Annotated in this window: 54 protein-coding genes (2 of these 54 cut by a window edge); 10 read left to right on the plus strand and 44 right to left on the minus strand. The window is 71.9% G+C overall.

The window, feature by feature from the left end:
- The 4 genes from NE234_RS10825 to NE234_RS10835 form a co-directional block, all read right to left on the minus strand.
- Positions 1–113, minus strand: partial view of a hypothetical protein gene (locus NE234_RS10825; RefSeq protein ID WP_252778766.1) — the 5' portion only. The gene continues 67 nt to the left of window position 1, outside the view; 113 of the gene's 180 nt are visible here — the first part of the coding sequence; the start codon lies at positions 111–113; its stop codon lies beyond the left edge, outside the window.
- Positions 114–181: 68 nt separating this feature from the next.
- Positions 182–316 carry a hypothetical protein gene (locus NE234_RS44260; protein WP_256528523.1) on the minus strand — a complete coding sequence of 45 codons (135 nt, stop codon included), beginning with the start codon at positions 314–316 and terminating at the stop codon, positions 182–184.
- 144 nt (positions 317–460) lie between these two features.
- Complete coding sequence (locus NE234_RS10830; RefSeq protein WP_252778767.1) at positions 461–1,684, minus strand: serine hydrolase domain-containing protein; 1,224 nt, start codon at positions 1,682–1,684, stop codon at positions 461–463.
- Between the two features lie 407 nt (positions 1,685–2,091).
- The gene (locus NE234_RS10835; protein ID WP_252778768.1) at positions 2,092–2,556 is read right to left on the minus strand and encodes an ATP-binding protein; all 465 of its coding nucleotides are present in this window, start codon (positions 2,554–2,556) and stop codon (positions 2,092–2,094) included.
- A gap of 169 nt (positions 2,557–2,725) precedes the next feature.
- On the opposite strand from NE234_RS10835, the gene NE234_RS10840 reads away from it, so the two are divergent.
- Together NE234_RS10840 and NE234_RS45875 are read left to right on the plus strand one after the other, a co-directional pair.
- Complete coding sequence (locus tag NE234_RS10840; protein WP_252778769.1) at positions 2,726–3,538, plus strand: helix-turn-helix domain-containing protein; 813 nt, start codon at positions 2,726–2,728, stop codon at positions 3,536–3,538.
- Entirely contained in the window at positions 3,538–3,636 is a 99-nt protein-coding gene (locus NE234_RS45875) for a DUF397 domain-containing protein (RefSeq protein WP_406566973.1), read from the plus strand. Before NE234_RS10840 ends, NE234_RS45875 begins: the two co-directional genes overlap by 1 nt.
- Before the next feature lie 50 nt (positions 3,637–3,686).
- Here the strand turns inward: NE234_RS45875 and NE234_RS10845 are convergent, their stop codons facing one another.
- Positions 3,687–4,955 carry an MFS transporter gene (locus NE234_RS10845; protein WP_252778770.1) on the minus strand — a complete coding sequence of 423 codons (1,269 nt, stop codon included), beginning with the start codon at positions 4,953–4,955 and terminating at the stop codon, positions 3,687–3,689.
- Positions 4,956–5,063: 108 nt separating this feature from the next.
- On the opposite strand from NE234_RS10845, the gene NE234_RS10850 reads away from it, so the two are divergent.
- A complete protein-coding gene (locus NE234_RS10850) occupies positions 5,064–5,948 on the plus strand; it encodes a LysR family transcriptional regulator (RefSeq protein ID WP_252778771.1) in 885 nt (294 codons plus the stop codon).
- 90 nt (positions 5,949–6,038) lie between these two features.
- On the opposite strand, the gene NE234_RS10855 is transcribed toward NE234_RS10850, so the two are convergent.
- Complete coding sequence (locus NE234_RS10855) at positions 6,039–6,632, minus strand: TetR/AcrR family transcriptional regulator (RefSeq protein WP_252778772.1); 594 nt, start codon at positions 6,630–6,632, stop codon at positions 6,039–6,041.
- A 103-nt stretch (positions 6,633–6,735) separates the two neighbouring features.
- Here NE234_RS10855 and NE234_RS10860 point away from each other — a divergent pair, with 103 nt between their 5' ends.
- Positions 6,736–7,689: an NAD(P)-dependent alcohol dehydrogenase gene (locus tag NE234_RS10860; RefSeq protein WP_252778773.1), complete on the plus strand. Its 954-nt coding sequence runs from the start codon at positions 6,736–6,738 to the stop codon at positions 7,687–7,689.
- Positions 7,690–7,744: 55 nt separating this feature from the next.
- On the opposite strand, the gene NE234_RS10865 is transcribed toward NE234_RS10860, so the two are convergent.
- Positions 7,745–8,317: a TetR/AcrR family transcriptional regulator gene (locus NE234_RS10865; RefSeq protein ID WP_252778774.1), complete on the minus strand. Its 573-nt coding sequence runs from the start codon at positions 8,315–8,317 to the stop codon at positions 7,745–7,747.
- A gap of 107 nt (positions 8,318–8,424) precedes the next feature.
- Here NE234_RS10865 and NE234_RS10870 point away from each other — a divergent pair, with 107 nt between their 5' ends.
- On the plus strand, positions 8,425–9,387 hold the full coding sequence (locus NE234_RS10870; RefSeq protein ID WP_252778775.1) for a zinc-dependent alcohol dehydrogenase family protein: 963 nt from the start codon (positions 8,425–8,427) through the stop codon (positions 9,385–9,387).
- Positions 9,388–9,420: 33 nt separating this feature from the next.
- Here NE234_RS10870 and NE234_RS10875 read toward each other — a convergent pair whose 3' ends face one another.
- The 9 genes from NE234_RS10875 to NE234_RS10915 all read right to left on the minus strand — a co-directional run bounded on the left by NE234_RS10875 (position 9,421) and on the right by NE234_RS10915 (position 19,759).
- Positions 9,421–10,695: a glutamate-5-semialdehyde dehydrogenase gene (locus NE234_RS10875; protein ID WP_252778776.1), complete on the minus strand. Its 1,275-nt coding sequence runs from the start codon at positions 10,693–10,695 to the stop codon at positions 9,421–9,423.
- A gap of 26 nt (positions 10,696–10,721) precedes the next feature.
- Positions 10,722–11,909, minus strand: coding sequence for a glutamate 5-kinase (gene proB, locus NE234_RS10880; protein WP_406566975.1), 1,188 nt, complete (start codon positions 11,907–11,909; stop codon positions 10,722–10,724).
- Between the two features lie 18 nt (positions 11,910–11,927).
- Positions 11,928–13,358 carry a GTPase ObgE gene (gene obgE / locus NE234_RS10885; protein WP_252778777.1) on the minus strand — a complete coding sequence of 477 codons (1,431 nt, stop codon included), beginning with the start codon at positions 13,356–13,358 and terminating at the stop codon, positions 11,928–11,930.
- A gap of 83 nt (positions 13,359–13,441) precedes the next feature.
- Complete coding sequence (rpmA, locus tag NE234_RS10890; RefSeq protein ID WP_252778778.1) at positions 13,442–13,699, minus strand: 50S ribosomal protein L27; 258 nt, start codon at positions 13,697–13,699, stop codon at positions 13,442–13,444.
- A 9-nt stretch (positions 13,700–13,708) separates the two neighbouring features.
- A complete protein-coding gene (gene rplU, locus NE234_RS10895) occupies positions 13,709–14,023 on the minus strand; it encodes a 50S ribosomal protein L21 (protein WP_252778779.1) in 315 nt (104 codons plus the stop codon).
- Positions 14,024–14,234: 211 nt separating this feature from the next.
- A complete protein-coding gene (locus NE234_RS10900; RefSeq protein WP_252778780.1) occupies positions 14,235–16,979 on the minus strand; it encodes an Rne/Rng family ribonuclease in 2,745 nt (914 codons plus the stop codon).
- Between the two features lie 166 nt (positions 16,980–17,145).
- On the minus strand, positions 17,146–17,964 hold the full coding sequence (locus NE234_RS10905) for a TIGR03936 family radical SAM-associated protein (RefSeq protein ID WP_252778781.1): 819 nt from the start codon (positions 17,962–17,964) through the stop codon (positions 17,146–17,148).
- Positions 17,965–18,032: 68 nt separating this feature from the next.
- On the minus strand, positions 18,033–18,656 hold the full coding sequence (locus tag NE234_RS10910) for a hypothetical protein (protein WP_252778782.1): 624 nt from the start codon (positions 18,654–18,656) through the stop codon (positions 18,033–18,035).
- A 44-nt stretch (positions 18,657–18,700) separates the two neighbouring features.
- The gene (locus NE234_RS10915; RefSeq protein ID WP_252778783.1) at positions 18,701–19,759 is read right to left on the minus strand and encodes a LacI family DNA-binding transcriptional regulator; all 1,059 of its coding nucleotides are present in this window, start codon (positions 19,757–19,759) and stop codon (positions 18,701–18,703) included.
- Positions 19,760–19,855: 96 nt separating this feature from the next.
- Here NE234_RS10915 and NE234_RS10920 point away from each other — a divergent pair, with 96 nt between their 5' ends.
- Both NE234_RS10920 and NE234_RS10925 read left to right on the plus strand, forming a co-directional pair.
- Complete coding sequence (locus NE234_RS10920) at positions 19,856–20,056, plus strand: hypothetical protein (RefSeq protein ID WP_252778784.1); 201 nt, start codon at positions 19,856–19,858, stop codon at positions 20,054–20,056.
- Positions 20,057–20,255: 199 nt separating this feature from the next.
- Positions 20,256–20,654: a nuclear transport factor 2 family protein gene (locus NE234_RS10925; protein ID WP_252778785.1), complete on the plus strand. Its 399-nt coding sequence runs from the start codon at positions 20,256–20,258 to the stop codon at positions 20,652–20,654.
- 24 nt (positions 20,655–20,678) lie between these two features.
- Here NE234_RS10925 and NE234_RS10930 read toward each other — a convergent pair whose 3' ends face one another.
- From NE234_RS10930 to NE234_RS11000, 15 genes are all read right to left on the minus strand, one after another.
- Complete coding sequence (locus NE234_RS10930; protein WP_252778786.1) at positions 20,679–22,601, minus strand: TIGR03960 family B12-binding radical SAM protein; 1,923 nt, start codon at positions 22,599–22,601, stop codon at positions 20,679–20,681.
- An 82-nt stretch (positions 22,602–22,683) separates the two neighbouring features.
- Complete coding sequence (locus tag NE234_RS10935) at positions 22,684–23,082, minus strand: type II toxin-antitoxin system VapC family toxin (protein ID WP_252778787.1); 399 nt, start codon at positions 23,080–23,082, stop codon at positions 22,684–22,686.
- Position 23,083: 1 nt separating this feature from the next.
- A complete protein-coding gene (locus NE234_RS10940) occupies positions 23,084–23,347 on the minus strand; it encodes a DUF6364 family protein (RefSeq protein WP_252778788.1) in 264 nt (87 codons plus the stop codon).
- A 162-nt stretch (positions 23,348–23,509) separates the two neighbouring features.
- The gene (locus NE234_RS10945) at positions 23,510–24,694 is read right to left on the minus strand and encodes a hypothetical protein (RefSeq protein WP_252778789.1); all 1,185 of its coding nucleotides are present in this window, start codon (positions 24,692–24,694) and stop codon (positions 23,510–23,512) included.
- Between the two features lie 27 nt (positions 24,695–24,721).
- A complete protein-coding gene (locus NE234_RS10950; protein WP_252778790.1) occupies positions 24,722–26,500 on the minus strand; it encodes an ATP-binding cassette domain-containing protein in 1,779 nt (592 codons plus the stop codon).
- Positions 26,497–28,290: an ABC transporter ATP-binding protein gene (locus NE234_RS45270; RefSeq protein ID WP_252778791.1), complete on the minus strand. Its 1,794-nt coding sequence runs from the start codon at positions 28,288–28,290 to the stop codon at positions 26,497–26,499. The genes NE234_RS10950 and NE234_RS45270 overlap by 4 nt, the downstream gene beginning before the upstream one ends.
- An 85-nt stretch (positions 28,291–28,375) precedes the next feature.
- The gene (locus tag NE234_RS10960) at positions 28,376–29,218 is read right to left on the minus strand and encodes an HAD family hydrolase (RefSeq protein ID WP_252778792.1); all 843 of its coding nucleotides are present in this window, start codon (positions 29,216–29,218) and stop codon (positions 28,376–28,378) included.
- Complete coding sequence (locus NE234_RS10965; RefSeq protein ID WP_252778793.1) at positions 29,215–29,823, minus strand: sugar transferase; 609 nt, start codon at positions 29,821–29,823, stop codon at positions 29,215–29,217. Before NE234_RS10965 ends, NE234_RS10960 begins: the two co-directional genes overlap by 4 nt.
- Positions 29,820–31,880, minus strand: a complete 2,061-nt coding sequence (locus NE234_RS10970; RefSeq protein ID WP_252778794.1) for an aminotransferase class I/II-fold pyridoxal phosphate-dependent enzyme — start codon at positions 31,878–31,880, stop codon at positions 29,820–29,822. The genes NE234_RS10965 and NE234_RS10970 overlap by 4 nt, the downstream gene beginning before the upstream one ends.
- Entirely contained in the window at positions 31,881–32,666 is a 786-nt protein-coding gene (locus NE234_RS10975; RefSeq protein WP_252778795.1) for a class I SAM-dependent methyltransferase, read from the minus strand. It lies immediately after the preceding gene.
- A complete protein-coding gene (locus NE234_RS10980) occupies positions 32,667–33,749 on the minus strand; it encodes a radical SAM protein (RefSeq protein ID WP_252778796.1) in 1,083 nt (360 codons plus the stop codon).
- Complete coding sequence (locus NE234_RS10985; protein ID WP_252778797.1) at positions 33,746–34,510, minus strand: class I SAM-dependent methyltransferase; 765 nt, start codon at positions 34,508–34,510, stop codon at positions 33,746–33,748. Before NE234_RS10985 ends, NE234_RS10980 begins: the two co-directional genes overlap by 4 nt.
- On the minus strand, positions 34,500–35,009 hold the full coding sequence (locus tag NE234_RS10990; protein ID WP_252778798.1) for a hypothetical protein: 510 nt from the start codon (positions 35,007–35,009) through the stop codon (positions 34,500–34,502). The genes NE234_RS10985 and NE234_RS10990 overlap by 11 nt, the downstream gene beginning before the upstream one ends.
- The gene (locus NE234_RS10995; RefSeq protein ID WP_252778799.1) at positions 35,009–35,362 is read right to left on the minus strand and encodes a hypothetical protein; all 354 of its coding nucleotides are present in this window, start codon (positions 35,360–35,362) and stop codon (positions 35,009–35,011) included. The genes NE234_RS10990 and NE234_RS10995 overlap by 1 nt, the downstream gene beginning before the upstream one ends.
- 286 nt (positions 35,363–35,648) lie before the next feature.
- Positions 35,649–36,656: an NAD-dependent epimerase/dehydratase family protein gene (locus NE234_RS11000; protein WP_252778800.1), complete on the minus strand. Its 1,008-nt coding sequence runs from the start codon at positions 36,654–36,656 to the stop codon at positions 35,649–35,651.
- Positions 36,657–36,879: 223 nt separating this feature from the next.
- On the opposite strand from NE234_RS11000, the gene NE234_RS11005 reads away from it, so the two are divergent.
- Complete coding sequence (locus NE234_RS11005; protein WP_252778801.1) at positions 36,880–37,767, plus strand: metallophosphoesterase; 888 nt, start codon at positions 36,880–36,882, stop codon at positions 37,765–37,767.
- On the opposite strand, the gene mftF is transcribed toward NE234_RS11005, so the two are convergent.
- From mftF to NE234_RS11065, 12 genes are all read right to left on the minus strand, one after another.
- Complete coding sequence (gene mftF, locus NE234_RS11010) at positions 37,764–39,131, minus strand: mycofactocin biosynthesis glycosyltransferase MftF (protein WP_252778802.1); 1,368 nt, start codon at positions 39,129–39,131, stop codon at positions 37,764–37,766. The two genes, NE234_RS11005 and mftF, sit on opposite strands and share 4 nt — an antisense overlap.
- 93 nt (positions 39,132–39,224) lie before the next feature.
- Positions 39,225–40,382: a rod shape-determining protein RodA gene (gene rodA, locus NE234_RS11015; protein WP_406566980.1), complete on the minus strand. Its 1,158-nt coding sequence runs from the start codon at positions 40,380–40,382 to the stop codon at positions 39,225–39,227.
- 15 nt (positions 40,383–40,397) lie between these two features.
- Positions 40,398–42,659: a penicillin-binding protein 2 gene (mrdA, locus tag NE234_RS11020; protein WP_252778804.1), complete on the minus strand. Its 2,262-nt coding sequence runs from the start codon at positions 42,657–42,659 to the stop codon at positions 40,398–40,400.
- Between the two features lie 17 nt (positions 42,660–42,676).
- The gene (gene mreD, locus NE234_RS11025; RefSeq protein WP_252778805.1) at positions 42,677–43,222 is read right to left on the minus strand and encodes a rod shape-determining protein MreD; all 546 of its coding nucleotides are present in this window, start codon (positions 43,220–43,222) and stop codon (positions 42,677–42,679) included.
- A 3-nt stretch (positions 43,223–43,225) separates the two neighbouring features.
- A complete protein-coding gene (gene mreC / locus NE234_RS11030; protein ID WP_252778806.1) occupies positions 43,226–44,362 on the minus strand; it encodes a rod shape-determining protein MreC in 1,137 nt (378 codons plus the stop codon).
- Between the two features lie 11 nt (positions 44,363–44,373).
- Positions 44,374–45,405 carry a rod shape-determining protein gene (locus tag NE234_RS11035; RefSeq protein ID WP_252778807.1) on the minus strand — a complete coding sequence of 344 codons (1,032 nt, stop codon included), beginning with the start codon at positions 45,403–45,405 and terminating at the stop codon, positions 44,374–44,376.
- A 189-nt stretch (positions 45,406–45,594) separates the two neighbouring features.
- On the minus strand, positions 45,595–46,005 hold the full coding sequence (gene ndk / locus NE234_RS11040; protein WP_252778808.1) for a nucleoside-diphosphate kinase: 411 nt from the start codon (positions 46,003–46,005) through the stop codon (positions 45,595–45,597).
- 145 nt (positions 46,006–46,150) lie between these two features.
- A complete protein-coding gene (locus tag NE234_RS11045; RefSeq protein ID WP_252778809.1) occupies positions 46,151–47,584 on the minus strand; it encodes a hypothetical protein in 1,434 nt (477 codons plus the stop codon).
- Positions 47,585–47,700: 116 nt separating this feature from the next.
- Positions 47,701–48,018: a DUF4233 domain-containing protein gene (locus tag NE234_RS11050; RefSeq protein ID WP_308206875.1), complete on the minus strand. Its 318-nt coding sequence runs from the start codon at positions 48,016–48,018 to the stop codon at positions 47,701–47,703.
- Between the two features lie 84 nt (positions 48,019–48,102).
- The gene (locus tag NE234_RS11055) at positions 48,103–49,374 is read right to left on the minus strand and encodes a bifunctional folylpolyglutamate synthase/dihydrofolate synthase (RefSeq protein ID WP_252778848.1); all 1,272 of its coding nucleotides are present in this window, start codon (positions 49,372–49,374) and stop codon (positions 48,103–48,105) included.
- A gap of 96 nt (positions 49,375–49,470) precedes the next feature.
- A complete protein-coding gene (locus NE234_RS11060; RefSeq protein WP_252778811.1) occupies positions 49,471–50,772 on the minus strand; it encodes an MFS transporter in 1,302 nt (433 codons plus the stop codon).
- A gap of 55 nt (positions 50,773–50,827) precedes the next feature.
- Positions 50,828–52,060: a folylpolyglutamate synthase/dihydrofolate synthase family protein gene (locus NE234_RS11065; protein ID WP_252778812.1), complete on the minus strand. Its 1,233-nt coding sequence runs from the start codon at positions 52,058–52,060 to the stop codon at positions 50,828–50,830.
- 111 nt (positions 52,061–52,171) lie between these two features.
- On the opposite strand from NE234_RS11065, the gene NE234_RS11070 reads away from it, so the two are divergent.
- Positions 52,172–52,939, plus strand: a complete 768-nt coding sequence (locus NE234_RS11070) for a phytanoyl-CoA dioxygenase family protein (RefSeq protein ID WP_252778813.1) — start codon at positions 52,172–52,174, stop codon at positions 52,937–52,939.
- Positions 52,940–52,963: 24 nt separating this feature from the next.
- On the opposite strand, the gene NE234_RS11075 is transcribed toward NE234_RS11070, so the two are convergent.
- On the minus strand, positions 52,964–55,057 hold the full coding sequence (locus tag NE234_RS11075; RefSeq protein WP_252778814.1) for a SpoIIE family protein phosphatase: 2,094 nt from the start codon (positions 55,055–55,057) through the stop codon (positions 52,964–52,966).
- 109 nt (positions 55,058–55,166) lie between these two features.
- On the opposite strand from NE234_RS11075, the gene NE234_RS11080 reads away from it, so the two are divergent.
- A protein-coding gene (locus tag NE234_RS11080; RefSeq protein ID WP_252778815.1) for a HAMP domain-containing protein crosses the window boundary here: on the plus strand, positions 55,167–56,849 show its beginning. Its footprint extends 2,160 nt past the window's final position; the window shows 1,683 of its 3,843 coding nt (coding positions 1–1,683); it begins with the start codon at positions 55,167–55,169; the stop codon falls past the right edge of the window.

The raw sequence follows: 56,849 nt of genomic DNA on the forward strand, positions 1-56,849 counted from the left end.
TCGGCGACCAGCGCCGACAACGACATGCCCGACTCGATGGCGCGGTACTTGACCTGCTTGATCAGCCCGACCGGCAGGTACACGTTGAACTGCTTGACGTCCTCATCACCCACGAGCAGATGCTAGCACTCTAGAATGCTAGCAAGCTAGATCGAGGATGCTCTCTGGGCCGTGAGGGAGTTCACGCCGCGACCGCCTCGGGGCGTTCGACGTGCCGGACGATCTCATCCAGCAGCGAGCCGCCGCTCGGCGTGGTGCCGTCCTCGTTGACCACCGTGGCCACCGGCGATTCGCACGAGGCGTCGGGCTCGACCAAGGCCGCATGTTCCCGCAAGGCCTTTGCTCTGCTTACGCGGAGTAGGCACTGGACCAGTCCAGGTGCATACCCCGCGTAAGCAGAGCAAAGAGCGGTGGAGAAGGGGACGGCTTGCGTGGGCTGGGCGCGCCCTGAAGACACGCCTCAGCGGGATTCGGAGGAGCCGCTCTCACACAGGGCCGTGGTGACGGCGGTGCGCATGTCGGCGTCCTGGGCGTCGCTGCCGCCCGGGTCGAGATTCGCCATCACGGTCACCGCCCGGCCGCTGGGCGTGACACCGCCCATCGTCTCGAACCCGAAGATGTCACCGTCGTGTCCCCAGTACAGACCGCCGCAGGGCAGCGGCCTGCTCTGCAGGCCCAGGCCGTAGGCGCGCCCGGACGAGTCGCCGGTCGGCCGGGTGGTCATCATGGCCCGTAGCTCGGCAGGGCGCAGCAGACGCCCGTTCACCAGGGCGCCGAGGAACCGGTCGAGGTCGGCTCCGCTGGAGATCATCGCGCCGGAGGCGCCCGCGACCGAGGGGTTGAACGCGGTCACGTCGACGAGGCCGGAGGATCCCGGCTTGGCGTATCCCCGTGGGTGCGTGCCGGAGATGCCCGGCTCGTCGCCGGGAACCGAGGTATCGCGCAGGCCGAGCCTGCGGCTGACGCGCCGGTCGATCTCCTGGCCGTAGGGATGGCCGGTGACGTTCTCGATGAGCATCCCGGCCAGCAGGTAGTTGGTGTTGGAGTACTTCCAGCCGGTCCCGGGCGCGAACAGCGACGGGTGGGCGAGGGCGATGCCCACGAGGTCCCGCGGGTCATGGTGGGCGAGGGGATCGTTCAGGATCTGCTGCGGGGTCAGGTAGCTCAGATAGTCGGGCAGGCCGCTGGTGTGCTGCAGGAGCTGCCGCACCGTGATGTCACGGCCGTCGTTGCCGTTCCCCCTGATCACGCCGGGCAGGTACCGCTCGACCGGCGCGTCGAGCGCGACCCTGTGCTCGCCCACGAGTTGCAGCACCACGGTGGCGACGAACATCTTCGTCATGCTGCCGATGCGGAACCGGCTACCGCCCGCCATCGGCGCGCGGGTTCCGGTGTCCGCGGCGCCGCTCGTCATCACCGTACGGCCGTGCGCGTCGCTCACCTCGGCCAGCGCTCCCGGCGCCCCGTCCACGGCGGTCAACCGCTGCAGGATCTCACGCACGTCGGCGTACGGCGCGGCGGCCGGCGCGGCGGCGCGGGCCCGCGCGGCCGCAGTGGTGGAGCCGGTGGTCTGCACCGCGATCGCCGAACCGCACGCGCTCATCGTCATCACCGCCGCGGCGGCGACCGTGGCGCCGACCATACGGGTGTACCTGGGCATCTCGTCCTCCTTGATCTTGGTCATCACGCTAAGACGCCTTCACCAGGCACGCGTCCTCCCGAGAGCGGGCTCTCGCGTCGTCCTCTGGTGCCACACCGACCCCGGTGCCCCCTGTGGTCTCAGCCGTGGTGTCGTCAGGGTGCGGGCGTCCGCCGGGTAGGCCGGCCGGCGCCGGTCCGGGTCTTCTCGCACGACGCGGACCTGTGACTTCCCGACAGGCCCAGGACGTCTGACCTACCCTGGCCGGCCGGCGTGAAGGATCAGGGTGAAGGCTCAGACGCGCACCCGCCGTCTCAGTCTGATTCAACGGCACAAGGCTCAAGCCCACGAGACGCCGATCACGGCTTCTCCTCTCCCCCACGTACGGGTCGCCGCCACCGCCGCGTGATCCCTGACCGTTGCTGTTGCTACGGCGCAGCGAATGCCAGGGATCAAGGGCGGTGAGCCCCTCCCGGAGGGAGACGAGCCCATACGATCTTTCCACCGCCTTTCATTCTCGGTATTCGCCGGGAGCCCCAGCTCTCGGCGAGCCGGGAGATGATGAAGAGCCCTTTCCCGCTCGTGGAGAGGAGGAATTCGTCGCCTTCGGCGAGACTCCTCGGCTGGGGCAGCGTCCAGGACGGATCCCAGACCTCGATGAGAGGACTGCCGGCGTTCCAGCAGAGCATGAGCTTGAAGAACTCCGCCGCGGGAACGTGGACGTAGGCGTTGGTGATGAGCTCCGAGGCGATCAGAGTCGCGTCGTCCACCAGATCAGGACACTTTTCGACGATCATGCGGTGCTCGATGAAGGTACGGGCGATGTCGGCCGCCTGAGGCACCGGCCGAAGGGTCACGACGGTCTTCCGATCACCGTCGTCCATCACCGTCTCGATCGGGCTCACCATCGCATCCATGGCCACCCACCCTTATCTGCCATATTTCAGGCTGTTCGGTCCATTCTGCGCCTTGTCTGCCATCCGAGGCCATTCCCGGATGCAATCAGAAGCGCTGACTTAGATTTTGGACCGCACTATGGGAGAGGCGTAATCTCTCCTGGAGACACTGGAGAGATTCGGGGGCCACATGACCGAGGGAATCAAGCTCGATCCGGACTCCGATCCGTGGGACAAGATAACGCTCGACCTGCAATTCCATGCCAAGAAGTCCAATATGTCCTACAGGCATGTCGCGAGACTGCTGGGCCGTAGCTACTCCAATGTCTCCAACATCATGACGGGGCGCCGGAGAATCAAGGAGGAGGATGCGGCGAAGCTGGACGCGCACTGGGAGCTGGGCCAACACTTCACCTGGCTGCTCAAACAGGCCAGGAGACAGGCCAACCACGACCGCGAGTGGTTCAAGGCGTATCTGGGGCATGAGGCGGCAGCGGACACGATCAAGACCTACGAAGCCTTGGCGGTTCCAGGGCTGTTCCAGCTCCCCGAGTACGCCGCCGCCCTGATCGGCGCCCTGGGCACCCAGGACGTCGAAGAGCAGGTGGCCAGGCGAATGGCCAGGCAGGTCATCCTCAGCAAGCGGTCTCCGCCGACGATCTGGGCGTTGCTCTCCCAGAACGCACTCGACTGGCCCGTTGGCGGATCGGAAGTCATGCGCAACCAGCTCGCGCACCTCCTCGGCCTGGCAGAGCTACCGAACGTGGGCCTCAGAGTGGTGCCTCGAAGCGCCGGGGCGCACGCAGGGTTCAGCGGCAGCTTCACGCTCCTCTTCGGAGAGTCCGGAGACGTCGCTCACACTGAAGCCTCAGGCAGAGGGCGTCTCGTGGAGTCTCCGTCCGAAGTCCGGGAGTACTGGGACAGATACGATCGAATCGGCCAATCAGCGCTGCCGGAACGCGCGTCACTCGAGCTGATCGAGAAGTTGATGAAGGAGCTGTGATGCAGGAACTCATCACGGACGATGGCTGGCGGAAGTCCTCCCGTAGCGGGAACGAGGGTACGAGCAACTGCGTTGAAGTCAGGCTGCAAGACATCTGATCGGCCGAACCGGGGAACCCACGACTCCCCAGTCGTGGGTTCCTCACGTTTCAGGAGCGGCGGCCGCCGAGTGCCAGGGTGAGGCCCGCGACCAGGCAGAGCGCCGCGGCCACGGCGAACGCCGTACCGCTCGCCAGGCCGCCCATCACCGCGACGCCGAGGGTGGCGCCGACCTGGCGGACCGCGTTGAGCAGGCCGCTCGCCACGCCGGCCGCGCCCTCGGGCGCCGCCTGGACGACTCCGGTGACCAGGGCGGGCAGGGAGAAGGACACGCCGAAGCCGAGCAGGAGCATGCCGAGCCAGGGCACCGAGGGCGCGGCGAGGCAGCCGAGGGTCAGCAGGGTCAGCCCGGCCAGGACCGGCGGGCGCGGCCCGTACCTCGCGACCAGCCGGCCGGTGACCAGCGGGTTGAACGCCGTCGGCAGCGTCAGCGGCAGGAACGCCAGACCGGTGGCCACCGGTCCCAGGTGACGCTGCAGCGACAGGGTCAGCACGAACAGGCCGCCCGACAGCGCGAAGTTGACCGCCGCGCCCGCGATCAGGCCCCGGCGTACGCCCGGCTCGGCGATCACCGTGCCGGGGACGGCCGGGGACGCGCTGCGCCGTTCCACGACGACCATGATCAGGGCCAGGACGCCCGCCGCGACCGCCGAGACGACGCGCCGGTCGACGATGGCGTCGGTGAGCACCGCCAGGAAGGCGCAGGCCACGAACTGCGCCCGCCAGTCGATCGCCCTCCCGGTCGCGGGCACCCGGATGCCGCGGACGAGCACGAGGCTCACCAGCGCGACCGGGACGTTCGCGAGGAACACCGCCCGCCAGCCGCCGACCGACACCAGCAGCCCGCCCACGACCGGGCCGGCCGCCAGCGCGCAGCCGGTGATCGCGGCCCAGGCGCCGAGGGCACGGCCGCGTTCGGCCGGAACGGGGTACAGCCGGGTGATGATCGCCAGCGAGCTCGGCAGGCAGAGCGCGCCCGCCGCGCCGAGCACGGCCCGCAGGACGACGAGGACGGGCAGGGTCGGCGCCGCCGCGCTGAGCAGGGACACCAGGCCGAACGCCGCGACCCCTGCGGCGAACACCCGGTGCGCCCCGAACCGGTCCGACACCGCGCCGGAGGTGGGCAGCAGCGCGGCGAACGTCACCGTGTAGCCGGTGACCGCCCACTGCAGCCCGGCGACCCCGCCGCCGAGCGAGGCGCGCAGGTCGGGCAGGGCGACGGTCAGGACGGTGGTGTCCAGCAGCACCAGGAAGTAGCCGAGCGAGAGACCGAACAGCCGGCTCGCCCGGGAGGAGATCGGAAGGGTTTCCGTTGACACGTGAGACTCCAGGAGGATGGGATGCACCCACGGTCGCGGCACCCGCCCGTCACCCTCCACCGGCGGCGGCGAACGCCCCGTTCGGCAGAACCGAAAGGCCAGGTCAGCGTGGAGTTTCGGCAGTTGCGCACGTTCCTCGCCGTCGCCGCCAAGGGCACCGTCACCGACGCGGCGATCGCCGTGGACCTCGCGCCGTCCTCCGTCTCGGAGCAGGTACGGGCGCTGGAGCGGTCGCTCGGGGTCTCCCTGTTCGACCGGACGCCCGAGGGCATGCGGCCGACCGAGGCCGGGCGGCGCATGACGACCTGGGCCCGGCGGCTGCTCGACCAGGCCGATCAGGCGCGCCGCGAGGTGACCGGCCGACCGGCCGTCGTACGGCTCGGCACCCTGGAGACGCTCGCCGCCACGCTGGTCCCCGACATCATCGAGCGGCTCGCGGCCCGCCGCCCGGATCTGGGCGTCGAGGTGTCGCCGCTGAACCGCCGGGACGTCCTCGCCGGCGTCGAGGACGGCTCACTCGACGCCGGGCTGCTTCTGGACAGCGGCCCAGCGGTGGGCGGCCTCGGGTTCGACGCGCCGCCGCGGCTGGACTTCCTCGACGTGGAGGAGGTCCCGCTGGCGTACGTCACGGCGCCCGGGGCGTCCCGTGACCGCCTGCTCGTCACGCCGCCGGGCTGCTCGTTCCGCATGATCGCCGACCGGGTGCTGGGCACCGACGGCGAACGCACCGAGCTGGGCTCGGTCACCGTCATCCACGGCTGGGCGCGCCGGGGCCTCGGCGCGGCCTTGCTGCCGGAGTTCGCCGTGGCCGAGGATCTCCGTTCGGGCGCGCTGGTCGGCCATCCGGTCGTGACGCCCGACATCGCGCTGCGCCTCGTCTGGCGGGCCGACCGCGAGGATTCCGTCCGCGAACTGCTGTACGCCGCGGCCGGCGGCGTTCGCGACACGGCCTGCCCGACCGGAGACGTACGGGCGGCAGCGGCGGCGGACTGAGCCCGGCCCGCGGGGAGCGATGGAGCGGTGATCCTTGATCGGCGTTCGGTGTGAGCCGGCCCTGCCGCCCGGTGGCCGCACTCGGGTTCCCTATGCGTTCTCGGCGGGCTGGAGGCGGATGCCTTCGATCGCGAGGTTCAGCAGCCGGCCCGCCTGCGCGTCGTCATCGTGGTGCTCGGTGGCCAGGGAAATGGCGTTGACCAGCGCGAGAAGGTCCTCGGCGCGAACGCCGGGACGGACGGCGCCCGCTTGTTGTGCTCGCTGCAGGAGTTCGCGCGCCGCAGCAGTGATCATTGCCTGGCAGCCTTCGTTCTGATCCAGCAGGTCGGCGTCCCGCCCGTCGTGAAGCAGCGAAGCGGCCAAGCCACGGCTGCCGGCCGCGTAGGCGGTGAGGTCACCCAGCCATGCCAAGAGCGCGGGGCCGGGCTCGCCCTCCTTGGCGCGTTGCGCCGCCTTGGCGCACAACTCCTCGACGCGGTCGTGGAAGACGGCTTCGAGAAGGGTTCGGCGGGAGGGGAAGAGCCGGTGCAGTGTCGCCGATCCCACCCCGGCTCGACGGGCGATCTCCTTCAGGGAGGCCCCGGCGCCCTGACATGCGAAGACCTCCCGGGCTGCGCCGAGGATGCGGTCGTAGTTGCGCTGGGCGTCCGCGCGCAGGGGCCGTCGTTCGGCGGTGTAGGCCATGGCGACCTCCGGGCTTTGACAAACGGGCTGGGGCTCCGGTTAGAGTAGCCGAACCATAAGTGGGCTACCGGCCCACTTATGGTCGAAACGATTGGGAGAGATCATGCGCGCCGTCCAATACACCCGTTTCGGCCCTCCCGAGGTGCTCCGTGTCAACGACCTGCCCACGCCTCAGCCGGGGCCGGGAGAGGTACTCGTCGAGGTCCGCGCCGCGAGCGTGGACGCCGGGGAACTGGCCTTCCGTGCGGGCAAGCTGCGCCGCATCAGCCGGGCCCGCTTCCCTCGTGGCGTGGGAAGCGACTTCGCCGGCCGCGTCGCGGCCGTGGGCTCCGGAGTTCACGCCTGGAGTGTGGGAGAGGAAGTGTGGGGGCTGATGCCGCACTTCACCTTCGGCGCCATCGCCGAGTACGTCACCGTTCCCGAACAGCGGCTCGCCCGAGCACCGAAGAACCTGCGGCTGCCGGAGGCCGCCGCCCTACCGGTGTCGGGCACCACCGCCATGACCGCACTGACGGACAAGGCCGGCCTCAGCAGCGGTGAACGGCTCCTGGTCCGCGGCGCCACAGGGGGCGTCGGCAGCATCGCCGTGCAACTGGGCAAAGCGCTCGGCGCCCACGTCACCGCGCTCGCCGGCGCCCGCAATCTTGCCTGGGTCACCGAACTCGGCGCCGACGTGGCCCTCGACTACCGTACGGCCCGGCCGCAGGATCTCGGCCACTTCGATGTGATCCTCGACGTCGTGGGTACCGACCTCGGGGCCTACCGGGCCCGGCTCAGCCAGCGTGGCCGCATGGTCGCGCTCGCCTTCGATCAGGACCGCATCCTGACCTCCATGGCCACCGCAGGGCTGCGGGCCGCCCTCTCACCCCGGCGGATGAAACTCTTCAGCAACAACCCCTCTCCCGCCCGGATCGCCGAGCTCACCGCCTCCGCCGAGGCGGGAATCATCCGCCCCGCGATCGATACCGTCTACCCGATCACCGGCATCGCAGAGGCCCACCGACGGCTCGAGGCCGGGGGCGTGCGCGGGAAGCTCGTCATCGACCTGCAGCGTTGACGAGGAGCCTCGGTTCGTCCTCGTCGTCGACCTCGCCGGGGTCGCGTGGCGGAGCTCACGGGGCCTGGAACGCCCGGATCATGAACGCGGCAAAGCGCCGGGAGGCCGCGACCTGGGCGGCCGTCGAGGTGGTATGGATGCCCCGGTTGGCCATGAGCATGAGGATCAGGTCGTCCAGGACGAAGTCGAGGCGCAGGCGGCCGGCCTCCTTGGCGCGGCGGGCCAGTTCGGCGATCGCGTCCAGCGTCTGCCTCCGGCCCGCGGCGAGATCGATCGCGTCGGGAAAGGTCGCCATGAAGGCGTCGGTGAAGCCCCGGTTACGCGCGTGCAGCTCGCAGAGCCTCTCGATGACGGCGCAGAAGCCGTGCCACGGATCCGGATCGGCACGCCCCTCCTCGACGATGGCGTGACACGCGTGCATCTCGTCCGTGAAGACCTCGGTGACCAGCAGCCGCTTGGTGGGAAAGCGGCGGTACAGGGTGGCGGGCCCGACTCCGGCGCGCCGGGCGATCTCCCGGATCGGCACGTCGAGACCTTCGGCGGCGTACAGCGCGCGGGCCGCGTCGAGGATGCGCTCGCGGTTGTCGAGGGCGTCGGATCGCAGGGAGTGAGGCAAACGGCCGGTCACCGGTCTCACTTTAGCCAACCGGACGGTGGCGTCCGTTAGCGTCCATCGGCATCCGGACGCACGGCGCCCGGAGCGGTCCCGATCGAGCCCAGACCATGGAGACGACATTGAAGGCAGTTGCGATTCAGGCATTCGGTGATCCCGAAGGCATGGCGGTCATCGACGTTCCCACCCCGGCTCCCGGCGGCGGACAGGTTCTGATCGCCACCGAGGCGATCGGCGTCGGCGGCGTCGACGCGGTGATCCGAAGCGGCGCCCTCGCGGCGTACGGCTTCACGGAGGGTCATGTTCCCGGAGGCGAGGTGGCGGGCACCGTCACCGCGGTCGGCGACGGCGTCGACGCGTCCTGGATCGGCCGGCGCGTGTGGGCGTTCACCGGCACGGGCGGCGGCTACGTCGAGCAGGTGATCGCCCCGGTCGAGGACGTCCTCCCCCTCCCAGAGAGCCTGTCCCCCGTCGACGCGGTGACCCTCGGCAGCTCCGGAGTGGTGGCCCACTTCGGGCTCTCCCACGCCCACTTCGCGCCCGGCGAGTCGGTGCTGGTACGCGGCGCTGCCGGCAGCATCGGGATCGCGGCGGTGCAGCTCGCGGCCCGTGGTGGCGCCGGCGCGGTGGCGGTCACGACGTCGTCGGCCGAGCGCGGCGACCGCCTGCGCGAACTCGGCGCGACCCATGTGCTGGACCGCTCCGGGAAGGGTGGCGAGGACGCTCCCGGGGCCTATGACGTCATCATCGACATCGTCGCCGGTGTGGACATGCCGGTGTTCTTCGACAGGCTCAACCCGAACGGCCGCCTGGTGGCCGTCGGCGCGGTCGGAGGGCAACCGCCGGCGGACTTCGGCGCGAAGCTGATGGCGGACTTCCAAAGGTCGCTGTCGTTCGCCACCTTCAGCGCCGCCACCGTGGCCGAAGCCGATCGGCGTACGGTGAGGACCGCGCAGTTCGCCGCCGCGAGCCGCGGCGAACTGCGCACGGTGGTGCACGAGCTGCTGCCCTTGGAGCAGGCCGTCCTGGCGCACCGGAAGATGGACGCCGGCGAGGTCTTCGGCAGGATCGTGCTGACGCCGTAGCCCCCGCCCCGCTCGCGTGGCCGTTCGCGGAGGTCAGGCGCCCTTGAGGTGGCCCTCGCCGGTGACGATGTACTTGGTCGAGGTCAGCTCGGGCAGGCCCATGGGGCCGCGGGCGTGGAGTTTCTGGGTGGAGATGCCGATCTCCGCGCCGAACCCGAACTCCTCGCCGTCGGTGAACCGCGTCGAGGCGTTCACCATGACGGCGGCCGAGTCGACGAGGGCCGTGAAGCGCCGCGCGGCGGACTGGGAGGTCGTCACGATCGCCTCGGTGTGCGCCGAGCCGTACCTCCGGATGTGCGCGACGGCGTCGTCGAGGGAGTCGACGACGGCGGCGGCGAGGTCGAGGGAGAGGTACTCGGTGCCCCAGTCCTCCTCGGTCGCCTCGACCACGGTCGCGCCCTCGCCCGCGTGCGCGCGGACCGCGGCGTCGCCGTGCACGGTGACGCCCTTCTCCCCCAGGGCCCGCAGCGCGCGCGGCAGGAACGCGTCGGCGATGTCGCGGTGCACGAGGACCGTCTCGGCGGCGTTGCACACCGACGGACGCTGCGTCTTGGCGTTGACGAGGATGTCCACGGCCATGTCCAGGTCGGCGGCCGCGTCGACGTACACGTGGCAGTTGCCGGTGCCGGTCTCGATGACCGGGACCGTCGACTCCTCGACCACCGAGTTGATCAGTGACGCGCCGCCCCGCGGGATCAGCACGTCGACCAGGCCGCGGGCCCGCATCAGGTGCTTGACGGAGTCGCGGTCGCGGCCGGGCACGAGCTGGATCGCGTCGGCCGGCACGCCGCCCCCGACGTCGGCGAGCGCCGCGCGCATGACCTCGACCAGCGCGGAGTTGGAGTCGTACGCCGAGGACGAGCCGCGCAGCAGCACCGCGTTGCCGCTCTTGAGGGTGAGCGCGGCGGCGTCGACGGTGACGTTCGGGCGGCCTTCGTAGATGATGCCGACCACGCCGAGCGGGACGCGGACCTGCCGCAGCTCCAGGCCGTTCGGCAGGGTGTAGCCGCGCACCGACTCCCCCACCGGGTCCGGCAGGGACGCGACGTGACGCACTGCGGCGGCGATCGCGGCGATCCGCTCGTCGGTCAGGCTCAGCCGGTCGATCATGTACTCGGAGGTGCCGGCCTCACGGGCGCGGGCGACGTCGGCGGCATTGGCCTCGACGATCCGCTCCGAGCCGGCCACGAGGGCGTCCGCGATGGCGTTCAGCGCGGCGTCCTTGACGGCGCGCGGCAGCGGGGCCAGCTCGGCGGCGGCCTGCCTGGCGCGCCGCGCCACCTCGAGAACCTGCTCCTGACTGCTCATCTGTCCTCCTCCTGGCCGCGCCGGACTCAGTCCCGGCGGGTCGCTGCCTGCTCGCCGACCAGGACGACCAGGTCGTCCCGGTGGATGATCTCGCGTTCGTACTCCGGGCCGAGCTCCCGCGCCAGCCAGCGCGTCGACCTGCCCATCAGGTCCGGGATCTCCGAAGCGTCGTAGTTGACCAGCCCGCGGGCGACGACGCGGCCGTCGTCGTCGCACAGGTCCACGGGGTCGCCCGCGCTGAAGTCGCCCTCCACGCCGGTCAGGCCGGCCGGCAGCAGCGACTTGCGGCGGCGGACCACGGCCTCGACCGCCCCCGGGTCCAGGCGCAGCCGTCCCTGCCCGGTCGTCGCGTGCGCCAGCCACAGGCGCCGCGTCGACGGCTGGACGCCCGCCGGGTGGAAGTACGTGCCGACGTTCTCGCCGGCGAGCGCGGGCCCGGCCGAGTCGGCGTTGGTCAGGACGACCGGGACGCCCGCGATGCGGGCCGCCTCGACCTTGGTCACCATGCCGCCGGTGCCGACCCGTCCCGAGCCGCCGAGGCGGACGCCGTCCAGGTCGGCGGGCTCGCGGACGTCCTGGATCCGCCGCGCGCCCGGCTCTCTCGGGTCGCCGGTGTAGAGGGCGTCCACGTCGGACAGCAGGATCAGCGCGTCGGCGCGGGTGAGGTGGGCGACGAGCGCGGCGAGCCGGTCGTTGTCGCCGAAGCGGATCTCGTCGGTGGCGACCGTGTCGTTCTCGTTGACGATCGGCACGACGCCGAAGGCGAGGAGCTGTTCGAGGGTGCGCTGGGCGTTGCGGTGGTGCGAGCGGCGCATCATGTCGTCGGCGGTCAGCAGCACCTGCCCGACGCACAGGCCGTACCGCGCGAAGGACTCGGTGTAACGGGCCACCAGCAGGCCCTGCCCCACGCTGGCCGCCGCCTGCTGCAGCGCCAGGTCGTGGGGCCGGGAGACCAGGCTCAGCGGGCCGAGCCCGGCGGCGATCGCGCCGGAGGAGACGAAGACGACCTCGCGGCCCCTGGCCCCGCCCGTACGGCCGTCGTCACGGCCCCTGGACGCGCCCGTACGGCCCTCGTCGCGGCGCCAGCCGGCGAGGACGTCGACGAGCGCGTCGATGCGGGCGGCGTCGATCGACCCGTCCGGGGTCGTCAGCGAGGACGACCCCGCCTTGACGACGATCCGCCGCGCGCGTGCGACCTCCTCACGCACGGCCACGTCCCCGCTCCGTCCTCATCAGCGGCCCTCCAGGCGCAGGTCGGTGCCGCGGCGGCCGAGAGGCTGCTCGGAACCGGCCAGCACCTCGGGCTCCCAGTCGAACACGATCGACTCCTCCTCGGAGCCGATGTAGACCGTGGCGCCGGGCTCGGCGCCGGCCTCGGCCAGGCGCTCCTCGACGCCGAGCCGGGCGAGCCGGTCGGCGAGGTAGCCGACGGCCTCGTCGTTGCTGAAGTCGGTCTGCCGCAGCCAGCGCACCGGCTTCTCGCCGGTCACGAGGTAGGACCCGTCGGGCAGGGCGCGCACCTCGAAGTCGGCGCCGCCGACGGGCGCGGGCCGGATGACCAGCCGGGTCGGCTCCTCCACCGGCAGCGCGGCGCGGTGGGCGGCCACCATCTCGGCCATCGCGAAGCTGAGCTCGCGCAGGCCCTCGTGGGTCGCGGCGGACACCTCGAACACCTTCAGCCCGCGCTTCTCGAACTCCGGGCGGACCAGCTCGGCCAGGTCGCGCGCGTCGGGCACGTCGACCTTGTTGAGCACGACGAGGCGCGGGCGGCCCGACAGCGGCTCGTCGCCGAGGCTGTCGTACGCGGTCAGCTCCGCCTCGATCACCTCGAAGTCCGACAGCGGGTCGCGGCCCGGTTCGAGGGTGGCGCAGTCGAGGACGTGGACGAGTGTGGAGGCCCGCTCGATGTGGCGCAGGAACTGCAGGCCGAGGCCCTTGCCCTGGCTGGCGCCCTCGATCAGTCCCGGCACGTCCGCGACCGTGTAGACCACCTCACCGGCGCTGACCACACCGAGGTTCGGGGTGAGCGTGGTGAACGGGTAGTCGGCGATCTTCGGTTTGGCCGCGGACAGCGCCGCGATCAGCGACGACTTGCCCGCGCTCGGGAACCCGACCAGCGCGACGTCCGCGACGGTCTTCAGCTCCAGTACGACGTCGGCCTCCTCGCCCGGCTCGCCGAGCAGGGCGAACCCGGGCGCCTTGCGCCGGGCGCTGGCCAGGGCGGCGTTGCCCAGGCCGCCGTGGCCGCCCTGGGCGATGACGAACCGGGTGCCGGCTCCGATGAGGTCGGCCAGCACCTCGCCGTCGCGGGTCTTGACGACCGTGCCGTTCGGCACGGGCAGCACGAGGTCCGTGCCGTTCGCGCCGTTCTTGTTCGACCCCTGGCCCTGCTTGCCGCCGGTCGCCTTGCGGCTGGGCCGGTGGTGGTAGTCGAGCAGGCTGGCGGTGTTGGCGTCGACCTCCAGGATGACGTCCCCGCCCCGCCCGCCGTTGCCGCCGTCGGGTCCGCCGAGCGGCTTGAACTTCTCCCGGTGCACGGAGGCGCAGCCGTGCCCTCCGTTGCCGGCCTGGACGTGCAGGACGACCCGGTCGATGAACTGCGCTCCCGGCGGCCCACTGTGACCGCGCCGCGCCGGCGCCGGCTGCGGCGTCTCGTCCGGCATGTCCTCCCCCTTCGTAAAGACGACGAGGGCGGGCCGATCAACGGCCCGCCCTCGTCCTGAAGAAACCTGTCGCGTCGGCGGACCTACTCCGCCGGCGGGACGATGCTCACGGCGCGACGGCCGCGGTAGCGGCCGAACTCCACCGCACCCGGGATCAGCGCGAACAGCGTGTCGTCGCCGCCACGGCCCACGCCCGGACCCGGGTGGAAGTGCGTGCCGCGCTGCCGGACGATGATCTCGCCGGCGTTGACGACCTGACCGCCGAACCGCTTGACGCCCAGACGCTGGGCGTTCGAGTCGCGGCCGTTACGGCTGGAGGACGCGCCCTTCTTGTGTGCCATGTCTGCGACCTACTTTCCGGCCTTGATACCGGTGACCTTGACCTGGGTGTACGGCTGGCGGTGACCCATGCGCCGCTTGTACCCGGTCTTGTTCCGGTAGTGCATGATGTTGATCTTCGGGCCCTTGGTCGCACCAAGGATCTCGGCGGTGACCTCGTACTTGGCCACCTCGCCGGGCGCGCTGACGACGTTGTCGCCGTCAACGACGAGCACGGCCGGGAGCGTCACCGTCGAGCCGACCTCACCGGCCACCTTGTCGACGGTGAGCACATCGTCGACGGCCACCTTCTCCTGCCTGCCGCCGCAACGGACGATCGCGTACACCGCGGAACCTTTCCTTTGCGTGCCTCGGGCACGACTAACCGAACAAGCTCAGTTTGGAAGCTGCTGCCCGCACCCTCCGAACACCGAGGGCCTCAGGCGCGCTAACAACGGCGCGGGAAAGCGCCGGATACCTAGAGTACCGGATTCCCCTGCCGAAGGTCGAACCGGCGGGCGCCCGGCCGTCCGGAGCGGACGACCGGGCGTCGCAGGCTCACTCCGCGGCGGCCTCGGACCTCGCCCGCGGGGACCGGCGCGTGCGCCGGCGGCGGCCGTTGGTCGAGGGCTCGGCCTCGAGCGCCTCGTGCCCGGCCTCCTCGGCCGCCGCAGGGGCCGTCTCGGCGGCCTCGGCGGGACGAGCCTCGGCGGCCCCCTGGTCGCCCTCCACCGGGCCGGACACGGCCTCCGCCGGCTCACCGGCACCGGCCGTCGCGGCCTCGGACTCGGCGGCCGCCTTCTCCGCCTCCGCGGCCCTGGCGTCCGCGCGGGCCGCGCGGCGCTCGGCGCGCGCGAGCTTGTCCTCGACCGCCTTCTCGACCTCGCCCTTGCGCTTCTTGCGGCGGCTGGGCGCGGCGGACTTGTCCGCCTTCGGCTCGACCGGCGAGAGGGTGACGTGGATGCCCCGGCCGTTGCAGCAGTCGCACGGCTCGGAGAACGACTCCAGCAGCCCGCCGCCGACCCGCTTGCGGGTCATCTGGACGAGCCCGAGCGAGGTCACCTCGGCGACCTGGTGCTTGGTACGGTCCCGCGACAGGCACTCGAGCATCCGGCGCAGCACCAGCTCGCGGTTGCTCTCGAGGACCATGTCGATGAAGTCGATGACGATGATGCCGCCGATGTCACGCAGCCGCAGCTGGTGCACGATCTCCTCGGCGGCCTCGAGGTTGTTGCGGGTGACCGTCTCCTCGAGGTTGCCGCCCTGCCCGGTGAACTTGCCGGTGTTGACGTCGACGACCGTCATCGCCTCGGTACGGTCGATCACCAGCGAGCCGCCGCTGGGCAGCCAGACCTTGCGGTCGAGCGCCTTGGCCATCTGCTCGTCGATCCGGTACGAGGTGAAGACGTCCTCGTCGTCGGTCCACTTGTGCAGCCGGTCGGCCAGGTGCGGGGCGACGTAGCCGACGTACTCCTCGACCATGTCCCACGCGTCCTCGCCCTGCACGACGAGCTTGGTGAAGTCCTCGTTGAAGATGTCGCGGACCACGCGGATGGTCAGGTCCGGCTCGCCGTACAGCATGGCCGGCGCGGACGCGGTCTTCGACTGACGCTTGATGTTCTCCCACTGGGCGGCCAGGCGGGAGACGTCGCGGGACAGCTCGTCCTCGGTCGCGCCCTCCGCCGCGGTGCGCACGATGACGCCGGCGTTCTCGGGCATGACCTTCTTGAGGATCTGCTTGAGCCGCGAGCGCTCCTTGTCGGGCAGCTTGCGGCTGATGCCGGTCATCGAGCCGTCCGGGACGTACACCAGGTAGCGGCCGGGCAGCGAGATCTGACTCGTCAGCCGGGCGCCCTTGTGCCCGACGGGGTCCTTGGTGACCTGCACCAGCACCGACTGGCCGGACTTCAGCGCCGACTCGATGCGGCGCGGCTGGCCCTCCAGGCCCGCGAGGTCCCAGTTGACCTCACCGGCGTACAGGACGGCGTTGCGCCCCTTGCCGATGTCGACGAACGCCGCCTCCATCGAGGGCAGGACGTTCTGCACCTTCCCGAGGTAGACGTTGCCGATGTAGGACTGGTGGCTCGACCGGTCGACGTAGTGCTCGACCAGGACCTTGTCCTCGAGCACGCCGATCTGCGTGCGATCGCCCTCCGAGCGGATCACCATGATGCGCTCGACCGACTCGCGCCGGGCGAGGAACTCCGACTCGGTCACGATCGGCGGGCGGCGGCGGCCCTGCTCCCGGCCCTCCCGGCGGCGCTGCTTCTTGGCCTCCAGCCGGGTCGAGCCCTTGACGGCCTGCACCTCGTCCTCGACGACGCGCGGCTCGCGGACGTGGACGACGGTGTTCGGCGGGTCGTCGGGCGAGATGTCCTCGGTGTCGGCCCCGACGCTGCGGCGGCGACGACGGCGCCGGCGGCGGGTACCGCCGCCCTCGCCCTGCTCGTCGTCGGCGGCGTCCTGCTCGGGCTCCTCCTCGGCCTGCTTCGACCCGGCCTCGGCCTCAGGCTCGTCCTCGCCCCGGCCGGTCTCCTCGGCCTCCTGGCCGTCACGCGCCTTGCCCCGGCCCCGGCCGCCCCGGCGGCGGCGACGGCGGCCGGAACGGTCCGTGCCGTCCTCGTCCTCGTCCTGCTCGTCCTCCGGCTCCTCGGGGGCCGGCGGGGTCTCGACCTTCGTCTCGGTCTTGGCCTTCTCGGCCTTTTCGGCCTTCGGCTGCGCCTCGGCGCGGGACCGCGAGCGCGGCGCCGCCTGCTCCTCGTCGGGCAGCTGCGGCGGCTGGAAGATGACCATCGGCGGCTGGAACGCGGCCTCGGGAACGGCGGGCGGCGGCCCGGCGGGCCTGGTCGCCGCCCCGGCCGGGGCCGACGGCTCCGGCGCCGACGGCGTGGTCTGCTCGGTCTGCGCGGCGGGCTCGGGCGCGGGCTCCGGCGCAGCGGAGGCGGCCTTGCGGGTCCGGCGGGTACGCGCGGGCTTGGACGCGCTCGCGGCGCTCGGGGCGTCTTCGCCCTTGGCGCTCGGGGCGTCCCCGCCCGGCGCGCTCGTCGCGGCGTCGCCCGGGGCGCCGCCGGTCGCCGCGTCGCTCTCCGCCGCCGGCGGGGCGGCGGACGTGACCGCCTCCGCGGACGCCGCAGCCGCGGGCCGGGTCACCGGCCGCGGAGTGGTGTCCTCCTCAGGCTCGGGCGGAGGGCCCGCCGGGCGGCTCGCGCGCCGCGGGCGGGTGGTCTTCTTGGGCTGTTCGCCGGCTTCAGGGCCGTTGTCCGCGGTGCCGCCGGTGGCGTCACCGAACTCCTTGTCAAGCATGCGGGCTGTCTCCCGTCAGGCTCCCGGGCGCGACCCGCGAAGGGTGCGCCGCACAGGAACGCTTCGTTTGTCGTTGTCGCCGGCATGGCCCTGGCGGGTCGTGCCGACAAAGTCATCAGGGGCGCGCCCGGTCGTCCCCGAGAATCCATGCGACGCACGGATCCGTTTACGACTGGGCGCCGACGGCGTCCGGCGCCGCTGCTCGTACGGCGTCCGCGCTCGCGGCGGCGTCATCGCCTGCCGGTGCGGTCTGCCGGTCGGAGGCCAGCGGGTCGGTGAGCTCACCGGTTGACTCGTCGAGCGGCCCCTGCGCCAGCCGCGTCACCATGGGCGGTGACGGCGGCGCGAGGTCGGCCACCTGACGAAGACCGGTGAGGACGTCGTCCGGTCGAACAGCGGGCGTCGTGTGCCGAACAACCATTCGAAGTATGGCACAGTCGACATCCGCGTCCTGGGTGGCACGCCGGTCGACCTCGCACGCGACTACCGCGGCGCGAGCGTCGAAACGCCGGCGTCCCTTCTTCGTGAGGCGCTCGACCTCGATCTCCTCGGCCGCCATGAACGCACGGACGGCCGCGTCGGCGACGTCGGGGACGACGCCGTCGAGGCGCACGAGCCACCGCGATGCCTCCAGGCGGTCCGCCAGAGCCCCGGCCCCCGCCTCGACGACCTCGACGATGTCGAGCCCGTCGGGCAGTACTGCGTCGAGGGCGGCCCTGACCTGCTCCGGATCACGGTGGGCGGTGAGCCCGATCTCGAGGTACTCCGCCTCACTGGCGACCCCGGTTGCCGCCGCACCCGTGTAAGAGATCTTCGGGTGCGGAGAGAATCCGGCGCTGAATGCCACCGGGATCCCGGCACGCCGTACGGCGCGTTCCACGGCCCGGGAGATGTCTCGGTGGCTGGTGAACCGCATCCTGCCGCGCTTGGCGTACCGCACGCGCAGTCGCTGGGTCACGGGGGCCGGCGCCGGGCCCTCCGGCATGGGTGCCAGGGTTTCGGTCCTTCCTACTCGTGCCAATCCAAAAGTCTCTGTCCTCTAAGAGTACGGGGTCACGGGCGCCGCGTATCCAGCCCCAGCGCCCGGAAGACCGAACGAACGGCCGCTCCGGCGGGTTTCAGGACGTTGACGCGCACCCATCTGGCAGGTGTCAGCACGGTGACACGCCACGCCCAGGCCAGCGCGCGCAGGATCGGCCGCAGGAAGGTGCGCCAGAACCACCGCGCGGGCCGTACGAGGAGATGGAACAGCACGATCCCGGCGAGCCGCCAGAGGAAGGCGATGCCGCGGCCCAAAGCGGCCAGCAGCGGCCACGCGGCACGCCACAGGGCGGCCAGGCCGCGGCCGATCCAGTGCGCGGCGTACGCGAAGGGCAGGAGGACGATCGTCAGGCACCAGGCCAGCGCCCGCCCGATCGGCCGCAGGAGATGGCGGTGCACCGCCCGGATCAGCGGCGCCAGGATCTCCTCGGCCACCCAGCGCAGCGGGATGATCACCAGCACGCGCGCCAGCCACGCGACGGGCCGGATGAGGCACTGGTACAGCAACCATCCGATCGGCCGCAGGACGTACCGGCCGACGAGCCGCCCGATCAGGGCGACCAGCTCCCACAGCAGGCGGATCGGGACGACGATGATCATCGCGGGGACGGTGAGGCAGCCGGGCGCTTCGTTCACGCCTGTACGACGCGCGCTCGTCCGTTCGCGTTTCTTATCCTGCGTCACGCGATGGCGCCGGGGGGCGGCGCGGTCGTACGGCGGACGACGAGTTCGGTCCCCATGACCACGCAGGGCGCGGGCTCGTGCGCGGGGTCGAGGAGCAGGCGCCCCGCCGTGGTGCCCTTCTCGGTGATCGGCTGGCGAACAGTGGTGAGCCCGGCCGGAGCGGCCGCGGGCACGTCGTCGAAGCCGACGACCGACAGCTCCCCTGGGACCTCGATCCCCCGGTGCGCCGCGACGTCCAGGACCGCGAACGCCACCTCGTCCGTCGGCGCCAGGATCGCGGTCGGCCGCGGGATCCGGTCGAGGACCCGTTCGGCGGCCTGCCACGCGAGCTCCCGGTCGTTCGGCGTACGGTCGAGGACGACGTCCTTCCACTCCAGGCCGCCGGCCACGCAGGCGTCCCGGTAGCCGGCCAGCCGGGCGCGTCCCGCCCCGAACCGCAGGTCTCCGGGCCGGTCCAGGTCCAGCCAGTCGCGGTCGGTCCGCCCCGGGGCGGGCTGCACGCCCAGCACGGCGACGCGCCGGTGCCCCAGGCCGAGGACGTGCTCGGCCGCCGTGCGCGCGGCGACCCGGTCCTCGATCCCCACGAACGGCACGCCCTCGACGTACGGATAGTCCACGGTGACGACGGGCAGCCGGCGGCGCAGCACCGTCTGGACGAGCGGATGGCCCTCCGGGGAGAACAGGCAGAAGCCGTCCACCACCGCGTCCGCGATCACCTCCTCGGCCACGTCCGGGGACGGCCAGCCGATGAGGTGGAGCCCCGTCCCGGACTGCTCGGCCACGCTGGCCAGCCCGCGCAGGAAGCCGACGGCGTAGGAGTCGGCGAAGGCGTACGACAGCTCCTCGGTGAAGATCACTCCGATCACGCCGGCCCGGCCCCGGCGGAGCGTACGGGCCGCCGGGTGCGGGCCGGGGTAGCCGAGTTCCCCCGCCACCTCGAGGATTCGCCGGCGCAGCTCCTCGTTCAGCTGATCGGGCCGCGAGAAGGCGTTGGACACCGTCGTACGTGAGACGCCGACCCGATCGGCGATCGTCTGCAGTGTGACGCGTTGCACGAGATGCCACCTTAGTTCTGAATTGATTAAGAAGGGGGCACGACGTACTCTTAAGGAGGTAACTGAATCGATAAAGATGACACAGGAAGGGAAGCGATGACTCCGCTGCAGGTCGTCACGTTCATCTCGGCGCAGGAGAAGATGCGCACGCACGCGCAGTCGGCCCTGCCCAACGCCCCCAAGGTCCCCTACGTCCCCGAGGAGCCCCGCACGCCGGTCGTCCGCACCGCCCTCGCGGCGCTGCTCCGGCGCACCGCCGACCGCGTCGACCCCTGCCTGGAGCCGTCGGTGGGATGACGGTGACCAGTGAGCGCGTCCCGCCGACACCGGCGGACGCCGACCCCGCGCGATCCGGCGGGCCCCCTCGGGCCCGCCGGATCTTTTTACGCTCACGCGGCCGCCACCCCGGGCTTCGGCCGCGACCCCGGCGATCCGCCGCCCCGTCCGGGTAAGGTGGGCGCGTAAGCGTACGCCGTACTCCTACGCGGGAGAAGTCATGGGCTTCACCACCGACAGCGACGTCACCGACTTCCTGACCGACTACATCACGGCCATGGGCCTGTCCGACCAGGACCCGGGAGAGATCCTCGACCGCTACTTCGTGCCGGACTTCGAGTACGTCACCGAGGAGGCGGTGCTGGACCGGCAACGGATGATCGACCACGTGCGCCCGGCACGCAGGAACGTCGGCGGGGCGGAGACGCCGTCCCTCGAGGTCGACGTCCACGACGCCCTCGTCTCCGGCGACCGGATCGCCGCCCGCTACACCCTGCGGACGACGCTGCGCCGGGGGAAGACCTTCGAGGCGGAGATCTTCATGTTCGGCAGGCTGGCGCACGACGGCCGCATCCACCGGATCGAGCAGACCAGCCGACCGCCGGCCGCCCGGTCCTGATCCTCGCGCCCGGCGGGCGACCCCTCAGACGACGGTCAGCGGCAGGAGCTTCTTGCCGGTCGGGCCGATCTGGATCTCGGTGTCCATGGTCGGGCAGACACCGCAGTCGTAGCACGGCGTCCAGCGGCAGTCCTCGACCTCGGTCTCGTCGAGGGCGTCCTGCCAGTCCTGCCACAGCCACTCACGGTCGAGGCCGGCGTCCAGGTGGTCCCAGGGCAGCACCTCGACCTCCTCGCGCTCCCGGACGGTGTACCAGTCGAGGTCCACCGGCTCGTCGGACAGCGCCTTGTCCGCGCAGGCCGTCCAGCGTTCGAAGGAGAAGTGCTCGCTCCACCCGTCGAACCGGCCGCCGTCCTCCCAGACCGCCTGGATGATCTTTCCGACGCGGCGGTCACCGCGCGACAGCAGCCCCTCGATGATCGACGGCTGGCCGTCGTGGTAGCGCAGGCCGATGGCGCGGCCGTACTCCTTGTCGCGCCGCAGCGCGTCCTTCAGCGCCCGCAGGCGCCGGTCGACCGTCTCGTGGTCGCACTGGGCCGCCCACTGGAACGGCGTGTGCGGCTTGGGCACGAACCCGCCGATGGAGACGGTGCAGCGGATGTCGCGGCGGCCGGTGGCCTGCCGGCCCGCCTGGATGACGCGCTTGGCCATGTCGGCGATCGCGAGGACGTCCTCGTCCTCCTCGGTGGGCAGCCCGCACATGAAGTAGAGCTTGACCTGCCGCCAGCCGTTCTCGTACGCCGTGGTGACGGTGCGGATCAGGTCGTCCTCGCTGACCATCTTGTTGATGACCTTGCGCATCCGCTCCGACCCGCCCTCGGGGGCGAACGTCAGCCCGGACCGGCGGCCGTTACGGGAGAACTCGTTGGCGAGGGTGATGTTGAAGGCGTCGACGCGGGTCGACGGCAGCGACAGCGACGTGTTGGTGCCTTCGTACCGGTCACCGAGGCCCTTGGCGATGTCGGCGATCTCGGAGTGGTCGGCGCTGGACAGGCTCAGCAGGCCGACCTCCTGGAAGCCGGACTCCTTCAGCCCGGTCTCGACCATCGTGCCGATCGTCGTGATCGACCGCTCGCGCACCGGCCGGGTGATCATGCCCGCCTGGCAGAACCGGCAGCCGCGCGTGCAGCCACGGAAGATCTCGACGCTGTACCGCTCGTGCACCGTCTCGGCCAGCGGCACGAGGGGCTTCTTCGGGTACGGCCACTGGTCGAGGTCCATGACCGTGTGCTTGGCCACCCGCCACGGCACGCCGGTGCGGTTCGGCGCGACGCGCTGGATCCGGCCGTCCGGCAGGTAGCTCACGTCGTAGAACTTCGGGACGTAGACGCCGCCGGACCTCGCGAGCCGCATCAGCAGCTCGTCCCGGCCGCCGGGCCGCCCTTCGCCCTTCCACTCGCGGATCACCTCGGTGATCGCCAGGACGATCTCCTCGCCGTCGCCCAGGACGGCCGCGTCGAGGAAGTCGGCGATCGGCTCGGGGTTGAACGCCGCGTGCCCGCCGGCCAGCACGATCGGGTGCTCGTCGGTCCGCTCCGTCGCGCGCAGCGGAATCCCGGCCAGGTCCAGGGCGGTGAGCATGTTGGTGTAGCCCAGCTCGGTGGAGAAGCTGACCCCGAACACGTCGAACGCCCCGACCGGCCGGTGCGCGTCCACCGTGAACTGCGGGACGCCGTGCTCGCGCATCAGCGCCTCGAGGTCCGGCCAGACGCTGTAGGTGCGCTCGGCCAGCACGCCCTCGCGCTCGTTCAGCACCTCGTACAGGATCTGCACACCCTGGTTGGGCTGGCCCACCTCGTACGCGTCCGGGTACATCAGCGCCCAGCGCACGTCACAGGAGTCCCAGTCCTTGACGGAGGAGTTCAGCTCCCCGCCGACGTACTGAATCGGCTTCTGCACCCTGGGGAGCAGCGGCTCCAGCCGGGCGAACAGCGACTCGACGGCCATGACGGAACGCCTCCGAAAACGAATATGGGATCCCCCTCACCCTACCGGCGCGAGCCCCTCCCCCCGACCGCTCACCCGCCTCTCAGACTTTCTGGATCAGAGGCGGGAATGCCGCCTCCGAGGCCGCGACGAGCGTTTCGATGTCCACCGGATCACTTGTCAGGATCATGGCCGCCTCCTGTTCGAGCGCCGTGGCCACGACGAGAGCGTCGACGGCGTCGCTCGTTCCCGTGCGCCCCAGCAACTCACCGGCGCGCTTGGCGATCCTCTCGGACGGCGACTGGATGACACAGCCCTTCAGGAAGCGCGCCAGCACGGCTTGCCGAGGGCCGCTTCTCCAGACTTGCGCCAGCACCGGGGTGCTGACGATGAGGACACGTCCGCCTCGGCCTCGCTTCTCCAGAGACCAGGCGGCCTTGCTGCGTGCCTCGGCGCTGATGAGAACTCCGGCATCGAGCACGGCGCGGGTGGCAGCGATCACTTCAGCTCGCCGCCCTCTTCATCTTGCGCTGATGCGCTTCTGCGGCCTGCCAGATCCGCTCCGCCTCGATGAGCTCCTCCGGCGTGAACGGCCCTTCCTCCTCCTCGAACCACTGGACGGCCTCTTCACCGGCGCGCTGACGGGCGAGGGCGGCGAGGAAGTCGGCGATGACGGCGGAGACCGAGGTGCCTTCCTCCTCGGCCTGGCGCTTGACCATCTCCGCGAGTTCCTCGGGCAGGGTGATGGACAGTTTCCTCATCGCCATGTCGTCGATCCTACTCGAGTAGGATCGCCCCACCCAGGCGAAATACATGGGCCGCGCGGGCGCGGCCTCTATGGTTGCGAGCACGCTCCGTACACTAGTGATTACTCTCGAACGTAACCACTCATTTACGTAAAGTGATGACCGCGGTGACCTGCGCCGGGCTCAGCCGGTGTACCAGTCGAGCATCGCCCGGCGCAGGATCGCCGCCGTCCGCGGCATGGGATCGCTGCGCTGCGCCTCATCGAGCGTCCGGAGATAGCCCTCCAGCAGTTCGGCCTCCGCGGGCTCCAGGAGCGCGCGAGGGTCCTCCACGGGCGCGGGGCGTCCCGCCTCGGCGAGCTCCCACAGGCGCTCGGCGCTCCGGTCGAGTTCCAGCCGCCGTCCCGCGCCGGCGATCGCGCCGACGCGCTGATCGTCGGCCCAGAGGCCCTCGATCGCCTCGACGATCGCCTCCGCTCGTGCCGGCAGCGGCACCGCCAGTCCCTCCCAGACCAGGTGACGTCCGGCGTCGGCCTCCCAGGGCACGTCGGAGGGCAGCAGCGCGGGTACGGCGCCGGCGGCGATCGTCTCCGCGACCGTGGCACCGCTCGGCCTGGTGATCACGAGTCGCGCCTTGGTCATCAGGTCGGACAGATCCGTCGCGCCGTGGAGGATCTCGATGTTCGACGGTGTGGTCCGCGGCGGTGAGTCGGCGGGCTCCCGGCCGGCGCACACCACGACGCGTACGTCGGGAAGCCGCCGTTGCAGGGCCGAGCACATCGCGACCACGTCGGCGAGGGGGATGAAGGGACGGGCGCCGACCGCGGCGACGATCAGGTTCCGCTCCGTCGCGGGTGGCCCGGGACGCCGGAACCCGGACCGGACCGGCATGCCGATCGCCCGCTGCCGGGCCCGGTCGGCCGGCGGCAGGATCAGCTTGGGGAACACGCCGGTGTAGATGTCGATGCGCGGGTGGGCGAGGGCGGGGAACTCGTAGAAGTCGGTGTTCACCGCGATGATCGGGCCGTCGAAGCCGTCCCGCCGGGCGAGTTCGGCGAAGAAGTAGGCCGCCCATGGGTGGACGCCGATCAGAACGTCGACGTCCGGAAGCGACAGGCCCGGCAGCATGTCCAGGGCCATCTCCGGTTCGAGCTGCGGGTGTTCGATCACGGGTGGCAGGCCGGACAGGCGCCGGCCGGCGTACTCACGGAACATCCGGAACAGCACGTCCCTGGCGACGACCGAGTCCTCGGGCCACAGCGCGAACTCCTCGCACGTGTGGCCCCGCGCGGCGCCTTCTTCGGCGATCGCCAGGCTCACCGACTTGTGGCCGGAGTCCCCGACGTCGGAGGCGTAGGCCATGCGCATCCAGATCAACCCCTTTCTCGGCGACGACTACTCATAGACGCGGGCGTGCATGCGGAACAGCTCGGCGTACTTCCCTCCCGCCGCGAGGAGGTCGGCGTGCCGGCCGAGCTCGGCCACACGCCCCTGGTCCAGGACGACGATCAGGTCGGCCTTGTGGACCGTCGAGAAGCGGTGTGAGACGAACAGCGTGATCGCGCCCCGGCGCTCGGCCGCCCGCCGCGCCGACTCCCGGTACCGCTCGAAGATCGCGCTCTCCGCGGCGGCGTCCAGGGCGGCGGTGGGCTCGTCCATCACCAGCAGCAGCGGCTCCGTCCGCATGAGGCTTCGCGCGAGCGCGACCGACTGCCACTGGCCTCCCGACAGTTCCGTGCCGTCCCCGTACGCGGTGCCGACGAGACCGGACAGTCCCTCCGGCGGCTTCGTCGCGATCCCGCCCGCCCCGGCGCGTTCCAGGGCGCCGAGCACGGTGGTGTCATCCCCGGAGCGTGCGAGGTCGCCCACCCCCACGCTCTCCCGCAGCGTCAGCTGGAACCGGGAGAAGTCCTGGTACATCACGGCGAGGTTCCGGCGCCAGGCGTCGGGCGCCACGTCGCTCAGGGGCACCCCGTCCACGAGGATCGAGCCGGCGGTGGGTTCGTACAGGCCGCACAGCAGCTTCACCAGCGTGCTCTTGCCCGCGCCGTTCTCCCCGACGACGACCACGGTGCCGCCCGCCGGCAGGTCGACCGTGACGTCCCGCAGCACGGGCGGCCGCCCGGCGGAGTACCGGAAGCCGACGCCTTCGAGACGGATGCCGCGCCGCAGCCGGTCCGGGACGGCGCGCGCCGCGCCGGCGGGCTCGGCGGCGTCGCCTGAGCGCAGGCGGTCGAGCCGTCCGGCCGTCCGCCCCGCCGTCTGCAGGGTGGACAGCAGGCTCAGGGCCTCGGACACCTGGGCGCTGACCTGGACGGCCAGGGTGATGATGAGGACCACGTCGCCCAGCCGCGCATGATCGCGCGCGGCGTACGTCGCCACCAGCAGGACCGCGCCGCCGTAGGCCACGCCGAACACCGTCTGGCCGGCGGCCCGGAGGGCGGCGGCGCGCCGGTGCGCGCGCCAGGACGCCGCCGTGATCCGCGACCAGAGGGCCGCCTGCAGCCCGGCCAGTTCCCTCTCGGCGCGGTACAGCCGCAGCTCCTTGACCGAGCCGGCCGAGGTGGCGAGCCGCAGGAGGTGGTTGACGAGGCGGGTCCGCTCCGCCTCGGCCTCCTGAGCCCGGTCGATGATCCGCTGGGCGCGCCGGCCGGCGATCACCGGGGGCAGCGCCGCGGCGAGCAGCAGGATCAGCAGGGGGCTCACCCGGGCGAGGATCACCGTGGCGACGGCGGTCTGCAGGAGGACGCCCCCGAGTTGCAGCACGGCCGCCAAGGCCATCCTGATGTTCATCAGGTCCTCGCGCACCAGCCGCAGTGTGTCGGCGAAGTCCGGGCTGTCGAACCGGCGCAGCCCGTCCGGCCGCCCGGCCAGCTCGATCAGGGTGGAGTTGAGCGTCTCCTCCTCCATCTCGCCCAGCTCGAAGTACGACAGGTGGGCGAAGTGGGCCATCATCAGCTCGAAGACGAGCAGGACCGCGGCCGCGAGCGCGGCCCAGACCGCCCGCGGGTCGTGGGCGACGGCCCGGTCGGTGAGGACCTTCAGGCAGACCGCGATCAGGGGGGTCGCCACGTAGCCGACGAGCATGAGCAGGGCCGCCCGCAGGAGGCGGCCGCGATCGGTCCGCCACGCCAGCGTCAGCAGCAGGCGCACGGCGCGGCGGATGTCGCTCATCGCGCGAACCTCTCGGCCTGCAGCGCGAACAGCTTCGCGTACCGCCCGCCGAGACCGACGAGCCCGTCATGGTCACCGGACTCGACGACGCGGCCGCCGTCGAGCACGACGATCCGGTCGGCGTGGCGGACGGTGGAGAAACGATGTGCGACGAGCACGGTGGTCAGTCCCTCGGTCAGTTCGAGGAACCGGTCGAAGAAGCGGGTCTCGGCGCGGACGTCGAAGTGGGCCGTCGGCTCGTCCATCACGAGGACCGACGCGCCGGCGTGGACCGCGTACAGCGCCCTGGCCAGGGCGATGCGCTGCCACTGGCCGCCGGACAGGTCCTGTCCGCCGCGGTACCGGGACGACAACGGCGTGTCCAGGCCCGCGGGCAGCCTCTCGATCAGCTCGAGCGCGCCCGCCCGTTCGGCCGCGCCGAGCAGGGCCGCGTCGTCGCGGGGCAGGTCGGGCGCGCCCATGCGGATGTTGTCGGCGGCGGTGAGGTCGTACCTCAGGAAGTCCTGGAAGATGACGGCGAGCCGGCGCCGCCACGCGCGGACGTCGAGGTCGCGCAGGTCGCGCCCGTCGACCGTGACCCGGCCGCGCTGCGGATCATGGAGCCGGGCGAGCAGCTTGATCAGCGTGGTCTTGCCCGCGCCGTTGAACCCGACGATCGCGGTGGAGCGGCCCGCCGTGATCTCGAGGTCGCAGCCGTCGAGGACGGGAACGGGCGCCTCGTCGTAGGCGAAGACGACGCGCTCGAAGGTGATCGAGCGGCGCGGCGCGGCGACCTCTCCGCCCGTGACCTCGGGGAGGGACGCGGGGGGAACCGCGTACCGTTCGAATTCGAGGATCGCCCGCTGGGTCTCGAAACCGTGCTGGGTCTTGATGTCGCTCTCGGGGAAGAAGACCCCGAAGCGCATGGCCACGAGCAGGCACTGAACGGCGATGGACAGGGCCCGCAGGTCCACCCGGCCCGCCACGGCCGCGCGCTCCAGCAGCACCATGGTCAGTCCGCCGCCGGTCAGCGCGATCAGGGAGTACCCCACGAAGGGTCGGAAGTAGATGCGGCGGCGCCGGGCCCACATCGGAGCGAGGTAGGCCCGTGAGTCGGCGCGATGGCGCGCGCGCAGCCACGGCAGCAGTCCCAGGACGCGCAGCTCTTTGGCGTCCGCGGCGCCGAGACCCACGTCGAGCAGGTAGTTGATCTTCCGGCGCGCTGCCGCCATGCCGGTCCAGGCGGTCGCGAACCGGGCGAGGGATCCGCGCTGGGCGACGCGGACGATCAGCGCGGTCGCGGCGGCGACGAGACCGGCCACCGGGCTCAGCTCGACGCCGACGAGGAGGACCGCGCCGAGGAGTTGCACGTAGCGGGTGACCAGCGCGATGGCCCCGGCCACCGCGGCGCCCGGCGTCGGTGCCGCGCCCTCGAACGCGGCGTTGACGTCGCCGAGCCGGTCCATGACCTCCGGCCGTTGCAGGGCGGCCATGGGGGTATCCGCGACGGCCGAGGTGACGACGCGGTTCAGGCAGCGTTCGTCGACCCGGCGTGTCACCAGTTCGGCGAGCGCGGCCTGGAACGGGGCGAGCACCTGCTGCGCCAGCAGGGCGGCCATGGCCAGGCCCGCCGGGGCGACCCACGCGTGCGGGTGCGCCGAGTCCGGGAGCGCGGCCAGCATGGAGCTCGTGCAGAAGATGAACGCGATCGGCAGCAGGCCGGTGACGAGGCTGTGCGCGATGGCCGCCGCCGCGGGCCCGAACCCGGCGTGGGGTACGAGCCGGGCGATGGCCGCCCATCGACGCGTCACAGGCCGGCGCCCCCGTGGCGGTGGACCGGCGCGCTCCCCGGCCGGGAGGGCACGTCGGCCGTGCCGGCCGCCCTTCCGTCGCGCATCATGACCACCCTCTTTGGGAGCGCTCCCATGGTAGGAGCCGTTCGAGGACGCGCGCCACCCCATCGGGATCATCCGGCCCGATGACCAGGTCCGCCGCCGCCCGTACGGCGGAGGGCGCGTCACCCGCCGCGACCGCGCGTCCGGCGAAGGCGAGCATGGACAGGTCGTTGGGGGCGTCGCCGATCGCCATCACCTGATGGGGGGCGACACCGAGGCGGCGGGACAGCGACTCCAGCGCCGCGCCCTTGCTCACACCGCGCGCGAGGATCTCGAGGATGGGCCCGGTCGACCAGGTCAGGGTCAGGCCGGCGGCCGCCCCGCCCCCGGCGCGCACCCGCGCGGCGAGCTCGGCGGGGCCGAGGACGGGATGACGGACCAGCAGCTTGCCGACGGGCCGGTGCAGGAGGCCGGCCGGATCCCCGACCTCGACCGGCGGTTCGACGAAGGGCGTGTTCCAGCGGGTCTCCTGGCCGATCCCGTCGCTGTCCTCCCACGCGAACACGACGTCCGGGATCGACGCCCGCACCTGGGCGAGCACCTGGCGCGCGCCGTCCGCGGACAGGAACGACCGCCGGACCGCGGCACCCGCGCGGAGGTCGTAGATCTCGGCGCCGTTGGCGCACACCGCCAGGTCGTGCACCCCGAGCCCCGCGGTGAGGCGCCGGGCCTGCCGTCCCGGGCGTCCGGTGGCCACGACGACGTGGATCCCGGCATCGAGGACACCTCGCAGTGCCGCGCGCAGGCGGGCCGACGGCGCCGGAGCCGGCGCCGACGGGTCGCGGGCGTGCGGCAGCAGCGTTCCGTCCAGGTCCGCCGCGATCAGGCGGATCCCGCAGCTCACAAGGCGCCCCGGCGCCGCAGCACGGCCGGTGCCGTACGGATGAGGATGCCCACGTCCCGGGCGAGCCGCCACCCGTCGATGTAGGCGAGGTCCAGCCGTACGCAGTCGTCGAAGCCCAGCTCGGATCGTCCGCTGACCTGCCACGCTCCGGTCATTCCGGGCCGGACCTCCAGCCGCCGCAGCTGCCACGGCGCATACGCCCGTACCTCCGACGCGAGGGCCGGGCGCGGGCCCACCAGGCTCATCTCGCCGCGGAGAACGTTCCAGAGCTGCGGCAGCTCGTCCAGCGACCAGCGCCGCAGGAAGGCGCCGACCCGGGTGATGCGCGGGTCGTCCTGGAACTTGTAGAACCGCTCGTCGGTGCCGTCCCGCGCCAGCAGCTCCGCCACCATCCGGTCCGCCCCGTCGACCATGGTCCGGAGCTTCAGCATCGTGAACGGGCGGCGTCCCCGGCCCACCCGCTCCTGCCGGAACAGGACCGGCCCGGGGGACGACCACTTGATCGCGATGGCGAGGACGCCCAGCAGCGGGGCGGACATCACCATGGCGAGCGCGCCCACGAGGAGGTCGACGGCGCGTTTGGCCCGGCCGTTCGGACCGGTCATCCCGTCAGGTCCGCGTAGCAGTGCCGCACGGTCATGACGATCTTCTCGGCCTCCTCCGCGGTGAACTCCGAGGACATCGGCAGTGCCAGCGCCTCCGCGTCGAGCCGCTCGGTGACGGGCAACCGCTCGCCGTTCCCGAAGGCGGCCAGGTGCGCCGCCCGGAAGTAGGGCTTCGTGTGCACACCGCGCTCCAGCAGCGCGCGTTCCAGGGCCGGACGGCCCGGCGGATCCGGGATCCGAGCGACCCAATGGACGTAACAGTTCAGGTCGTCCGGGTCGGTCTCCTGAGGCCGGAGCCCGGGGAGGCCGGACAGACCGTCCCGGTAGATCTCGGCGACCCGGTTGCGGCGGCGTACCAGGTCCTCGAGCACCTGGAGCTGGTCCAGCGCGTAGATCGCGTGCAGTTCGTTCATCAGCTCCGAACGCCACCACGCCGAGCGGTCCGCGAGCATCCTCTCGGCGGCGTCCGCCGGGAGCACGGCGGCGCCGCCCGCCCCGCCGGCGGACAGGACCTTGGCGAAGCTCATCGAGTACGAATGGCCGTCCGCCTGCGACGCCACGGGGCGGCCCCGGTAGCGGCTGCCGAGCGCCGCCGCGGAGTCGGCGACGAGAACGGCGCCGTGCTCCGCGCAGACGCTCGACAGTTCCTCATAGCGGCAGGGGTTCCCGAACGTGTCGACGCAGACGACCACGCGGGCCGGCTCCTCGCTCAGGGCGGCGCGCAGCGCCTCGGGATCGAGCGTCCACCCTCGCTCGTCCACGTCGATGAAACGCAGCCGGTACCCGAGTTGGAGCAGCACCTCCGCGGTGGCCGGGAAGGTGAACGAGGGCAGCACCGCGGCCTCGCCCGGCGCCGCCGGGCCGGCGACCGCCGCGATGACCAGGCGCAGGGCCGACGTCCCGGAGGTGGTCACGAGCAGGGTCCGGCCGGCCGGGACGTCGAGTTCCTTGGCCAGCCGCTCGCGCAGCTCCTCCGACCAGCGGTTGCCGTGTTTGATCTCACCGGTCCAGAGGCACTGCTGCTGACGGGCGGCGACCTCGTCCGGGAGGGCCGCACGAGGAGGGATCACCACCGGGACCGGCGGATCGAACGAGGGCGTGCCGTCCCGGCGGAGGGACGTGACGATCTCTTCGAGGCACGGCCGCAGCTCCCCCACCCGGTGGCCCGCGGCCGCGAGGGCCGAGACGTCGACGACCCCGCAGGTGTCGTCGGCGGGCGGCGGACCGGGCCGGATCGGGGACTCCGCACCGCACAGGTCCCGGATCTCCTCGGCGACGGAGACCAGGGAGGTGGCCGGCCCGCCGACGTTGTAGACCCCGGGCCGGATGCCCTCCTCGATGATCCGGCCGAGGTCGCGCACCGGCACGAAGCTGCGGACGGTGTCGGTGACCGGCAGGGGGTGACCGGCCAGCGCCTTCCTCGTGATCCTGGCGACAAACCGGTCCTGGCCGACCCCGACCACGTTGGCGAGGCGCAGGACGGTCAGCCGCCCGGCGTCGACGGCGTCCCGCACCAGGCGTTCCTGCGCCAGTTTCGACATGCCGTAGATCCACCGCCCCGTCGGGTCGGCCTCGGCCATGCGGCGGCCCAGCGGCGCGACCCGCCACAGGGGGCAGGGCTCGCGGGCCGCCAGGATCGCGTCGTCGCACCACCGGCCGAGCTCCTCCCCGGTCCACGGGAGCACGGGGGCGGTGTCCTCGCGCAGCGGCGCCTCCGCGCTTCCGTACACCTCCACCGAGGACAGCAGCACGACGTCGTGCCCGGCCAGCGCCGGCAGGATCCGCGCGGTCGACACGGCGTTGCCCACGGGCAGCAGCCACGGCCATCGGGGACGCGGATCGCTCATGCCGAGCGAGACGACCACGGTCCCGTCCGGGAGCCGTGGCGGCTCGTCGGTGAGGGCGTCGACGGCCAGCCACCGGGCTCCCGCCGTCACCAGCCGCTCCGGCGGCGGGCGGCGATCGACCACGGTCACCTCATGGCCGGCGGTCAGCAGCGACTCGCTGATCCTGCCCCCGATGAAGCCGGACCCTCCCAGAACAACGAACGTCTCCATCTATCCCTCATCACCGTCGGAGGTCGGACGACGGCCCGTTGCCAGCAGCTGCTTGCCGGCGTCGGCCATGGCCGGGTCGGCGAGCAGCTCGCGTTCGAGGGCCAGGTGCGCGTCCCAATCGCGTTGGAGTTCCTCGGTCAGCCGGCCGACGCCCAGCGGTGCGGCCGTCACGAGCAGGCCGTGCACCTCCACGTCGGTCAGGCCGGCGTCCTCGAACGCCCGGCGCAGCCGGGCGGCGTCGAAGAGGTGCATGTCGGCGTGCTGTCCGTCGACCCGCCATACGCCCATCCGTGTGCGCAGGCGCTCCGTCGCCTCGGCCGGCCTGCCGTCCCGCAGGAGTTCGAGGACCAGGCCCATGAGGGAGTCGACGAGCACGACCACCCGGCCGCCCGGCCGCACCCAGCGGGCGAACCGGCGCACCGTCGCCTCCGGGTCCGCGGTGTACTGCAGCGAACCGAGGGCCATCACCATGGCGGCCGAGCCCTCCGCGAGCTCGGCCGTCTCCATGGACCCTTCGACGAGGGTGAACCCCGGGCGGTCGGCTCGTCTCAGCTCGGCGAGCATGCCGGGCGACTGCTCGATCCCGATGACCGTGTGACCCGCGGCGACGAGGCGATCCACCCAGCGGCCCACGCCGCACCCCGCGTCCACGATCGGCCCGCGGCCGGGCAGCACGCGCCGCACGCGTTCCCACGCGAGGGTGTCGTACGCCCGCCGGTGCGGCACCTCGAAGTGCTCCTCGTACGTCGGCGCGAGCGCGCTGTAGAGGGCCTGGCTCGGCCGCATTCAGGTGTCCCTTCCGAGGTGGCGGCGCCCCGCTCGCCACATCAGGTCGTTCACGTAGGTGGTCGGCCGCCAGCGGAGGTTCAGGCTGTAGTTGCTGCCGCAGCCGACGCACTCCTTGCGGAACAGCCGCGCGTGCTCCTCGCGGTACTCGTCGGACTCGATCACCTCGGAGATCCGCCGTTCCCGTACGTTGAAGGTCGGGTCGTGACCCCAGCAGCCCCCGATCTCCCCCCTGGAGTGGATCATCAGCTTGAGCTGCGACTCCGCGCAGGGAATGTCGCGTTGCACGATGTCCGAGAAATGCCGGGGGATGTATGACATGTCCGAGTAGCGCGGGAGCCAGCGCCCGTCCGAGCGCATCACCTCTTCCAGGCGCCCGAGGGCCGCGGTGATCTCGTCGGCGTCGACCTGCTTGAGCTCCGCGACCTTCGGGGCCCGGAACAGGAAGGTCTGGTCCGTCGCGAGGTTGAGGTAGAGCCGGACGCGGAGTTCCTGCGCCAGCCGGGCGATGTCGGGCAGGTACTCGACGTTCTCCCGCATCACGGTGAAGTTCATCCGGACCTTGAGCCCGTACCGTTCCCGCTGGTCGATGACTCCGCGGAGGTGCTCCATCGTGGTTTGGAACGCGCCAAGACGGCCCCTGATGCGATCGTGGACGAGGCCGTTGGGCCCGTCCACGGAGATGTTGAAGCTCCGGACCCCCGCGTCGAGGACCTTGGTGAGCATGGCCGGCGTGAGCCTGATCCCGTTCGTGTTCAGGTGCAGGTGCTCGATGCCCTGCTCATGGGCGTACGCCATGATCTCGAGCGCGTCCGGCCGGATGAGCGGTTCTCCCCCGGTGAAGTTGGCCTTCAGGATCCGCAGCCGGACGAGCTGCCGCAGGACGTCCTTCCACTCGTCGGTGGTCAGCTCGCCCTTGGTGTTGTCCAGCCAGCAACTGCAGCTGACGCACCGCAGGTTGCAGTTCTCGGTCAGGAAGAGCTCGGAGACGAGCGGCCGGACGCCGAGCCGGGGGGCGACGCGTTGCTTGACGGCGAGCTGGGCGAAGAACTTGGCCAGGCGTACGTTCTCGTGGATCTTCATGGGACCCTCCTGGCGGCCACGTGGATGTTGGCCGATTTGAAGATCACGCCATCGAGGTAGATGAGCCTCTCGAGCAGTGCCCGCACCCGGCCGCCGGTCAGCAGCGCGGGCGCGTGGAGCCAGCGCCAGAAGAGGTTGGCGCCCTCGACGGCCGTGGGTTCGAAGCCGCTCCCGCGGAGCAGGCCGATGAGGTCCGCGGGCCGGTAGTTGGTGTGCTCGTGCTTGCCGACCGACATGTCGCCGCGCAGGTCGTCGCTGAGGTCGACGAACCGCTCCCGGTAGACCCGGCGCCCGAATCTGGCCGTGTAGACGAACCGGTGCAGCCGGGGGAAGCGGAACTTCGCGTTGTCCGGATCGAGGAAGGAGAAGATGTGCCGCCGCGGCACGGTGAGGACGAGAAGGCCGCCGGGCGAGAGCACGCGGTGCACCTCGTCGAGGAAGCGGGACTCGTCCGGCACGTGCTCCAGGACGTCGAGGAGCGACACCGAGTCGAACTCGCCCGCGTCGAAGGGGAGCTCGCCCGCGATCGTCAGCCGGTGCAGCCGCAGGTTCCCGTTCCGGTGCCGCGCCGCCTCCAGGTAGCCGGGATGCGGGTCGGCGCCGGAGCATTCCAGCCTCGTGGTCGTCTGAAGCGTCGACAGGAAGTACCCGTCGCCGCATCCCACGTCCAGGTGCCGGCCGTCGCGTTGCGCGAGCCGCTGCCAGGAGAAGGCGTACCGGCGCAGCGGATGCCGCGCGAACGGATTCTGATCAACGATCATGGGCGTCCCCACAGAGCCTCGCGGACAGCGAGGTCATGACCTCGACGATGTGTTCGGGCGTCGCCGCGGGTGGCAGGGGACGCTCCTTCAGCAGCCACGCCTGCCGCTCGCCGTGACGGGCGACCTCCCGGGGCAGGTCCCGCACGTCCCACACGGCCACGACCGGGCCGAACCGCTCCTCCTGCCGGAGGTAGGCGACCTGGTGGTCGTTTCCCATCTCGCCGAGGGCGGACGTACGGGCGACGGCGATCGGCACCCTTCCCGACCGCTGGACCAGCCGTACCGTGTTGCCCGCGTGCGTGATGATCACGTCGGCCTCGTCCATCCGCTTCCCGAGCTCGTCGGCGGGGAGGAACGGCTCGTGCGGGCACGGCGGCCGCAGCGACGACGTGCCCGTCTGGGCGAAGACCTCGTGGTCGGAGCACAGCGGCGCGATCGCGCCGATCAGCCGGTCGAACGGCCAGGGCCCCATCCCGACGGTGACGAGGATCCGCGCCATCAGTACAACTCGCCGATCAGCACCGCGCGCGGCCGCACGTCCAGCAGCGAGGGCCGTTGGACCAGCACCGCGGCCGCGAGCCGGGAACAGAGCCTGCTGGCGATGCCCGGGCAGTCGACGATGTTCAGGGTCTCCAGCCAGACGGCGGGGACCCTCCTGAGTCTCGCGGCGAGGAAGACCCCGACCGCCACCCCGGTACCGGCGGAGACGATCAGATCGGGGCGTTCGCGCCTCAGGACGCGGACCGCGCGTGCGACGGACGCGAGCACGCCGATCGGCCTGCTCGCCGAGCGCTCCGGCGCCCAGTGGACCCGGTGCCCGGCGAGGAGGGTCTCGGTGTCCGGAGCCCGCACGGCGATCCACGAGATGTCATGCCCGGACCACCACGGCCGAAGAGCGAGCAGATCGAGAAGTACGCCTCCGCTGCTCGATACGAGCAGAACCTTATAACGGGCCTCGTTCAATGCTCAGCACCCTCGCGTCGCTCCAGTCAAAAGCGACAATAACAGGATATTCAGCATGTGTCTGCACCAAAGAGGTCCCGTTTTCACGCATTTCCGGATGACGCTTAACTCCAATAAATACTGACCCATCAAGATTCGGTCATGAAGTTATTGGCCTTTAGGTTCTCCGAGATGGTCAGATCAGGTGATCGACCCAGGTCGACGGCGTCGCCGCCGTCGGAATCTCGATGTCCAGGTCGTACCGGAAGGGCACCGGCTCCTGCGCCGCGATCCACTCGACCATCTTCTTCAGGCCGTCGCGCAGCGGCACCGTCGTCCGGTACCCCAGCAGCCGGCGCGCCTTGTCCGCGCTGCAGGTGGCGAACGGCACCTCCAGCGGGCGGGCCGGGACGAAGATGGGATCGAGGGGGAAGGAGAGGATCGCCGCGATCTCCTCGGCGAGCCCCAGGATCGAGACGGTCTCCTCGTCCGGCCCCACGTTGATGACCTCGCCCGCCGCGGCCGCGTCCGTGCCCATGCGCTCCAGGCAGCTCAGGACGTCGTCGACGAAGCTGAAGCACCGCAGCTGGCCGCCGTCCCCGTAGATGACCGGCTGCTCGCCGCGGAGCATGCGGCTGATCATGATCGCGGCGACGTTGCGGTACGGATCGAAGTAGCGCTGGCGCGGCCCGATGATGTTGTGCGGCACGGCGATCGCGTACTCCCCGCCGTGCGTGGTGAAGAGCGTCCGGACCATCGCCTCCGACGACAGCTTGGCCAGGCCGTAGGGGCTGACCGGCTGCGGCGTCATGTCCTCGGTGAACGGCGCGGGCAACGCGCCGTACCGGGCCATCGACGAGCAGTGGACGAACCTGCCGACCCCGGCCGCCAGCGCGGCGCTCGCCAGGTCCACGGTGGCCTGCGCGGTGTTGCGATGGACGAACGACGGCGAGAAGACGCTCAGCCCGTCGTACGCCGCGGACGCGCAGTGAAAGACCAGGTCGCTGCCGCGCAGCAGGCCGGCGTACGACGCCCGATCGCAGCAGTCGGCGACGCGGAACTCCACGCCGTCGGGAACGTTCCGCTCGGATCCTCCGATGAGGCTGTCCACGCCCACGACGTCCCAGCCGAGGTCCACGAAACGCTCGGCCAGATGACTCCCGAGAAAACCGGCGACTCCGGAAATGAAGGCCTTCCCCGCCATCACGATCCCTTCCGTTCGAAGTCGGCTGACCGGACGCGGCCATCGCCCTTCACGCAGCTCCCGCTGCCGGCCGGAGGAGCACGCCCCGCATTTCCGGCGGTGGCATGGTGCGTACCTCCTCGTGATATCCGGTTCAGAGTACTCCGGAATGGTCGGCCGGTCTCATCCAGAATCCGGACCGAATTGCCCTATTCTGGTCACGGCCGCCTTTGGGGAGGACTCAATGCCGAACGCCCGCACGGTGCTGCCGCTGTCCGCCCTCGGCGCGGTGACCTACGTATCGCTCGTCGAACGCGGATGGTTCCGGCTGCGGCGCCAGGAGATCCCCCTGCTGCGGCCCGGACGCCCGCCGCTCACGATCCTCCACATCTCCGACCTCCACCTGACACCGCGGCGACGGCGGCTGATGCGCTGGGTCCGGGCGCTGGACCGGCTGCGGCCGGACCTCGTCGTCAACACCGGCGACTCGATCGCGCACCCCGCGGCCGTCCCCGCCCTCGTCGAGGCGCTCGGCCCGTTGCTCGATCGCCCGGGCGTGTTCGTGTACGGCTCGAACGACCTGTACGCGCCGCGGCCCGAGAACCCCCTGAGCTACCTGCGCAGATCCACGCCGTCGGACTTCCACGAGCACGTGCCCCCCGACCTGCCCTGGGAGGAGCTCGGCGCGACCCTGCGCGCGGCGGGCTGGTCCGATCTCAACAACGCCGCGGACCGCGTCGAGACCGGTGGACTGTCGGTGGAGGTCCGTGGCATCCACGACTCGCACATCGCCCAGGACGACTACGGCCGCGTCGCGGGTCCCGCCGATCCGGGCGCGGATGTCCGCCTGGGCGTCATGCACTCGCCGGAACCCCGCAACCTGGACGCCTTCACCGCCGACGGCTTCGACCTCCTCCTCGCCGGCCACACCCACGGCGGCCAGGTACGGATCCCGTACCTGGGTCCCCTCATCACCAACTGCGGCATCGACCGCACCCGGGCCCGGGGCCTGCACCGCAACGGCGCGGCGTGGCTGCACGTCTCCGCCGGCCTGGGCACCTCACCGTACCTGCCCGTCCGCTTCTGCTGCCCGCCGGAGGCGACGCTCCTGACGCTCGTGCCCGCGGTCTAGAGCCGCCGCTGCAGGCCCGGCGCGCCGTGGAGGTCCGGGATGAGCGGCGCGAACGTCCGGTTCCGGAGACAGCCCGCCCAGATGCCGGTGCCGTAGGAGACGTCGTCCGCCAGCCGGAGCAGACACCACGGGACGAGGCCGAGGGTCGTCCTCTGGTCCCGCCACTCGTCGACGTACGTCGTGAGGACGGTCGCCGCGATGAGCCTGCGGGCCCGCGACGACCCGATCATCGCGGCCAGCGTGCCCGGCCACCAGGCGCGGGTCAGCGCGGCGACCAGACCGCGGCCCGCCGACAGATGACCGGCCGCCGCGACGCGCAGCGCCCGGTGCGGCGGAACCCTCAGCTCGCCGAGCTCGCGGGCGGTCAGCAGGGCGGAGCCGGCCGCGGCCGTGGCCGCGAGACCGAGCCTGCCGGCCCCGGCCAGCGCCCATGCCGCGACGCTCCAGGGCGAGGCGGTCAGCGGCGCCATCGATCCGGGGTGCCGGGTCAGCAGCGGCGCGTCCGTGGTGCCGTAGCTGAAGCGCTGGTGAACCCACTGGTGGGGTTTCCTCCGGGCGAGGTGGGTGGCCACGGACGCGGGTTCGTACCGGACCTTCCACCCCCGCTTCAGCAGGCGGAACACCAGATCGAGGTCCTCGCCGAAGCGCATCTCCTCGCTGAGCCCGCCGGCCTCGGCCAGGACCGACCGCCGGACGACCAGGACCGTCGTCGACACATAGCCCACCGGGCCGCGCGGGCGCACCTGTCCGGGCGAGCTCCCCAGGTCATGCGGCGAACGCGCCGTCTCGTACCGTTCGAGCAGCGATCCGCCCGGCGCGCTCGCGATGCGCGGGGCGACGGCCGCGACCTTCGGGTCGGCGAAGTGCGGGAGCAGCGCGTCGAGCCATCCCGGACTCGGCGAGCAGTCCGAGTCGACGAACGCGACGAGTTCGGTCTTCGCCAGGCGCCGGCCCGCGTTCCGGGCCGCGGCGGGTCCTCGTGGACGCTCGTGCCGGATCCGCGCGCCGACGATCGGGACGCGCGAACCGTCGTCGACGACGATGACGTCCGCGACCTCGCCGAGCTTCGGGAGCAGCGCCGCGACGAGCCCGGCGCGGTCCTTCACCGGGATCACGACGGTGACATCGGCGGGCCCGAAGGGGCCGGACGCCCACGTCGGATGGGCGAAGCCGGCGTCGATCAGGCGCCGGGCCAGGTCCGCGTCCGCGACCGCCTCACCGGTCGTCCACCGGTCCAGTGTCCGGCTCTCCTCGTCGGACAGACGGAGAGTGCGCAGGGGGCGTGTACGTACCAACAGGCGTCCCTCGTCCATGCGGACGATGCCGTCGTCGAGCGTCAACCGGAACTCCGCCGCCGTCGCCATTGGATCATCGTCCCCCATCCGGGCCCCGGCGGCCAGAACGCCTCTGTAGCACGGTGATCACTCCGCACGCCCGGACGGGATGCGCGGGCCGGCTCACTCGTACGGGTTGTGGCGGAGGTGGACGGTCTGGAGCAGGCCGACGGCGATGAAGTTGGCGAAGGCGGCCGAGCCTCCGTACGACACGAAGGGCAGGGGCAGGCCGGTGATCGGCATGATGCCGACGGTCATGCCGATGTTCTCGAAGGTCTGGAACGCCAGCCAGCACACCACGCCGGTGGCCACCAGCGTGCCGAAGAGGTCGGCGGCCTCGCGGGCGATCCGCAGGCCGCGCCACAGCACCACGCCCAGCAGCGCGATGATCAGGACCGCTCCGATGAACCCGAGCTCCTCACCCGCCACGGTGAAGATGAAGTCGGTGTGCTGCTCGGGGACGAAGTGGCCGTTCGTCTGCTCGCCGTGGAACAGCCCGTTGCCGAAGACGCCGCCGGAGCCGACGGCGATCCGGGCCTGCTGGGCGTTGTACCCGGCCCCCTGCGGGTCGGCCGACGGGTCGGCGAAGGCGGTGAAACGGTGCACCTGGTACGGCTTGAGCAGGTGCAGCCACCAGACCGTCAGCGCGAGCGCGGCCGCCGCCCCGACCAGCCCGCCGACCCACCGTTTCGGCGCTCCGGACATCGACAGCACACCGATGATCACGGTGGCGAACACGAGCGTGGTGCCGAGGTCCGGCTGCAGCATCACCAGCCCGGCGGGCAACGCGGCGAGCGCCAGGGCGAGCAGGATGTCGCGCCGGCCCGGCCCGACCTCACCGTCGCGCGGCTCGCCCAGGATCATCGCCAGCAGCACGACCATCCCGACCTTGGCGAACTCCGACGGCTGGATCTGGAATCCGCCGCCGACCACGATCCACGAGTGGGAGCCGTTCACCGTGGCCCCGACCGGCGTCAGCACGACGGCGAGGCCGAGGCAGGCGGCGCCGTAGACGATCGGCGCGTACGCGCGCAGCAGCCGGTAGTCCAGGGCCGTCGTCACGCCCCCGAGGATCAGCCCGATCGCCAGGTTGAGGATGTGCTTCTTCACGAAGCCCTCGGAACCGTCGGCCCTGGTCGCGGAGTACACGAGGACCGAGCCGATGACCGACAGCGCGAGCACGGCCAGGAGGAGGGCCCAGTCCAGTCGCCGCGCGGGTGAGGCCAGCAGCCTGGCCGGGAGGGAGCGCCGCCGGCCGAGCGCTCCGCCGTACTCACTGATCACGTCGCCACCCCATCATCGCGGTCTCCGGCGGTGCTCGGTCGCGGGACGCTCGACCTTCGCGGTCGCCGGGTGCCTGCCCGGCCCGGGCGTGGGCTGCTCGTCCTTCACGGGCGCGGGCTGGTCGCCCTTCGCCGGTGTGGGCTGGTTGTCCTTCGCGGGCGCGGGCTGGTCGTTCTTCGCGGTCACGGCGAATCCCGGCGGGGCGTTGACCGTGCCGTCGGGCGCGAGGGTCGGCAGCCGGTCCGGGACGTTGCCGTCGGGCAGTGCCGGGGGCTGTCCGGTGAGGCCGTACATGCCCTCCCAGATCTGCCGGACCGCGGGCGCCGCCGTGGTGGCGCCGGTGCTCGCCTGGGTGACCATCGCGACGACGACGTAGCGCGGCTTGTTCGCCGGGGCGAAGGACGCGAACCAGGAGGTGTCCTTCTTGCCGTACACCTCCGCGGTGCCGGTCTTGCCGGCGACGGCCAGCCGGTCGAAGGGGAAGCCGGCGAAGGGTGCGGCGGCCGTGCCCTCCTTGGGCACGTCGGTGAGCGCCTTCCTGATGTAGGTGAGCACGTTCGACGGCACGGGAAGGCGTCCCGTCTTCACCGGGTCGATGCGGCGCTTGACGGAACCGTCGGGCGCGATGACCGCCTTGCCGACCCGGGGGCTCCACAGCGTGCCGCCGTTGGCGAGCGCGGCGTACGCGCGGGCCAGCTGCAGGGGCGTGACGAGCACGTCACCCTGGCCGACGGAGAAGTTGGCGGCGTCACCGGCGCGGAAGACGTACCCGTCGACGCAGTTCTCCGAGGAGATCGCCTTGAGGTACGCCGCGCGGGCCGGGTCGGTCTTGGCGATCTCCGGATAGCCGGTCTTGGCCCGCTTGCAGTCGGTCTTCTTGGTGTCGTTCCAGTAGGCGAGCTTCCAGGCGCGGTCCGGGATCCGGCCGGACGCCTCCCCGGGCAGGTCGATGCCGGTGCGCTTGCCGAAGCCGTACGCCCGGGCCATCTTCTCCATCGGGTCCTTGGGGTTCTTCACCGGGTGCACGCCGCCGTCGCGGAGCCACTCCTCGTACGCGAACTTGTAGAAGATCGTGTCGCAGGACATGACCAGGGCCCGGTGCAGGTCGATGTCCCCGCCCGACTCGCCCTCGAAGTTGCTGAACGCCCGGGCCCCGACCATGTACGACGACGGGCACGGGTAGATGCCGTGCAGGGAGTACCCGTCCTTGACGGCCGCCGGCAGCGAGGAGATCTTGAACGTCGACCCGGGGGCGAACTGGCCGTCCGTCGCCCGGGAGATCAGCGGCTCGCCGTGCTGCTTGCTGAGCAGCGCGTCGTACTCGTCCTGGGAGATGCCGCCGGTCCACACGGACGGGTCGTAGGTCGGGAAGCTCGCGAGCGCGATGATCCGCCCGGTGCGGACGTCCATGACCACGCTCGCCGCCGAGTCGGCCGGGTCGCCGCGGTGGCGGGCGTCCTGCATGGCCTGGGCGAGGGCCTTCTCGACGATCCCCTGCACCTTGGCGTCGATGCTGGTGACGAGCGTGCCGCCGCCGACCGGCGGCTGCTCGGAGGCGATCCCGGTCACGCGTCCCCGGTTGTCGACGAGGACCCGCCGGTCGCCCGGGACGCCGCGCAGGTCGCTGTCGTAGGTCGCCTCCAGCCCGTCACGGCCGATCAGGTCGACGCCGCTGAACCCGGTGACCTTCAGGCCCTTGCGGCTGTTCAGCTCCTCCTGGGTGATCGGCTGGAGGTAGCCGAGCGCCTGCGCGGCGGTGGCCCCGTCGGTGCGCGGGTAGTCCCGTACCGGTTCGAGCTGGGCGGTCACGCCGGGGAAGTCCTCCTGGCGCTCCATGATCTGCAGCGCCTTGCGGGGGTCGACGCGGTCGTCGATCGGGATCGGCTGGTAGGGCGAGCCGGGCCAGCAGGGCCGCTTGATCCCCGGCCCGCAGAGCCGGGTCTTCAGGGCGAGCTGGTCGTACGGGGTGCCGAGCAGGGTCGCCAGGCGCTGCAGCACGGCCTTGCCGCCGTCGCGCTGGCGGACCAGCGCCGTCCGGTCGACGGAGACGACCAGGGCGGTCCGGTTCCGTACGAGCGGCCGCCCGACGTCGTCGACGATCTGCCCCCGGACGGCGGGCACCACGATGTCGCGGATCCGGTTGTCGGCGGCGACCTTCTTGTAGTGCGCGCCGTTCATGACCTGCAGGTACCACAGCCGTCCGCCGAGCGACAGCAGCAGCGACATGACGAGCACGTGCAGGACGACGAGCCGCACGTGCGAGCGCGGACCCAAGACTCCCCCTCCTCCGTCTAGCGCGCCCGATAGAACCCGGGGACCGCGTCGAGTCCGCCCGGGTCGTGCTGGCGTTCGGCCCGCCTGGTCAGCCGCAGGACGGCCCAGACCACGAACGGGCTGGCGATCACGTCGTAGAGGACCTGGACCGGTAGCTGGTGGGACAGCACGGGCCAGCGGGTGCGCGGGTCGCCGAGCAGCATGCCCACCATGGCGTACAGCACCGACCCGGCGAGCGCGCCCGCGGCCACCGCGACGAACGGCACCACGGGTGAGCGCTCGAGGTCGTCGGCGGCGAGCCCGCAGACGTAGCCGATCAGGCAGTACACGAAGGCGTAGCGGCCGATGGTGTGGTCGGCGGGCGGCACGATGTCGGTGGCCAGCCCGGCGAAGAAGCCGGTGACCAGGCCGGTCATCGATCCGTTCACCAGCGCCAGCGCCACCACGGCCAGGAGCACGAGGTTGGGACTGACCGAGGCGGGCAGCGGCAGCCGGTTGGCGACCGCCACCTGCAGCAGCAGCGCGGCGGCGGCGACGATCGTGGCCAGGACGTTGCGTGACATGGCTCAGTCTCCCGGCGAGTGAGGTGTGCGCGGTCTGGGCTGCCGTGGTGGTTCGGTCGACGTCAGCGTCCGGCGGGCTCTGGGCGCCTCGGTCGCCGTGGACGACCTGCGTCTTCGGGACGGTGGCCCGGCGGACGCGGACTCCTCCGCGCTCGGCATCGCCCGCGGGGCCGCCGACGGCTCGTCCGACGCCCGACGCGTCGGCGCGGGAGCCGGGGCGCCCGCGTTGGACGGGCCGGGGTTGGACGGGGACGGGCTGGGTGTCTTCGGCTTGGGCGGCGCCGGCGGCAGGACGGCGTCGCGCGGGTTCTTCTTCGGCGGCGCGACGACCACGCCGACGACGTCGAGGGCCGTGAAGTGCGTGAACGGCCGGACGATGGCGGTGCGGGTCAGCGATCCCGGCGTCCGCTGGATGCGGCTGACGGTGCCGATCGGGACCCCCGGGACGTACGGCCGGTTGCCCTGCGAGCCGAAGGAGACGATGCGCTGGCCGGGTTTGATCTCCACGGTGGAGTCCAGGAGCTCGAAGGTGAGCGGTGAGCCGCTGCGCCGGCCGGTGCCCCGTACGACGCCGATCTCTCCGGAGCCCTCCAGCCGCCCGCCGACCGAGGAGGCCGCGTCGGTGGCCAGCAGCACCGTCGAGGTGGCCGGCCCGACCTGCGTGACGCGCCCGACGAGGCCGTCTCCGGTGATCACCGTCATGTCGGTGCGGACGCCGTCGCCGCTGCCCGCGTCGATGGTGACGGTCTCCTCGACGCCCTCACCGGCGGAGATGACCTGGGCGGCGACGATCCGGTAGCCGCCGAGACCGGCGGTGCCGAGCAGCCGGTGCAGCTGCTCGGCGCGGCTCTTGTCGATCTGCTGGGCGCGCAGTTGCTGGCGCAGCCGCTGGTTCTCGCGTTCGAGCCGGTTGATGCGCCGGTGCGCGTCCGGACTGCCGATGATCGTGTCCAGCGCGTGCCCGACCGGCGTGACGACGGCCGCCGCGGCGTCCTCGATCGGCCCGAAGATCGCCTCGCCGAAGGTGCGCAGCCCGCGCAGCGGTGAGTGCTCGCCTCCGCGGTAGTCGACGGTGATCATGGCCAGGGAGATCAGCAGCAGGACCCCGAGGACGGCTCGGGTTCGCCGGGTGTCGTTCACCGGCCGGTTCCCTAACGTCGTGGTTCGGGCACGAGGACCTGGCGCAGCGCCTCGAAGTCCTCGACGCACTTCCCTGAGCCGAGGACGACCGAGTCGAGCGGGTTGTCGACCATGTGGATCGGCATGCCGGTCTCTTCCCGGAGCCGTTCGTCGATGTTCTTGAGCAGGGCGCCGCCGCCGGTGAGGGCGATGCCGCGGTCCATGATGTCGCCGGACAGCTCGGGCGGGCACTTGTCGAGCGTCGTCTTGACGGCGTCGACGACGGCGTTGACCGGCTCCTCGATGGCACGCCGGATCTCCTCCGCGGAGATCACGATCGTCTTCGGCAGGCCGCTGACGAGATCGCGGCCGCGGATCTCGGCGTGCGGCTCGTCGTCGAAGGGATACGCCGAGCCGATCGCCATCTTGATCTCCTCCGCGGTGCGCTCCCCGAGCATCAGGGAGTACTCCTTCTTCGCGTAGGAGATGATCGCCTGGTCGAGCTCGTCGCCGCCGACCCGGATCGACTGGCTCGTCACGATGCCGCCGAGGGAGATGATCGCGACCTCGGTGGTGCCGCCGCCGATGTCGACGACCATGTTGCCGGTGGGCTCGTGGACGGGCAGGCCGGCGCCGATCGCGGCGGCCATGGGCTCCTCGATGATGTACACCCGCCGGGCGCCCGCCTGGTAGCCCGCCTCCTTCACGGCGCGCTGCTCGACGCCGGTGATGCCGCTGGGCACGGCCACGACGATCCGCGGCTTAGCGAAATGTCGGCGTTTATGGACCTTCTGGATGAAGTACCGGAGCATGCGTTCGGTGACGTCGAAGTCGGCGATCACACCGTCCTTGAGCGGACGGACCGCCACGATGTTGCCCGGCGTACGGCCGATCATCCGCTTGGCCTCGATGCCCACCGCCACGATCTTGCCCGTGTTCGTGTTGATGGCCACGACCGACGGCTCGTTCAGAACGATGCCCCGACCGCGCACATAGACCAAGGTGTTCGCCGTACCCAGATCGACTGCCATGTCACGGCCCAGGAACGACAGCTTGTTACCCATGAAGAAAGGGAGCCCTTCCGGATTGGCGGGCGTGCGGAACGCATTCTCATGGTAACGCGAGAGATCCTGGTTGACGCAGACCCGATCCCGCGCGTCGTGGTCCGGGTCAGGGCCGTCTCACGTGCCGGGCCTGGGAAAACAAACGCGCGGGCCGTAGGTACCCGGCCCGCGCGGTTATGCGACCAATGTTCAGAAAAGGTCGGGGAAGAACAACTTGATCTCGCGCTCGGCGGACGCGGGCGAGTCGGAGCCGTGCACGACGTTCTCCTGGATCTCCAACGCGTGATCGCCGCGGATGGTTCCGGGGCCGGCCACGACCGGGTCGGTGGCGCCGGCCAGGGCGCGGAACGCCTCGATCGCGCGCGGTCCCTCGACCACCATCGCGACGAGCGGACCGCCCGTGATGAACTCGACCAGCGAGCCGAAGAACGGCTTCTCCCGGTGCTCCTCGTAGTGCGTCTCGGCGACCTCGCGCTCCAGCGTACGGAGCTCCAGGGCGGCGAGCTTGAGGCCCTTGCGCTCGATGCGCGCGATGACGTCCCCGACGAGGCCGCGGCGCACGCCGTCGGGCTTGACGAGGACAAGAGTGCGTTCGGACACGGAAGATTCTCCTTGGTTCACAGGTTGCGATCACCGGTGCGGGCCACCGACCCGCCCGCCGCGGCGGAAGGTCACCGGCCGACCGGGGGCCCTGACCGTATCCGCGCAGGTCGCCACGGCCGGGCTGCCGCGTATCGGTGCGATCTTACCCGGCGGGCAGCACGGCTCCGTCCGAGTCCGCGGGGCCGGGTGGCGAGCCTCGCGTCCGGCTCCGGCTCACCCACGCGGTCACGGCGGCGAAGAGTACCGCGATGAGCCCCGCGGCGACGAGCCACAGCCGGTACGCCGCGGTCAGGGCGTACAGCGCCGCCATCGTGCCGCCGCCCGCCCGGGTTACCGCGCCGACCCTCGCGATCTGCAGCGGGCCGACGACGAGGTGGCCGCCGAGGACCGCAGGGAAGCACAGCGACAGGCCGAACAGGGCCGGGCCCGCCTCCGTGCGGCGGAGCGCGGCCCCGACCGCCAGTCCCGTACCCGCGCCGAGGACGCACAGCGCGGCCAGCAGCGTCCACAGGCTCGCCGCCGCCCCCGTCGCCAGCAGCAGGACGATGGCGACGACGCCCAGGCCGTACCCGCACAGCACCGCGCCGCGCCCCGTCCCGCGGCCGAACGAGCCCGCCAGGAGGGCGGCGGCCACCGCACCCGCCGCGCCCACCAGGAACGCCGCCAGGGGCACGGCCCGGCCGCCGGCCAGCCCGGCCAGCGGCCCGGTCACCGGCATGGTCAGCAGGCCCGCGGCCAGCATGACGACGGCGTACCCGAGCGGGCTGCCGGCGGCCGCGTCGCGGGTGCCGACCACGGCCAGCCCCAGCAGCCCGGCGATCCCGCACGCCGCCAGCAGCAACTGCGCGCCGGGCGACCAGTCGTACGTCGTGACCACCGCGAGGAATGCGAACCCGCCCGCGGGGACGACCGGCAGCAGCAGTTGCACACGCTCCGCGCGGGAGACGGCCGCCGGGACGGTGCGGCCGGCCGGCCGCACCCGCAGCAGGCCGAGCAGGGCCGTGCCGACCAGCGCGATCCCGCTCAGCCACCAGTACGGACGCAGGATCGCTCGCCACTCCATCGCGCCGGAGTCCGGGCCGCCCGTCGCGGCCAGCGCCAGGGGCGTGGCGAGCAGGAGCGCCGCGACGAGGACGCCGGCCCAGACGGAGGACGCCGCACGGCGCTGCCGTCGCTCCCGGGCCAGCGCCAGCGTCGCGGGCAGGACGGCCCCGCCGCCGGCGCCCTCGGCGACGCGTACGGCGGCGACCACCGGAACCGAGGTGACGCGCACCGAGAGCGCCTGTGCGACGAGCAGGACGGCGAGCCCCGCGAACAGCACGAGCCGGGCGGGCGCGTGGCGGACCAGCGCGGCCGCGAGCGGGGCCGTGAGGAGCAGGGCGGGCAGCGCCAGGCCGCAGGCGCGGACGAGCCCGGCGGCCTCGCCGTCGGACAGCGCGAGGTCGCGGACCGCCTGCGGCATGACGTACGGCGCCGTGTCGGGAAGCACGACGACGGCGGCGGGAACCGCCGTGGCGATGACGACCAGCAGCACGGCGAATCCGGCGGCGTCGCGTTTTCCGGGGGGCGTGGACATCCGGGAATCCCCTCAGGAGACCATCGGCCCCGCCCGCTGAATTTACGTCAAATGTCCAATTTCCGGCATTTGACGCAATTGGCGGAACGGGGCCATCGGAAAGGCCGCCCGTGACTTTAGCGTGGTTGCGCGCTCTCCACCCGGTGACCGACCCAAATCGACGCCACCCAGAGAATGCCGAAAATGACACCGAGGAAGAACATCACCGGAACCACGAAACCCGTCGCGATGACCAGAATCTGCAGCACACTGCCCGCGACGTAGGCCCAGCGGTACCGCAGCAGCCCGGCGATCACCAGCCCGGCGAAGGCCAGCACACCGCCCACGATCCCGGCCGTGGCCGCGTCCGCGTGCGCCACCGAGATCGCCACGGGGATCGCCAGCAGGGTCACCACCGCCTGCAGCGTGAGCATGACGGCGCACAGCCTCCTCACCGCCGCTCCCCCTTCCCGCTGGTCCGCGCGGCACCCGTACGGCGGGTCACGCGCCCCCGCCTTCGGCAGCATCCGTACGGCCGCTCACGCGCCCGCCCTCAGCAGCACCCGCGCGTCACCGGCCGTCGTGACGGACCCCGTGATCAGCACCCCGGCGCCCGCGAACTCCCCGGACTCGTCGGCCAGCGCGATCGCCTGATCGATCGCGTCGTCCAGCCGGGGCACCAGGTGCACGCGATCCTCGCCGAAGACCTCCTCCGCCAGGTCCGCCAGCTCGCGGGCGGGCATCGACCGGGCAGAGGAGTTGCGCGTGACGATGACCTCCTCCAGCACCGGCTCCAGCTCCTCCAGCAGACCGGTCACGTCCTTGTCGGCCATCGCCGCCACCACACCGATCAGCCGGGTGAAGCCGAACTCCTCCGTCAGCGCCTCCACGCTGGCCGCCATGCCGGCCGGGTTGTGCGCGGCGTCGACCAGCACGGTCGGCCCCGTCCGTACGACCTCCAGCCGCCCCGGCGAGCTCGCGTTCACGAACGCCTGGCGCACGAGCTCGAGGTCGAGCTGGTCGCTGTCGGTCTCCGACTCGCCGGTCGCCCGGCCGCGCGCGAACGCCTCCACCGCGGCCAGCGCGCACGCCGCGTTGCCCGCCTGGTGCGCCCCGAAGAACGGCAGGAACACCTCGTCGTACACGCCGTGCAGCCCCTGCAGCCGGACGAGCTGGCCGCCCACGGCGAGCTCCCGGCCCAGGACGCCGAACTCCAGGCCCTCCCGCGCGACGGTCGCCCCGACCTCGGTCGCGCGCCGCACCAGCACCTGCGCCGCCTCGACCGGCTGCTGGGCGAGCACGGCGATCGCGTCGGGCTTGATGATCCCGGCCTTCTCCGCCGCGATCTCCTCCACCGTGGACCCGAGCCAGCGGGTGTGGTCGAGGCCGATCGGCGTGACCACCGCCACCGCGCCGTCGGCGATGTTGGTCGCGTCCCACGTGCCGCCCATGCCGACCTCGACGACGGCGACGTCGACGGGCGCGTCGGCGAACGCGGCGAACGCCATCGCGGTCAGCGTCTCGAAGAACGACACCTTCACGTCGTGCTTGGCGTCCGTCATCTCGATGAACGGCAGGACGTCCTCGTACAGCTCGGCGAACCGCTCCTCGCTCACCGGCGCCCCGTCGATCGCGATCCGCTCGCGCATCGAATGCAGCTCGGGGCTGGTGTACAGGCCGACCCGCAGCCCCCGCTCCCGCAACAGAGCCTCGATCATCCGGGCCGTGCTGGACTTGCCGTTCGTCCCGGTGATGTGGATGACGGGGTACGCCCGCTGCGGCGACCCGAGAACGTCCGCCAGATCACGCATCCGGTCCAACGTGGGATCGATGTCCCATTCGACCCCCCGGGCCCTGATGCCCTTGACGGCCTCCTCATACCTGGTCGCACTCACCCCAGCAGCCTACTAACGCGCCGCCCCCACGTCAGACCCGCATGATCCCGAGCCGATGTCGTACGCGTCGGGCGGCGGCAGGTCGCGCATGGTGCGCAGGGGTGAGAGCAGGAGCCACAGCGCGGCGAGCAGGACGCCCGCCGCCGCGATCCAGAGTGTCGCGCGCAGTCCGGCGGCCGTGGCGAGGAGGCCGCCGAGGACGCTGCCGAGCGGCATCCCGCCCCAGATGAGGAACTTCATGGTGGCGTTGACGCGGCCGAGCAGTCGTTCGGGGCACACCGTCTGCTGGAAACCGACCTGGACGATGTTCAACGCGATGAGGCAGAAACTGGTGACGAGGTCGGCCACCGCGTAACAGGCCAGGCGCCACCCAGGCCCTGTCAGCGGAAACAGCAGGAACGCCGCACCGTTGACCAGCACGGCCAGCCGCATCAGCCGGGCCCGGCCGATCAGCCCGGCGAGGCGGCGCGTGCCGAGCGCCGCGCCGATGGCTCCGGCGAGCCCGACACTGTTGAGCAGGCCGATCGCGCCGGCGGAGAGACGGACCTCACGGACGAGGAAGACGACGATGATCGCGGTGTGCGCGGACTGCGCTAACGACTGACTCGCGCCGTTACCGGCGATGGCACGAAGGACGGGATGCGCGGCGACCAGGCGGAGGCCCTCGGCGATCTCCTGCCGCAGCTTCTGGCGCTCTCCTCGGTGCGGGGTGTCCTCGCGGGCGTCGATCGAGCGCAGCCATGCCGCCGACCACAGATAGCTCACCGCGTCGGCGAGGACGGCCACCGGCGCGGTGAACCACTGCACGAGGTAGCCGGCGAGCGTCGGGGCGGCCACGGCCGCGACGGACGCGTTGCCCTGGATCCGGGCGTTGCCTTCGACGAGGTGCTCGCGGCCGATCAGCCGCGGCAGGTAGGTCTGGTGGGCCACGTCGAAGAAGACGGTCAGCACGCCGACCGTGAACACCACGGCGTACAGCTGCCCGATGGTCAGCACGTGCAACGCCGCGGCCGCCGGCACCGACCCGAGAGCCAGCGCGCGCACCAGGTCGGCGGTGATGAGCACCGGGCGGCAACGCATCCGGTCGCACCAGGCGCCGACCTGGAGCCCGATCAGCAGGTAGGCGGCCGTCTGGAAGGTCCGCAGCAGCGAGACTTCGAACGATGAGGCTCGCAGCGTCGATACCGCCAGCAGCGGCACGGCCAGGTAGCTGATACGCGTGCCCAGTTGGCTGACGATGTCCGCCGACCACAAGTGCCGGAAGTCGCGATGGTGAAGCAGCCCACCACCGCCGGCCGAAGTCTTCGCCCTCATGCGGTGGATGGTGCATCCGGACAGACGGTCGTGCAACGGCGGTGGACGCCGGCGATCAGGGCTCGAAGAGGCGCTCGGTGTCGGCGTCGAGGAGGTCCAGGAGGCGGGCGGTGAAGTAGACGGTGCCGAGCCCCATGATCCGCTGCCCGAGAGAGGCGAGTCGTCGTCGTGTCAGGTCCGCGTCGTCGATGACCGCCCAGTGGCCGGGGATCGGATGGGTGAATCCCAGATGCGGGTGACCGGGCATCCGGACGTACGTCACGGGCAGGCCCGCCAGCTCGGCGACGACCCCCGCGACGTCCTTGTGGTCCGGCAGCCCGAGGAGGACGTGGTCGACGCCGTCCCAGCGCCGGTACGCCTCGGCCAGTGCCGTCGCCGCGCCGGACCGGTCGATCGCCGAGTCGACCAGGATCGTCGTTCCGGCGAGCCGATGCCACGACAGGCGGCCGGGAAGCCGCACCGAGGACAGCACTCGGCGCAGCCGGTCGGAGGACGCCTGCGAGCGTCCGGCCGCGTCGAGCAGGCGCCCGGCGGCCACGCAGCCCACCTCGGCGTTCCGCCGCCCGTGGGCCACCGGCAGGACGGTCTCCGGGAGCTCGGTCGCGCCGACCACCTCGGGCTTCACCCGGCCGCCGGTGCGGTCGGCGACGGTCGCCGCGATCGCCTCGGTCACGGAAGGATCCTGGGGGAGGGAGAGGACGGCGGAGGTGGTGCCGGCCGCGACGCCCGCCTTGTTCGCGGCGATCTCGGCGGGAGAGTCGCCGAGGACCCCGATGTGCTCGGCGAAGACCTCGGTGACGGCGACGACGTCCGGGGCGAACAGGCTGACCTCGTCGGAGACGCCGCCCATCCCCGCCTCGAGGACGATCGCGTCCGCGCCGACGGCTCGCGCGTGCATCACCCCCGCGATCGTGAACAGGCCGCTCGGGGACAGGTAGCCGTCGCTGGGCCTGTCGGGCAGGCGCCGGATCGCGTCGCGGATCCGCTCACCGAGCCGGGCGAGGTCCGCGCCGGAGATGGCGGCCCCGTTCACGCGGATGCGTTCCCGCTCCCTGCGCAGGGCCGGGCTGGTGACGGTGACGACGCGGCATCCCGCCGCGGCGAGGACGGCGGAGGCGTAGGTGGCGGCCGTGCCCTTGCCCTTCGAACCGACCACGGTCAGCAGCGGCGTCCCGGCCGTGCCGGCGTTCAGCGCGCGCAGGAGAAGGCCGGCACGCTCGAGGCTCCGCTTCGCGCCGGGACCGCGCCGATCCCACTCCGCGAAGAACACGTCCGTCCCATCGGCCACCCTTCGACGATAGCGACGACCGGGCGGTGTTCCCGCCGACGCGTGATCACCGGCCGACGACTCACGAAAACCAGTCGCGGCTCGCCGCCCTCATCCCCACAATGGCGGCTCGTGACGGATGCGATCGTTGAGGCGTTTCTCCGGGACGGGTTCGTGAAGATCGAGGGGGCGGTCCCGGATCGTACGGCGCGGGCGTGTGCGGAGTTGCTGTGGGCGGAGACCGGCTATGACCCGGAGGACCCGGCGACCTGGGCCGAGCCCGTGTACCGGATCGGGGACATGGCCGCCGCGCCGTTCGCCGAGGCGGCGAACACCCCCGTCCTGCGGGAGGCGTTCGACCGGCTCGTCGGGCCGGGGCGCTGGGTGCCGCGCCGGTCGCTGGGGACGTTCCCGCTGCGCTTCCCGCACCGGGACGAGCCGGACGACGCCGGGTGGCACATCGAGTCGAGCTACTCGGTGGACGGCGTCACCTGGGATCACGTGAACGTACGGTCGAAGGACCGCGCGCTGCTGATGCTGTTCCTCTTCAGCGAGGTGGGCGAGGGTGACGCGCCGACGCGCGTCCGGGTCGGGTCGCACCTGGACGTTCCGCCGGTCCTGGAGCCGTACGGCGAGGAGGGCGTGTCGATGTTCGCGGTCGCGGCCGAGATCGAGGCGGCGTCCGCGCACCGGCCCCTCGCGTACGCGACGGGGCGCCCCGGCGACGTCTACCTGTGTCACCCGTTCCTCGTCCACGCGGCCCAGCCGCACCACGGCGAACGGCCCCGGTTCATGGCCCAGCCGCCCCTCTACCCGGCCGTCCCGATCGAACCGGAGCGCGCCGACGGCGCCCACTCCCCCGTCGAGATCGCGATCAGACGGGGTCTGGCCCAGGGCTGACCCCGCCCGTACGACGCGGGCCGGTCACTCCTCGACGCGGAGGACGATCAGGGCGGTGTCGTCGTGGGAGGGCTCGGTGGAGAAGCCGCGGACGGCGCGCATGACCTTGGCGGCGACCGCGCCGGCGTTCAGGTCGACGCAGCCGGCGAGGATGCGTTCGAGGCCGCCGTCGTCGCCCAGCAACCTGTCGCCGTGGCGCCGCTCCGTCACGCCGTCGGTGAAGCCGAGCAGCAGGTGCCCGGGCTTGAGGATCGTGGTCTTCACCTCGAACGTCGCCTCGGGGAAGGCGCCGAGCATCAGGTCGGAGTGGTCCTCGCCCTTCACGAGGCCGCCCGGGCTCAGGAACAGCGGGGGCGGGTGGCCGGCCGTGGCGTACGTCACGCGGAACCGTCCGTCGCCGAGCGGCTCGAGCTCGCCGTGCAGCAGGGTGAGGAACGGGGCGCGGGTGCCCTCCTCCAGGATCAGCGCGTTGAGGCGTTCGAGGACCTCCGGGATCGAGTGGCCCTCCCGGCCGAGGATCCGCAGGCCCTGACGGGCGAGGCCGGTGACCGCGGCGGCCTCGGGGCCGGTGCCGCACACGTCGCCGATGGCGAACCGCCAGCGCGTGCCGACGTTGAAGACGTCGTAGAAGTCACCGCCGACCTCGCTGTGCTCGCCGGCCGGCTCGTACACGACCGCGACGTCCAGGCCGGGGATCTCGGGGATGTCGGGCGGCAGGAGACTGCGCTGGAGCGTGCGGCTCATGGCCGCCTGCTCCTCGTACAGGCGGGCGTTGTCGATGGCGAGGGCGGCCCGGCCCGCGAGGTCCTCGGTGAGCTCCAGCGCGTCGCGGGTGAACCGCGCGCCCCTCGGACCGCCGACGACGAGCGTGCCGATGCTGCGGCCCCGGGCGACCAGCGGGAAGACGTGGGTGACGTCGCCGGTCACCCGGTGCGCGGTCGGGGGGAGGTCGCCGGACGGCGCCGGCGTGAACCCCTCCCAGGGTCCGGGCTCGGCGGGCGGGGGCGCGGGCGGCAGCAGGTCGAGCAGCCGGCGCAGGTCCGCGACCATCGTCTCGTCGGCGTGCCAGGCGTACGCGGGCATCGCCAGGCCGGTGTCGCGGACGGTGAACACCGCGCACCAGGTGGCGAGGCGGGGGACGATGAGCTGGGCGACCAGCGCCATCGTCATCTGCTGGTCGAGCGTGCCGGCGAGCATGCTGCTCGCCTCGGCGAGGAAGCCCAGCCAGCCCCGGCGGACACGTTCGAGCTCCATGAGCCGGGCGCGCTCCAGCGAGGGCGCCTGGCGGTCGGCGACCCGCTGGAGGCGTTCGACGTCGTCCTCGGTGAAGTGCCCGGGGTCGCGGGAGGCCGCGATGAGCAGCCCGATCGCCCGTCCGTCGACCGTGAACGGCGCGGTGACGAGCGAGCGGATCCCGGCGGCCTGCAGCGCCGGGAGGTTGTACGGGCTGCCGCCCAGGTCGGCGTACACGCCCCGGCCGGTGACCGGCGCGCCCTCCAGGCCCATCTCCAGGGCCGCGGCCTCGGGGCGTACGCCGGCCGTGGCGCGGAGGCTGAGCTCGGCGTCGTCGTCGGCGAGCAGGACGTACACGCAGTCGGCGGCCATGGCGTCCTGCGCGGCCTGCGCGGTGCGCTGGGCGAGCTGGTCGACGGTGGGACGCGCGGACTGATCGACGGCGGGACGGGCGGACTGCGGCGCGGTGACGAGCTCCTCGGGAGGCATGGGCGGCGACGGCTCGTCCGCCAGACCGGTGCCGGGCACGGTGAACCAGACGTGCTTGCCGACAGGGCCGTACGTCACGCCCCAGGACGTCGCGAGCGTCTCGGGGAAGAGCAGGCCGCGGCCGCTGACCTGATCGCCCGGCACGGGCACCCGCCGGGCCTGGTGCCGGTCGTGCACCTCGACCCTGACCTGGCCGCCGATGATCTCGCAGACCACCTCGACCTCGGTGCCGGCGTGGACGATGGCGTTCGTAACCAGCTCACTCGTTAGTAGCATGGCGTCGTCCACGTCATCGACGCCCCAGCCCCGAAGTGTCTCCCCCACGAAGCGCCGAGCGGCCGCGACAGAAGCGACCTCCGGCGGAAAGGTCGTGTACGTCTTTTGGTTGTTCTCCACGGCCACTTGGATTCGTCTCGGGGATGCAGGACGCTGCCATCGTGGCAGATGTACGGGGTGGACTGTACAGACCCCCGGCCACGCCGCGTGGAAGGCTAGGAGGAAATCAATGCCTCGAAGCACGTCCCATGCGCCGACCCGCGCCAGGTACAGCGAGACCGATCTGCGGTCGGTGCTCGATGCCCTGTGCGCGCTGCGCGACGGCGACTTCGACGTGCGGCTCGACCCCTCGGGTGACGGCATCCTGGGCGAGATCGCCGGAGCCTTCAACGGGGCTCAGGAGCGCGCGGCCCATCTCACCGGCGAGCTCGTACGGGTTCAGCGTGAGGTCCGTCACGAAGGACGGATCGACGAGCGGCTGAGAGCGGGCGGCGAGGGCACCTGGGCGACGGGCAACGCCTCGGCGAACGCCCTCATCGACACGCTCGTGCAGTCCACGACCGCGATGGCGCGCGTCGTCGACGCGGTGGCCGACGGCGACCTGAGCCAGCGCATCGAGCTCGACACCGGCACGCGGCCCTGGCGCGGCGAGCTGCTGCGGATGGGCTCCGGCGTGAACCGCATGGTCGAGCACCTCGACGAGTTCGCCGCCGAGGTGACGCAGCTGGCCCGTGAGGTCGGCGCGGAGGGGCGGCTCGGCGGGCAGGCGACGCCGCGGGAGATGTCCGGCCGGTGGCGTGACGTCACCGGGGCGGTCAACGCGATGGCGAGCCGGCTGACCGGGCAGGTGCGCGACATCGCCCTCGTGACGACGGCGGTGGCGCGGGGCGACCTGACCCGGAAGGTGACGGTCGAGGCGACCGGCGAGCTGCTGGAGCTGAAGGAGACCGTCAACACGATGGTCGACCAGCTCTCGTCGTTCGCCGACGAGGTGACCCGTGTGGCCCGCGAGGTCGGCACCGAGGGCCGACTGGGCGGCCAGGCCCGCGTCAGCGGCGTCAGCGGCGTCTGGAAGGACCTCACCGACAACGTCAACTCCATGGCGGGGAACCTCACCGCCCAGGTCCGCAACATCGCCCAGGTCGCCACGTCGGTGGCGAACGGCGACCTGTCCAAGAAGATCACGGTCGACGCGCAGGGCGAGATCCTCCAGCTCAAGGACACCCTCAACACGATGGTCGACCAGCTGTCGGCCTTCGCCAACGAGGTCACGCGCGTGGCCCGCGAGGTCGGCACCGAGGGCCGACTGGGCGGCCAGGCCCGCGTCAGCGGCGTCAGCGGCGTCTGGAAGGACCTCACCGACAACGTCAACTCCATGGCCGGCAACCTGACCAGCCAGGTCCGCAACATCGCGCAGGTCGCGACCTCCGTCGCCGGCGGCGACCTCACCAAGAAGATCACGGTCGACGCGCAGGGCGAGATCCTCCAGCTCAAGGACACCCTCAACACGATGGTCGACCAGCTGTCCTCGTTCGCCGACGAGGTCACCCGGGTCGCCCGCGAGGTCGGTACGGAGGGACGCCTCGGCGGGCGCGCCAAGGTCGGCGGCGTCAGCGGCGTCTGGAAGGACCTCACCGACAACGTCAACTCCATGGCGGACAACCTCACCAGCCAGGTCCGCAACATCGCCCAGGTCACCACGGCGGTCGCGAACGGCGACCTGACCAAGAAGATCGACGTCGACGCGCAGGGCGAGATCTTGGAGCTGAAGACGACGATCAACACGATGGTCGACCAGCTCTCGGCGTTCGCCGGCGAGGTCACCCGCGTCGCCCGCGAGGTCGGCAGCGAGGGGCGGCTCGGCGGCCAGGCCGAGGTCGAGGGCGTCTCGGGCACGTGGAAGCGCCTCACC

The sequence above is a fragment of the Actinoallomurus rhizosphaericola genome, from assembly GCF_024055675.1.
GTDB lineage: Bacteria > Actinomycetota > Actinomycetes > Streptosporangiales > Streptosporangiaceae > Actinoallomurus > Actinoallomurus soli.

What these genes read in the sequence shown, in the direction of transcription:
- NE234_RS45875 (WP_406566973.1), top strand. Translation starts at nt 3,538, where the DNA reads ATGCAGGAACTCATCACGGACGATGGCTGGCGGAAGTCCTCCCGTAGC.
- NE234_RS10835 (WP_252778768.1), bottom strand. Translation starts at nt 2,556, where the DNA reads ATGGATGCGATGGTGAGCCCGATCGAGACGGTGATGGACGACGGTGAT.
- NE234_RS10920 (WP_252778784.1), top strand. Translation starts at nt 19,856, where the DNA reads ATGACTCCGCTGCAGGTCGTCACGTTCATCTCGGCGCAGGAGAAGATG.
- NE234_RS10945 (WP_252778789.1), bottom strand. Translation starts at nt 24,694, where the DNA reads ATGCGCATGGCCTACGCCTCCGACGTCGGGGACTCCGGCCACAAGTCG.
- NE234_RS11045 (WP_252778809.1), bottom strand. Translation starts at nt 47,584, where the DNA reads ATGTCCACGCCCCCCGGAAAACGCGACGCCGCCGGATTCGCCGTGCTG.
- NE234_RS10975 (WP_252778795.1), bottom strand. Translation starts at nt 32,666, where the DNA reads ATGCGGCCGAGCCAGGCCCTCTACAGCGCGCTCGCGCCGACGTACGAG.
- NE234_RS10855 (WP_252778772.1), bottom strand. Translation starts at nt 6,632, where the DNA reads ATGGCCTACACCGCCGAACGACGGCCCCTGCGCGCGGACGCCCAGCGC.
- NE234_RS10900 (WP_252778780.1), bottom strand. Translation starts at nt 16,979, where the DNA reads ATGCTTGACAAGGAGTTCGGTGACGCCACCGGCGGCACCGCGGACAAC.
- NE234_RS10990 (WP_252778798.1), bottom strand. Translation starts at nt 35,009, where the DNA reads ATGGCGCGGATCCTCGTCACCGTCGGGATGGGGCCCTGGCCGTTCGAC.
- NE234_RS10985 (WP_252778797.1), bottom strand. Translation starts at nt 34,510, where the DNA reads ATGATCGTTGATCAGAATCCGTTCGCGCGGCATCCGCTGCGCCGGTAC.
- NE234_RS10940 (WP_252778788.1), bottom strand. Translation starts at nt 23,347, where the DNA reads ATGGCGATGAGGAAACTGTCCATCACCCTGCCCGAGGAACTCGCGGAG.
- obgE (WP_252778777.1), bottom strand. Translation starts at nt 13,358, where the DNA reads ATGCCGGACGAGACGCCGCAGCCGGCGCCGGCGCGGCGCGGTCACAGT.
- NE234_RS10840 (WP_252778769.1), top strand. Translation starts at nt 2,726, where the DNA reads ATGACCGAGGGAATCAAGCTCGATCCGGACTCCGATCCGTGGGACAAG.
- NE234_RS11055 (WP_252778848.1), bottom strand. Translation starts at nt 49,374, where the DNA reads ATGCGTGATCTGGCGGACGTTCTCGGGTCGCCGCAGCGGGCGTACCCC.
- NE234_RS11060 (WP_252778811.1), bottom strand. Translation starts at nt 50,772, where the DNA reads ATGAGGGCGAAGACTTCGGCCGGCGGTGGTGGGCTGCTTCACCATCGC.
- mreD (WP_252778805.1), bottom strand. Translation starts at nt 43,222, where the DNA reads ATGTCACGCAACGTCCTGGCCACGATCGTCGCCGCCGCCGCGCTGCTG.
- rpmA (WP_252778778.1), bottom strand. Translation starts at nt 13,699, where the DNA reads ATGGCACACAAGAAGGGCGCGTCCTCCAGCCGTAACGGCCGCGACTCG.
- NE234_RS10905 (WP_252778781.1), bottom strand. Translation starts at nt 17,964, where the DNA reads ATGCCGGAGGGCCCGGCGCCGGCCCCCGTGACCCAGCGACTGCGCGTG.
- NE234_RS10930 (WP_252778786.1), bottom strand. Translation starts at nt 22,601, where the DNA reads ATGGCCGTCGAGTCGCTGTTCGCCCGGCTGGAGCCGCTGCTCCCCAGG.
- NE234_RS11000 (WP_252778800.1), bottom strand. Translation starts at nt 36,656, where the DNA reads ATGGCGGGGAAGGCCTTCATTTCCGGAGTCGCCGGTTTTCTCGGGAGT.
- NE234_RS10980 (WP_252778796.1), bottom strand. Translation starts at nt 33,749, where the DNA reads ATGAAGATCCACGAGAACGTACGCCTGGCCAAGTTCTTCGCCCAGCTC.
- NE234_RS10830 (WP_252778767.1), bottom strand. Translation starts at nt 1,684, where the DNA reads ATGACCAAGATCAAGGAGGACGAGATGCCCAGGTACACCCGTATGGTC.
- mftF (WP_252778802.1), bottom strand. Translation starts at nt 39,131, where the DNA reads ATGGCGACGGCGGCGGAGTTCCGGTTGACGCTCGACGACGGCATCGTC.
- NE234_RS10925 (WP_252778785.1), top strand. Translation starts at nt 20,256, where the DNA reads ATGGGCTTCACCACCGACAGCGACGTCACCGACTTCCTGACCGACTAC.
- NE234_RS10950 (WP_252778790.1), bottom strand. Translation starts at nt 26,500, where the DNA reads ATGAGCGACATCCGCCGCGCCGTGCGCCTGCTGCTGACGCTGGCGTGG.
- NE234_RS10860 (WP_252778773.1), top strand. Translation starts at nt 6,736, where the DNA reads ATGCGCGCCGTCCAATACACCCGTTTCGGCCCTCCCGAGGTGCTCCGT.
- NE234_RS10970 (WP_252778794.1), bottom strand. Translation starts at nt 31,880, where the DNA reads ATGGAGACGTTCGTTGTTCTGGGAGGGTCCGGCTTCATCGGGGGCAGG.
- NE234_RS11035 (WP_252778807.1), bottom strand. Translation starts at nt 45,405, where the DNA reads ATGGGTAACAAGCTGTCGTTCCTGGGCCGTGACATGGCAGTCGATCTG.
- NE234_RS10965 (WP_252778793.1), bottom strand. Translation starts at nt 29,823, where the DNA reads ATGACCGGTCCGAACGGCCGGGCCAAACGCGCCGTCGACCTCCTCGTG.
- NE234_RS11005 (WP_252778801.1), top strand. Translation starts at nt 36,880, where the DNA reads ATGCCGAACGCCCGCACGGTGCTGCCGCTGTCCGCCCTCGGCGCGGTG.
- NE234_RS10875 (WP_252778776.1), bottom strand. Translation starts at nt 10,695, where the DNA reads ATGAGCAGTCAGGAGCAGGTTCTCGAGGTGGCGCGGCGCGCCAGGCAG.